This window comes from Carnobacterium sp., assembly GCF_040274945.1.
Classification (GTDB): Bacteria; Bacillota; Bacilli; order Lactobacillales; family Carnobacteriaceae; genus Carnobacterium_B.
The window spans coordinates 1-57,671 of the sequence record NZ_JBEMAR010000001.1; the positions used below are offsets into that span (position 1 = coordinate 1).

General features: G+C 34.6%; 58 protein-coding genes and 1 pseudogene (1 of these 59 running past the window's edge). 9 read left to right on the forward strand and 50 right to left on the reverse strand.

The features are described from left to right. Window positions 1-116: 116 nt before the first annotated feature. The 7 genes from ABS916_RS00005 to ABS916_RS00035 form a co-directional block, all read right to left on the reverse strand. Window positions 117-635 carry a type 1 glutamine amidotransferase domain-containing protein gene (locus tag ABS916_RS00005; RefSeq protein WP_350449972.1) on the reverse strand — a complete coding sequence of 173 codons (519 nt, stop codon included), beginning with the start codon at window positions 633-635 and terminating at the stop codon, window positions 117-119. A gap of 82 nt (window positions 636-717) precedes the next feature. Beyond that, window positions 718-1,062, reverse strand: a complete 345-nt coding sequence (locus ABS916_RS00010; RefSeq protein ID WP_350449973.1) for a hypothetical protein — start codon at window positions 1,060-1,062, stop codon at window positions 718-720. A 40-nt stretch (window positions 1,063-1,102) separates the two neighbouring features. Then, entirely contained in the window at window positions 1,103-1,549 is a 447-nt protein-coding gene (locus ABS916_RS00015; RefSeq protein WP_350449974.1) for a MarR family winged helix-turn-helix transcriptional regulator, read from the reverse strand. Window positions 1,550-1,701: 152 nt separating this feature from the next. After that, window positions 1,702-2,520: an ABC transporter ATP-binding protein gene (locus tag ABS916_RS00020; protein WP_035023036.1), complete on the reverse strand. Its 819-nt coding sequence runs from the start codon at window positions 2,518-2,520 to the stop codon at window positions 1,702-1,704. Between the two features lies 1 nt (window position 2,521). Further along, complete coding sequence (locus ABS916_RS00025; RefSeq protein ID WP_350449975.1) at window positions 2,522-3,412, reverse strand: ABC transporter permease; 891 nt, start codon at window positions 3,410-3,412, stop codon at window positions 2,522-2,524. A gap of 28 nt (window positions 3,413-3,440) precedes the next feature. Beyond that, window positions 3,441-4,418 carry a tryptophan ABC transporter substrate-binding protein gene (gene trpX, locus ABS916_RS00030; RefSeq protein ID WP_350449976.1) on the reverse strand — a complete coding sequence of 326 codons (978 nt, stop codon included), beginning with the start codon at window positions 4,416-4,418 and terminating at the stop codon, window positions 3,441-3,443. Window positions 4,419-4,853: 435 nt separating this feature from the next. After that, window positions 4,854-5,552, reverse strand: a complete 699-nt coding sequence (locus ABS916_RS00035; protein WP_350449977.1) for a carbonic anhydrase family protein — start codon at window positions 5,550-5,552, stop codon at window positions 4,854-4,856. 197 nt (window positions 5,553-5,749) lie between these two features. Between ABS916_RS00035 and ABS916_RS00040 the strand changes: the two genes are divergently transcribed. Then, entirely contained in the window at window positions 5,750-7,459 is a 1,710-nt protein-coding gene (locus ABS916_RS00040; protein WP_350450369.1) for an NFACT RNA binding domain-containing protein, read from the forward strand. Between the two features lie 69 nt (window positions 7,460-7,528). Here ABS916_RS00040 and pyrE read toward each other — a convergent pair whose 3' ends face one another. From pyrE to lspA, 10 genes are all read right to left on the reverse strand, one after another. After that, entirely contained in the window at window positions 7,529-8,161 is a 633-nt protein-coding gene (gene pyrE, locus ABS916_RS00045; protein WP_350449978.1) for an orotate phosphoribosyltransferase, read from the reverse strand. Then, window positions 8,154-8,879, reverse strand: coding sequence for an orotidine-5'-phosphate decarboxylase (pyrF, locus tag ABS916_RS00050; protein ID WP_350449979.1), 726 nt, complete (start codon window positions 8,877-8,879; stop codon window positions 8,154-8,156). The genes pyrE and pyrF overlap by 8 nt, the downstream gene beginning before the upstream one ends. Next, complete coding sequence (locus ABS916_RS00055; RefSeq protein WP_350449980.1) at window positions 8,869-9,798, reverse strand: dihydroorotate dehydrogenase; 930 nt, start codon at window positions 9,796-9,798, stop codon at window positions 8,869-8,871. The genes pyrF and ABS916_RS00055 overlap by 11 nt, the downstream gene beginning before the upstream one ends. A 51-nt stretch (window positions 9,799-9,849) precedes the next feature. Next, the gene (gene carB, locus ABS916_RS00060; RefSeq protein WP_350449981.1) at window positions 9,850-13,029 is read right to left on the reverse strand and encodes a carbamoyl-phosphate synthase large subunit; all 3,180 of its coding nucleotides are present in this window, start codon (window positions 13,027-13,029) and stop codon (window positions 9,850-9,852) included. After that, entirely contained in the window at window positions 13,022-14,110 is a 1,089-nt protein-coding gene (locus ABS916_RS00065; RefSeq protein WP_350449982.1) for a carbamoyl phosphate synthase small subunit, read from the reverse strand. The genes carB and ABS916_RS00065 overlap by 8 nt, the downstream gene beginning before the upstream one ends. Then, window positions 14,107-15,399 (reverse strand): dihydroorotase, encoded by a 1,293-nt coding sequence (gene pyrC, locus ABS916_RS00070; protein ID WP_350449983.1) that lies wholly within the window; start codon window positions 15,397-15,399, stop codon window positions 14,107-14,109. Before pyrC ends, ABS916_RS00065 begins: the two co-directional genes overlap by 4 nt. Before the next feature lie 22 nt (window positions 15,400-15,421). Further along, complete coding sequence (locus tag ABS916_RS00075) at window positions 15,422-16,366, reverse strand: aspartate carbamoyltransferase catalytic subunit (protein ID WP_350449984.1); 945 nt, start codon at window positions 16,364-16,366, stop codon at window positions 15,422-15,424. A 199-nt stretch (window positions 16,367-16,565) separates the two neighbouring features. Beyond that, entirely contained in the window at window positions 16,566-17,120 is a 555-nt protein-coding gene (gene pyrR, locus ABS916_RS00080) for a bifunctional pyr operon transcriptional regulator/uracil phosphoribosyltransferase PyrR (RefSeq protein WP_350449985.1), read from the reverse strand. Window positions 17,121-17,355: 235 nt separating this feature from the next. Continuing rightward, window positions 17,356-18,261: an RluA family pseudouridine synthase gene (locus ABS916_RS00085; protein ID WP_350449986.1), complete on the reverse strand. Its 906-nt coding sequence runs from the start codon at window positions 18,259-18,261 to the stop codon at window positions 17,356-17,358. A gap of 46 nt (window positions 18,262-18,307) precedes the next feature. Continuing rightward, the gene (lspA, locus tag ABS916_RS00090) at window positions 18,308-18,769 is read right to left on the reverse strand and encodes a signal peptidase II (protein ID WP_350449987.1); all 462 of its coding nucleotides are present in this window, start codon (window positions 18,767-18,769) and stop codon (window positions 18,308-18,310) included. Window positions 18,770-19,019: 250 nt separating this feature from the next. On the opposite strand from lspA, the gene ABS916_RS00095 reads away from it, so the two are divergent. From ABS916_RS00095 to ABS916_RS00105, 3 genes are read left to right on the forward strand one after another with little or no spacing between them, the layout of a single operon-like run. Next, window positions 19,020-19,661, forward strand: coding sequence for a YkyA family protein (locus ABS916_RS00095; RefSeq protein ID WP_350449988.1), 642 nt, complete (start codon window positions 19,020-19,022; stop codon window positions 19,659-19,661). Window positions 19,662-19,687: 26 nt separating this feature from the next. Continuing rightward, window positions 19,688-20,554 carry a polysaccharide deacetylase family protein gene (locus ABS916_RS00100; protein ID WP_350449989.1) on the forward strand — a complete coding sequence of 289 codons (867 nt, stop codon included), beginning with the start codon at window positions 19,688-19,690 and terminating at the stop codon, window positions 20,552-20,554. A gap of 6 nt (window positions 20,555-20,560) precedes the next feature. Further along, a complete protein-coding gene (locus tag ABS916_RS00105) occupies window positions 20,561-21,772 on the forward strand; it encodes a putative glycoside hydrolase (RefSeq protein ID WP_350449990.1) in 1,212 nt (403 codons plus the stop codon). 244 nt (window positions 21,773-22,016) lie between these two features. Here the strand turns inward: ABS916_RS00105 and ABS916_RS00110 are convergent, their stop codons facing one another. From ABS916_RS00110 to ABS916_RS00225, 24 genes are all read right to left on the reverse strand, one after another. Further along, a complete protein-coding gene (locus tag ABS916_RS00110) occupies window positions 22,017-22,511 on the reverse strand; it encodes an NUDIX hydrolase (RefSeq protein ID WP_350449991.1) in 495 nt (164 codons plus the stop codon). 62 nt (window positions 22,512-22,573) lie between these two features. Beyond that, window positions 22,574-23,026 carry an HIT family protein gene (locus tag ABS916_RS00115; RefSeq protein WP_350449992.1) on the reverse strand — a complete coding sequence of 151 codons (453 nt, stop codon included), beginning with the start codon at window positions 23,024-23,026 and terminating at the stop codon, window positions 22,574-22,576. Beyond that, a complete protein-coding gene (locus tag ABS916_RS00120) occupies window positions 22,980-23,147 on the reverse strand; it encodes a hypothetical protein (protein ID WP_350449993.1) in 168 nt (55 codons plus the stop codon). Before ABS916_RS00120 ends, ABS916_RS00115 begins: the two co-directional genes overlap by 47 nt. A 116-nt stretch (window positions 23,148-23,263) precedes the next feature. Beyond that, window positions 23,264-23,452 carry a hypothetical protein gene (locus tag ABS916_RS00125; protein WP_350449994.1) on the reverse strand — a complete coding sequence of 63 codons (189 nt, stop codon included), beginning with the start codon at window positions 23,450-23,452 and terminating at the stop codon, window positions 23,264-23,266. A gap of 543 nt (window positions 23,453-23,995) precedes the next feature. Then, window positions 23,996-25,378, reverse strand: a complete 1,383-nt coding sequence (locus tag ABS916_RS00130; protein ID WP_350449995.1) for an SEC-C metal-binding domain-containing protein — start codon at window positions 25,376-25,378, stop codon at window positions 23,996-23,998. A gap of 58 nt (window positions 25,379-25,436) precedes the next feature. Further along, entirely contained in the window at window positions 25,437-26,222 is a 786-nt protein-coding gene (locus ABS916_RS00135) for a hypothetical protein (RefSeq protein ID WP_350449996.1), read from the reverse strand. A 570-nt stretch (window positions 26,223-26,792) separates the two neighbouring features. After that, window positions 26,793-28,739, reverse strand: a complete 1,947-nt coding sequence (locus ABS916_RS00140) for a hypothetical protein (RefSeq protein ID WP_350449997.1) — start codon at window positions 28,737-28,739, stop codon at window positions 26,793-26,795. A 487-nt stretch (window positions 28,740-29,226) separates the two neighbouring features. Then, window positions 29,227-30,087, reverse strand: a complete 861-nt coding sequence (locus ABS916_RS00145) for an alpha/beta fold hydrolase (RefSeq protein WP_350449998.1) — start codon at window positions 30,085-30,087, stop codon at window positions 29,227-29,229. A gap of 271 nt (window positions 30,088-30,358) precedes the next feature. Then, window positions 30,359-30,562, reverse strand: coding sequence for a hypothetical protein (locus ABS916_RS00150; protein WP_350449999.1), 204 nt, complete (start codon window positions 30,560-30,562; stop codon window positions 30,359-30,361). A 127-nt stretch (window positions 30,563-30,689) separates the two neighbouring features. Then, window positions 30,690-31,250, reverse strand: a complete 561-nt coding sequence (locus ABS916_RS00155) for a hypothetical protein (RefSeq protein WP_350450000.1) — start codon at window positions 31,248-31,250, stop codon at window positions 30,690-30,692. 534 nt (window positions 31,251-31,784) lie between these two features. Beyond that, window positions 31,785-32,198 (reverse strand): hypothetical protein, encoded by a 414-nt coding sequence (locus ABS916_RS00160; protein ID WP_350450001.1) that lies wholly within the window; start codon window positions 32,196-32,198, stop codon window positions 31,785-31,787. 465 nt (window positions 32,199-32,663) lie between these two features. Next, on the reverse strand, window positions 32,664-33,266 hold the full coding sequence (locus ABS916_RS00165; RefSeq protein WP_350450002.1) for a class I SAM-dependent DNA methyltransferase: 603 nt from the start codon (window positions 33,264-33,266) through the stop codon (window positions 32,664-32,666). A gap of 33 nt (window positions 33,267-33,299) precedes the next feature. Then, complete coding sequence (locus tag ABS916_RS00170) at window positions 33,300-34,202, reverse strand: NAD(P)/FAD-dependent oxidoreductase (protein WP_350450003.1); 903 nt, start codon at window positions 34,200-34,202, stop codon at window positions 33,300-33,302. A 69-nt stretch (window positions 34,203-34,271) separates the two neighbouring features. Then, window positions 34,272-34,685 (reverse strand): RrF2 family transcriptional regulator, encoded by a 414-nt coding sequence (locus ABS916_RS00175; RefSeq protein WP_350450004.1) that lies wholly within the window; start codon window positions 34,683-34,685, stop codon window positions 34,272-34,274. A 163-nt stretch (window positions 34,686-34,848) separates the two neighbouring features. Beyond that, window positions 34,849-35,853 carry an NADP-dependent oxidoreductase gene (locus tag ABS916_RS00180; protein WP_350450005.1) on the reverse strand — a complete coding sequence of 335 codons (1,005 nt, stop codon included), beginning with the start codon at window positions 35,851-35,853 and terminating at the stop codon, window positions 34,849-34,851. Window positions 35,854-36,033: 180 nt separating this feature from the next. Beyond that, a complete protein-coding gene (locus ABS916_RS00185) occupies window positions 36,034-36,780 on the reverse strand; it encodes an SDR family NAD(P)-dependent oxidoreductase (RefSeq protein WP_350450006.1) in 747 nt (248 codons plus the stop codon). A gap of 31 nt (window positions 36,781-36,811) precedes the next feature. Beyond that, on the reverse strand, window positions 36,812-37,384 hold the full coding sequence (locus ABS916_RS00190; protein WP_350450007.1) for a TetR/AcrR family transcriptional regulator: 573 nt from the start codon (window positions 37,382-37,384) through the stop codon (window positions 36,812-36,814). Between the two features lie 245 nt (window positions 37,385-37,629). Further along, on the reverse strand, window positions 37,630-38,079 hold the full coding sequence (locus tag ABS916_RS00195) for an NUDIX domain-containing protein (protein ID WP_350450008.1): 450 nt from the start codon (window positions 38,077-38,079) through the stop codon (window positions 37,630-37,632). A gap of 30 nt (window positions 38,080-38,109) precedes the next feature. After that, window positions 38,110-38,565: a GNAT family N-acetyltransferase gene (locus ABS916_RS00200; RefSeq protein ID WP_350450370.1), complete on the reverse strand. Its 456-nt coding sequence runs from the start codon at window positions 38,563-38,565 to the stop codon at window positions 38,110-38,112. Between the two features lie 241 nt (window positions 38,566-38,806). Beyond that, window positions 38,807-38,956 (reverse strand): hypothetical protein, encoded by a 150-nt coding sequence (locus ABS916_RS00205; protein ID WP_350450009.1) that lies wholly within the window; start codon window positions 38,954-38,956, stop codon window positions 38,807-38,809. 187 nt (window positions 38,957-39,143) lie between these two features. Further along, window positions 39,144-39,443: a hypothetical protein gene (locus ABS916_RS00210; protein WP_350450010.1), complete on the reverse strand. Its 300-nt coding sequence runs from the start codon at window positions 39,441-39,443 to the stop codon at window positions 39,144-39,146. Window positions 39,444-39,445: 2 nt separating this feature from the next. After that, the gene (locus ABS916_RS00215; RefSeq protein ID WP_350450011.1) at window positions 39,446-39,727 is read right to left on the reverse strand and encodes a DUF2089 family protein; all 282 of its coding nucleotides are present in this window, start codon (window positions 39,725-39,727) and stop codon (window positions 39,446-39,448) included. A 210-nt stretch (window positions 39,728-39,937) separates the two neighbouring features. Beyond that, complete coding sequence (locus ABS916_RS00220) at window positions 39,938-40,294, reverse strand: MmcQ/YjbR family DNA-binding protein (RefSeq protein ID WP_350450012.1); 357 nt, start codon at window positions 40,292-40,294, stop codon at window positions 39,938-39,940. 71 nt (window positions 40,295-40,365) lie between these two features. After that, window positions 40,366-42,279: a heavy metal translocating P-type ATPase gene (locus ABS916_RS00225; protein ID WP_350450013.1), complete on the reverse strand. Its 1,914-nt coding sequence runs from the start codon at window positions 42,277-42,279 to the stop codon at window positions 40,366-40,368. Between the two features lie 252 nt (window positions 42,280-42,531). Here ABS916_RS00225 and ABS916_RS00230 point away from each other — a divergent pair, with 252 nt between their 5' ends. Then, a complete protein-coding gene (locus ABS916_RS00230) occupies window positions 42,532-42,858 on the forward strand; it encodes an ArsR/SmtB family transcription factor (RefSeq protein ID WP_350450014.1) in 327 nt (108 codons plus the stop codon). A 137-nt stretch (window positions 42,859-42,995) separates the two neighbouring features. Here the strand turns inward: ABS916_RS00230 and ABS916_RS00235 are convergent, their stop codons facing one another. Both ABS916_RS00235 and ABS916_RS00240 read right to left on the reverse strand, forming a co-directional pair. After that, window positions 42,996-44,201 carry an MFS transporter gene (locus ABS916_RS00235; protein WP_350450015.1) on the reverse strand — a complete coding sequence of 402 codons (1,206 nt, stop codon included), beginning with the start codon at window positions 44,199-44,201 and terminating at the stop codon, window positions 42,996-42,998. Window positions 44,202-44,360: 159 nt separating this feature from the next. Beyond that, window positions 44,361-45,200 carry a histidinol-phosphatase HisJ family protein gene (locus ABS916_RS00240; protein WP_350450016.1) on the reverse strand — a complete coding sequence of 280 codons (840 nt, stop codon included), beginning with the start codon at window positions 45,198-45,200 and terminating at the stop codon, window positions 44,361-44,363. Between the two features lie 525 nt (window positions 45,201-45,725). Between ABS916_RS00240 and ABS916_RS00245 the strand changes: the two genes are divergently transcribed. Continuing rightward, the gene (locus ABS916_RS00245; RefSeq protein WP_350450017.1) at window positions 45,726-46,256 is read left to right on the forward strand and encodes a GNAT family N-acetyltransferase; all 531 of its coding nucleotides are present in this window, start codon (window positions 45,726-45,728) and stop codon (window positions 46,254-46,256) included. Between the two features lie 95 nt (window positions 46,257-46,351). Here ABS916_RS00245 and ABS916_RS00250 read toward each other — a convergent pair whose 3' ends face one another. The 3 genes from ABS916_RS00250 to ABS916_RS00260 form a co-directional block, all read right to left on the reverse strand. Then, window positions 46,352-46,756 carry a cytidine deaminase gene (locus ABS916_RS00250; protein WP_350450018.1) on the reverse strand — a complete coding sequence of 135 codons (405 nt, stop codon included), beginning with the start codon at window positions 46,754-46,756 and terminating at the stop codon, window positions 46,352-46,354. 680 nt (window positions 46,757-47,436) lie between these two features. Beyond that, window positions 47,437-48,615, reverse strand: coding sequence for an IS256-like element ISEf1 family transposase (locus tag ABS916_RS00255; RefSeq protein ID WP_350450019.1), 1,179 nt, complete (start codon window positions 48,613-48,615; stop codon window positions 47,437-47,439). Window positions 48,616-48,893: 278 nt separating this feature from the next. Further along, window positions 48,894-49,286 (reverse strand): hypothetical protein, encoded by a 393-nt coding sequence (locus ABS916_RS00260; RefSeq protein WP_350450020.1) that lies wholly within the window; start codon window positions 49,284-49,286, stop codon window positions 48,894-48,896. Between the two features lie 211 nt (window positions 49,287-49,497). Here ABS916_RS00260 and ABS916_RS00265 point away from each other — a divergent pair, with 211 nt between their 5' ends. Next, a complete protein-coding gene (locus tag ABS916_RS00265; protein WP_350450021.1) occupies window positions 49,498-49,917 on the forward strand; it encodes a hypothetical protein in 420 nt (139 codons plus the stop codon). A 159-nt stretch (window positions 49,918-50,076) separates the two neighbouring features. Here the strand turns inward: ABS916_RS00265 and ABS916_RS00270 are convergent, their stop codons facing one another. The 4 genes from ABS916_RS00270 to mdxK are packed head-to-tail and all read right to left on the reverse strand — an operon-like array spanning window position 50,077 to window position 55,205. Beyond that, a complete protein-coding gene (locus ABS916_RS00270) occupies window positions 50,077-51,102 on the reverse strand; it encodes a LacI family DNA-binding transcriptional regulator (RefSeq protein ID WP_350450022.1) in 1,026 nt (341 codons plus the stop codon). 37 nt (window positions 51,103-51,139) lie between these two features. Next, window positions 51,140-52,147 carry an aldose epimerase family protein gene (locus tag ABS916_RS00275; RefSeq protein ID WP_350450023.1) on the reverse strand — a complete coding sequence of 336 codons (1,008 nt, stop codon included), beginning with the start codon at window positions 52,145-52,147 and terminating at the stop codon, window positions 51,140-51,142. Further along, window positions 52,134-52,805, reverse strand: coding sequence for a beta-phosphoglucomutase (gene pgmB, locus ABS916_RS00280; RefSeq protein ID WP_350450024.1), 672 nt, complete (start codon window positions 52,803-52,805; stop codon window positions 52,134-52,136). Before pgmB ends, ABS916_RS00275 begins: the two co-directional genes overlap by 14 nt. Window positions 52,806-52,823: 18 nt before the next feature. After that, window positions 52,824-55,205: a maltose phosphorylase MdxK gene (gene mdxK, locus ABS916_RS00285; RefSeq protein WP_350450371.1), complete on the reverse strand. Its 2,382-nt coding sequence runs from the start codon at window positions 55,203-55,205 to the stop codon at window positions 52,824-52,826. Window positions 55,206-55,402: 197 nt separating this feature from the next. Here mdxK and ABS916_RS00290 point away from each other — a divergent pair. Together ABS916_RS00290 and ABS916_RS00295 are read left to right on the forward strand one after the other, a co-directional pair. After that, window positions 55,403-57,055, forward strand: a pseudogene (locus ABS916_RS00290) (PTS transporter subunit IIBC); the annotation flags it as partial. Window positions 57,056-57,067: 12 nt separating this feature from the next. Next, window positions 57,068-57,671: the 5' portion of an endonuclease/exonuclease/phosphatase family protein gene (locus ABS916_RS00295; protein WP_350450025.1), read on the forward strand. It continues 218 nt past the right edge of the window; only the first 604 of its 822 coding nucleotides appear in the window; its start codon is at window positions 57,068-57,070; the stop codon falls past the right edge of the window.

The window sequence follows — 57,671 nt, forward strand, 5'->3', positions numbered from 1 at the left end:
ACTTCACGAATAATGCTCGATGGTCGATGACCATACTGCGCTTATTCGTTCCAGTAATTCGGGTCTAAACGCTTTTTGTCCCACTCTCCTTTTAAAACAAATACAATTAAATATATTTATTCAAATGATGCAATGTACTGTTTCATGTATTCAGGAAGATCTGGCGGTCTGCGACTTGAAATGATATGTCCATCTGTAATAGCTGGTGTATCATGCCAAATGGCTCCGGCATTAGTCATATCATCTTTAATTCCAGGAGTACTCGTAACGTTGACTCCATTAAGAATTCCAGCTGAGATCAGTACCCAACCAGCGTGGCAGATTTGTCCGATAGGTTTCTTTTGTTGATCAAAATATTGAATGAATTCAATAACTTTTGGAAAACGTCTTAATTTATCCGGTGACCATCCTCCAGGAACTAAAATGCCATCGTAGTCTTCTTTAATGATTTCTTCAAAACTATAATCAGACGTTACCGGCACCCCATATTTTCCATGATAAACGGTATCTTTCTTCTCGCCTACTAAATGTACAACAGCTCCAGCTTCTCTTAAACGAAGGACAGGATACCACAATTCTAAATCTTCAAAATCGTCACTAACTAAAGCGATAATCTTTTTATTTTCTACAGACATCTCTTAATTCCTCCTCAACAATTCAATATATGACTAGCACTAGTTTATCAATTCTACTAAAGGAGTGCAAATCTTGGATAACTTAAATCTGATCTTCAATAAACTCTTCCGTTAATTCCCGAACGGGTTCGCTTCCATAATCGTTGATAAAATCTTCTAAGATACCTAAAAAGATGCTTCCTTTTTTAGCTGTTCCTTCACTTTCATCTTCAAAAAAGCGAATAAAATAATTTTGATAATTTTTGTATCCATCTACAAATCCTAAACTTTTTATAAATCGATTTTCTTCTACTTCGGCTTCTAAATGAATATCTTGCTCTTTCAGCTCTTCACTCTGACTGATGATAAGTTCTATCAATTCATCTTTCGATAAACCATTAAGTGTTTTTGGATCCATGTATTCGTCTCCTTTGGTTTCATACTTCATTCATAATTGTAACTGCTTTTGAGTGAATTGCAAAAATCTTCTACTTTTCTACTTGGAAAGATTGAATGCTTCGATTGACCCTGCCCATTAAAACAAGTAAGAGTTGTTTTTCATCATCAGGCCAACTTTTAAAAATAGTACTGTATGCTTTCTCAAGTTCAAATGAAACCATTAAAAGCAATTGTCGTGCTTCAGGAGTTACTGAGAGTTGGCTAACTCTTTTGTCGATTCCTTGTTCTTTTAAAATAAACCCCTTTTTTTCTAATGCTTTAATTTGACGACTTAAAGTTGATTTATCTAATTCAGAATGGTTGGTCAATTCATTTAAAGTTATTTTTTCATCTTTTATAAAAGATATAATCAAGAATCCTGATTTAGTTATCTTATGTTTAGCAAGTAATTGTTTTTCTAATTTGACATAATTTTGACTAAATTCCATGAAACGGTGAATCAACGAATGTATCGGTATTTCAGGATGATTATCCATCTAAACGCTCCTGTCTAGGGTCAATTGTATCATACAACTAATATATGTGTATTATACAACTATCGATTAAGTTTGTACACTAAAACAAAATAGTCCAAGACAAGTGTCTTGGACTATTTGTTATCCTTATATTTTTTGGTAGTGTCATTTGTTTAACGACTTAATAAAAGCTCATCCGATAATTGACTGTTAGAGTCTGTGGCTGTTTGAAAAAGAACCAGTACATCTGGAACTGTTAAGTTCTTCTTTTCTTCTCCAGATAAATCAACAATCACTTTTCCACCATCGAGCATGATCAATCGATTGCCATATTTTAACGCATCGTTCATATTATGTGTGATCATTAGAGCTGTCAACTCTTCTTGTTCAATTCGTCTTTTAGTCAGTTCTAAAACGACTTTTGCTGTTTTAGGATCTAACGCTGCTGTATGCTCATCTAATAATAAAAGTTCTGGTTTATTCATCGTTGCCATTAACAGTGCAATAGATTGACGTTGACCACCAGACAGCAATCCCATTTCGCTATCCAAACGGTTTTCTAAACCTAAGCCTAATTCAGCTAAGACCTGTTTAAAGTACTCCCGCTCTTTATCCGATGTTCCTTTTCGAAGAGAACGTTTCTTTCCTCTACGATAGGCAATAGCTAAATTTTCACCTACAGTCATTCGAGGAGCGGTTCCCATAACTGGGTCTTGAAAGACACGACCAATTGATCCCGCACGTTTTTCTTCTTTCAAAGGAGTTAAATCTTTCTCTCCCAACAGGATAGAACCTTTATCAATCATAAAATTGCCAGCAATGCTGTTTAGCAATGTCGATTTCCCAGCTCCGTTTCCACCAATAATCGTAATGAAATCACCTTTTTTTACTTCTAAGGTTAAATCATTTAATACGGTATTTTGATTTGGCGTTCCTTTATTGAATTGTTTCGTTAGTCCTTTTAATGATAAAACTGGTGTACTAGTAGTCATCTTACAACAACTCCTTTTTTTGGAAGAAATTCAAATTATATTTTGTACGTATACTTGGTAATGCTAAACAGAAAGCTAAAATGATTGCTGAAATAAGTTTCAAATCATTTGGCTGTAATCCGATCAATAAGACGAACATGATGATAAAACGATAAATAATCGCTCCTAAAATGACACAAATCAGACGGTTAACAAAAGATAAGTTTCCAAAAATCACTTCACCAATAATAACTGAAGCTAGACCGATAACAATAGTTCCAATACCCATACTGATATCAGCATAGCCATTGTCTTGAGCAATAAGTGCTCCTGCAGCGGAAACCAGTCCATTTGAAAGCATAAGTCCGAGTATTTTAGTTTGATTGGTAGAAATTCCTAATGAACGTGCCATTTTTTCATTATCACCGGTTGCAATAACAGCTTGACCCAATTCTGTTTTGAAAAATAAGACCAATAATGTAATCACGATACAAACAAGAATGATCCCTAAGAAAATCGTATCAAATTGACTAGGTAGATTAAATCTAGTAAAGAAATCGGTTAATCTAGCCTCTCCAAGTAAACTCAAGTTAGCTCGTTGCATAATACGCAAATTAATAGAATATAAACCAGTCATCGTTAAAATTCCTGCTAATAATCCAGGAATATGAGCTTTTGTAATAAGAAACCCGGTAACTGCACCAGCCAAAGCTCCTATGACGAAGGCAATAGCGGTTGCAGTTAAAGGATGAACGCCTGAAATAATAAGTTGAGCACATACTGCAGCTCCTAAAGGAAAGGAACCCTCTGCTGTCATATCTGGTAAATCTAAAATACGATAAGTAATAAATATGCCTAAAGCCATCATGCCCCACAATAATCCTTGTGCTGTTGCTGTAACAATTAAATCCATTTGATTTCCCCCATTCTAGTTAAGTAAGCTATTCTTTAGCTTTTTCCAATACCTGAGTTGGAATAGTAATACCAAGCTGTTCAGCTTTTTCTTCATTGATAATGATATCCCCTTGATCGAGATAGCGAATAGGAGTCGTTGAAGGATCTGCATCACCATTTAAAATAGCTACTACCATTTCACCGGTCAAACGACCTAATTCGTATTGATCTAATCCAACAGTTGCTAAACCGCCTTCTTCTACCATAGTATCTACAGCTGGAAAAACTGGGATCAGATTTGAATCTGCAGCCGACACTAATGTGTTCATTGCACTAGCTATCGTATTATCGGTAGGTACCCATATAGCGTCAACTTGTGCAGCTAAGGTAGATGCTACCTGAGCAACATCGTTCGTTGAAGAAACCGTCATGACCTGAGTATCCAATCCCATTTCTTCAGCAATCTCAATGGCTTGATCAGCTTGTACAATGGAATTGTCTTCACTTGATGAATATAAAATACCGATTGTTTGAGCTTCTGGTAAAATTTCCTTGATCAAAGAAAATTGTTCTTTAATGGGTGTTAAGTCACTCACCCCTGTAATATTCCCACCAGGAGCTTCATTGCTTTTAACTAATCCAGACCCCTCAGGATCTGTAACAGCACCTAACACGATAGGAATATCTTGAGAGCTGTTCGCTAATGCTTGAGCTGAAGGAGTTGCTATACCGACCATCACATCAGCTCCTCTACTAACAAATCGAGTACTCATCGAATTTAAGTTGCTTTGGTCACCTTGAGCATTTTGAAAATCCAATGTCATTGTTTCTCCGTCAATATAACCCGCATCATTTAACTCATCTACAATTCCTTTATAAATGAGGTCAAGAGCTGGATGACTTGTCAGTTGTAGAATACCGACCATCGGTTTTTCCTCTTTTGTAACTGTTTCAGTTTTAGTAGTAAAAAAAGCAACCGTTAAAAGTGCTACTAAACAAATAATGAAGCCAATCATTTTTTTCATATCCTTCATCCTCCAATATTGATTACGTTTTATTTAACATTACCAACAAAATCGCCATCGTTTCTTTTCCATTGTACACACTCCAATAATCAAAATAAAAAAACAGCTGCCACAAATGATCCGTGGAAGCTGTTTTTATGCAAAACAAAATCCACATAGAAATAGAATTAAGTATTCTCTCTATGTGGATTGGAAGTCTAGCCTGTCTTCAAATAAACCAACATAGATACATACATTCAGTACACTGAAGGTTGCATCTATGAACGTTCTCATGGATCAACCTATCTATCTTGGCTTTGCCAACTGCTATTCAATTGTCCATTATAAGATAAGTTATTTAGCATCCTGAGAACTCCTTTGCTGTTTTTCTATTACGATAATCTTACTAGTTGTCTTCTGGCGTGTCAAGCAATAAAATGAGAATTACATGAACAATTAACAATCTGATAAATAAATTGGTCGGCCTGATCTAGGTTGTAGTGGTCTATTTGTTTTCCCAACATTTCGTTTAAAGGCTTGAAGTAAACCTTGTCTCATATAGGTTTGGTGCCGGAATACGATCCACTCTATAGGACCGGACGTTGGAGGCGTGGTTAATGATCCAGTATAATGATAAAACTGTTTTTTTTCTGGCAACAGACGGCTCAATTCGATTGGAACAGTCAAGCCTCTTCCCGCGATACGCGGATGTAGAGCTCTCTCATCTATTGCTGCTAATGTAGTATTCATCGGGCGTTCTGAAGGCAGTACAGTGACTCCTACAACGAGAAGTTCATTTTTTACAGAACGGTGCACCAAATGAAATTCTAACGGAAAAGATTCTTGGTTGATTTCATGCTCACTCGGCAAATGAAAATGTAAATCTTCTAAAAAATATTTTTTATGGTTAAAGGTGACAAAGTTGACTTTTTCATTTGTTTTTGGCGATAAATGAACCGTATGATTAAAAAACGACGATTCAAATAACGTTCTCTTGTAATCAAATCTCAGTGCATACTGTGAGATAGTTAAGTTTGCTTGATCATCATCTAATGCGATTGGCGATTGTAAACATTCTGTTTCTGCTTGGTAAAAGGCCGAACAAATGGTTTTCCAATTGTCTGGACCTCTATCTCCTTGGTAATTCCATTCCATTTGTTTCCCTCCTAGAGTTTCCAATAATTATTGTATCTTTTTTTATTCTTACTATGCAACTATTTGTATCCAACTTTCTGCTAACCATTTTTAATAAAAAAATGGTATACTGATAAATACAGCACGATTAAGGCTGATTTAGTTAAAAAGTTAAATAGAATCGATTCAACTAATCGATCATGAAAGAAGGGAAATACATGTCATTTGATGGTATTTTTACCCATGCGATGGTAAATGAGTTAAGCGAAGCATTAAAAAATGGACGAGTGTCAAAAATCCATCAACCTTATCCAAACGAAATAGTTGTTGTTATGCGAGCAAATGGGAAAAATCACAAATTACTCTTATCTGCTCACCCAAGCTATGCACGTATTCAACTAACAGAGATTCCTTATGAAAATCCTAGCTCTCCTCCAAATTTTTGTATGATTATGAGGAAACATCTTGAAGGAGCTATCCTAGAAGATATTCAACAAGTAGGCAATGACCGTGTTATTCATTTTAGGTTTAAGAGCCGTGATGAAATTGGTGATGTTCAAAATGTTATCTTGATTGTAGAGTTGATGGGCCGACACAGTAACATTCTTCTAATCGAGCAAGATACACAGCGTATTTTAGATACGATCAAACATGTACCGACGAGTCAAAATTCATTCCGGTTTATTATGCCCGGTGCTACCTACCAATCTCCTCCTCACCAAGATAAATTGAATCCTTTTGAAACAAGCAGTTCTGAATTAGCTGAATTAATAACAGCGTTTGAAGATCCAGATTTGCCTTATGAAAAACGATTGCAGCAAATTTATCAAGGGATCGGTGCAGATACAGCAAAAGAACTCTTTTACCGTAGTGAAAATAATGTGGAAAATTTATCGGTCTTATTTGATTCATTTATGGATACTGTGCGCAGTGGAAATATCTCTCCGACCTTAACGATCGGTTCTAAAAAAGAATTTTTCACCCCACTTCCTTATCTAAGCATCGAAGGAGAACATGTGGGTTATCCTTCTTTAAGCAAACTACTTGATAAGTACTATGAGAGTAAAGCAGATCGAGACCGTGTTCAGCAGCAAGGATCAGATTTAATTCATTTGATTCAAGTCGAACTTCAACGAAATAAGAAAAAAATGAAAAAACTTCAAAAGACACTTGATGAAACTGAATTAGCCGATGAATACAGAGTCCAAGGGGAATTGTTAACAGCTTATCTCTACAAGATGACTAAAGGACAAAAAGAAGTTACGTTAACCAATTTTTATGATAATGAAAAACCTATGACGATTTCTCTTGATCCTAGAAAAACACCTTCTCAAAATGCACAAAAATATTTTTCAAAATACCAAAAATTAAAAAATGCCATTGCATACGTCAATGAGCAAATGCGCTTAACTAAAGAAGAAATCGATTATTTGGAGTCTGTCTCAACACAACTAGAATTAGCTACTCCAAAAGACATCGCTGAGATTAAAGAAGAATTGATACAACAAGGCTATATGAAGAAAAAGAAATCCAAGAAAAAACAAAAACAAGCTAAATTAAGTCAACCGGATCTTTACCGTTCTTCCGATGGCACACCCATTTTAGTAGGGAAAAACAATTTGCAAAATGATCAATTAACCCTTAAAACTGCTCGGAAATCAGATATTTGGTTGCACACCAAAAATATTCCAGGTTCACATGTAATCATTCAGTCTGCTGATCCTAGTGAAGAAACAATTTTAGAAGCGGCTAATATTGCTGCGTACTTCTCAAAATCACAGTTGTCCGCATCTGTTCCGGTAGATTATGTCGACGTGAAAAAAATTCGAAAACCAAATGGAGCAAAACCTGGATTTGTGATCTATGAGGGTCAACGTACAGTTTATGTTACCCCAGATAAAGAGTTAGTTAATCGCCTAAAAGAATGATTATTACACTTATTTTTAAACTTAAAAGCAACGTATCCCTACTGCAACACTAGGGATACGTTGCTTTTTTTAGTTGTTCGACCAATTCACTGGATCTTTTTTCCATTCTTGTAGCAGTGCTATCTCAGACTCTTTAATCATTCCTCTTTCAAAAGCTGTTTCAATCAGTGCAGAATAATGAGTTAATGTAACTAATGGAAGCTTGTTTTTTTCGAAATTTTTTTTTCCTTGTGGCAGCTCATAATTAAAGATGGCTGCTACACCTAGAATATCTGCTCCTTCACTAGCTGCTGCCTGCGCAGCTTCGATGACACTTCCACCTGTAGAAATTAAATCTTCAATCACAACCATTTTTTGATTATGCGATATTCGGCCTTCGATTTGATTCCCTTTACCGTGATCTTTTGCCTTGCTCCGAATGTATACCATAGGCAGGTCAAGCAAATCAGCTACCCATGCAGCATGTGGAATGCCTGCAGTAGCTGTTCCAGCAATGACTTCTACTTCTGGATAGTGGGTAGTAATCATTTTTGCTAACCCTTGTGCTATTTCTCGTCTTACGGCTGGATAACTCATCGTAATGCGGTTGTCACAGTAAATCGGACTTTTCATTCCACTGGCCCAAGTAAAAGGATCTGTTGGATTTAAACTTACTGCGTCAATCGATAATAGTTGTTCAGCAATTCGTTTTTCACTAGTCATGATCCTTATCGCCTCCTTGCCATTGTTCTTTTATTGCATGATAGGCAGCCACCGGATTCTCTACCTGAGTTATGGGACGGCCAACAACGATCATGGACGCACCACTTTCTCTAGCACTCGATGGCGTAGCAATTCTTTTTTGATCGCCAACAGTTGATTCAGCTAAACGTATACCCGGTGTGACACATAAAAATTCTTTTCCAGTCGCTTCCTTGATACTTTTCGCTTCTAGAGCTGAACAAACAACACCGTCTAAACCAGCTGACTGAGTTAATTTAGCGTAATGAAGAACACTTTCCATTAAGGATACAGAAAACAACTGGTCTTGCTGCATCATAGTTTGTGTGGTAGATGTCAATTGAGTGACCGCAATCAATTTAGCCGGTTGCTTGCCTGTTGGAGTACCTGAAAGCAACCCTTCCATTGCAGCTTCCATCATGGATTTACCGCCAGCAGCATGGACATTAATCATATCAACGCCCATGGCTGCTATTCCCTTCATTGATCGTTGAACAGTATTCGGGATATCGTGCAGTTTTAGATCTAAAAAAACATCATGACCTAATTGTTTAAGTTTCGTCACAATTTCAGGACCATTTTGGTAAAACAGTTCCATGCCAACTTTAACAACTAACGGTTCATCCTTAAACTGGTCTAAGAAATGAGTTACTTGAGATAACGTTGAGAAATCTAAGGCAATGATTGGTCTACTTTCCATCTCTTTGCCCCTCCTTTACTTCTTTCACTAGCGATTCAATCGACTCAATACCGAGTTCATCCATTCGTTTAGGTAAATCTTCAATCAATTCTTTGCAAATCATAGGATTAGCATAATTAGCTGTACCGATTGCAACTGCGCTAGCGCCGGCCATGAACATCTCCAGCACATCATCCACGGTTGAAATACCGCCCATTCCAATAATCGGAATGGAGACTGCACGAGAGACTTGATAGACCATCCGGATAGCGATCGGCTTGACAGCTGGACCGGAAAGGCCACCTGTTTTATTTGCTAAGATTGGTCTCTTGGTCTCAACATCAATACTCATTACCAATAAGGTATTGATCATGCTGATGCCGTCTGCCCCACCTTTTTCAGCAGCTTGAGCGATTTCGACAATATTGGTTACATTTGGGGTTAGTTTAATATAAATCGGAACCGTGGAAACAGCTTTTACTGCTTTTGTGATGTCGTACACTGATTCAGGTTTAGAACCAAACGTTAACCCGCCCTCTTTGACATTGGGGCAGGATACATTGATTTCAAGTGCATGAACGGTTGGTGATTGACATAATTTTTTTGTAACTTCAATATATTCTTCAATGGTTGTACCGGCAACACTAGCAATCACGGGTGTTTCAAATTTAGCTAATAACGGTAATTTCTCAGCTACAATCACGTCCACTCCTGGGTTTTTTAAGCCTACCGCATTTAAAACGCCATTTTCTAAGTGATGATAACGCGGATTCGCATTTCCTTTTCGTGCATCAATTGTCGTTGACTTGATAATAATGGCTCCTAATACAGTGTAGTCATATTGATCCAAATAAAGTTCGCCAAACCCAAATGTTCCACTGGCTGGCATAATAGGATTTTTCAAATCTAACCCTGGTAATTTTACTGCTAAGCGATTCATTTTCTAACCCCCGTTTAGTTCTTTTTATCCTTATTTCAAAAAATTCTCACTTTATAATGGACTAGTCATAAAATTACGCGACTCAAGCACGTTAAGAATGGCCGATACTGTATCGAGTGACGTTAACAAGGGAATACCTTGTTCAATAGCTGTTTTCCGAATGATTTCTCCATCGTTGATCACTCCAATTCCGGTAGTCATCGTATTGATCACTACTTGAATGGCGTTACTTTGAATGAGGTCCAACACTGTTTCATCGGTATCTTGCTGTAGTTTAGCCACAATTTGAATCGGCAAGTGGTGTTCGGCAAAAAACTGTCCTGTTCCTTCAGTTGTCACAATCGTATAGCCAATGTCGTAAAATCGCTTAGCTAAAATCAAGGATTCTTCTTTGTCTTCATCGGAAATCGTAAACAATACCGTTCCGTGATCATGCAAATGCATGTAGCTTCCTTCAAAGGCTTTATAAAGGGCCTTCTCCATCGTTGTATCACTTCCCATGACTTCTCCTGTAGATTTCATCTCTGGCCCTAATAAGGCATCTACTTTTTGCAGTTTCGTAAACGAGAACACTGGAGCTTTTACGTGAATCAAAGCCGACTCTTTATATAACCCATCCTTGTAGCCTTGTGCCTTAAGAGATTGACCTAAAATTGCTTTAGTTGCGACTTGAGCCATTGGAATCCCTGTGACTTTACTTAAAAATGGCACGGTCCGACTTGCCCGAGGGTTAACTTCTATGACGTAAACAGTGTTGTCATGCAGGACAAATTGAACGTTCATCATGCCGATACAATTCAAACCGAGTGCCAATCGAGTGGTGTAATCTACAATCGTATCTTGGATTTCTTTTGATAAGGACTGTGGAGGGTACACTGCCATCGAATCCCCCGAGTGGACGCCTGAACGTTCGATGTGTTCCATGATCCCAGGGATAAGAACGGATTCCCCATCGCAGATAGCGTCTACTTCAACTTCTTTTCCTACTAAGTATCGGTCGATTAATACTGGGTGCTCTGGAGAAGCCTTTACAGCATTTCGCATGTAATTTTCTAAATCTGGCTGAGTATATACAATTTGCATGCCCCGGCCGCCTAAAACGTAACTTGGACGAACTAAAACGGGGTATCCGATTCGATCCGCAATCACTACTGCTTCACTTTCGGTTGTAGCCGTATCCCCTAGAGGCTGAGGCACCTGTAGTTCATTCAGTGCTTGTTCAAATAAATTTCGGTTTTCTGCGCGATCTAAATCTTCTACACTCGTTCCTAGTAATGTAATCCCCATCTTCGTTAGAGGTTCTGCCAGATTAATAGCTGTTTGCCCTCCGAACTGAACAATAACTCCTATCGGCTGCTCTAGACGAATGACATGCATGACATCTTCTAGTGTCAAAGGTTCAAAATAGAGTTTGTCTGAAATGGAGAAGTCTGTTGAAACGGTTTCTGGATTACTGTTCATGATAATCGCTTCATATCCTGCTTGTTGGATGGCTTTAACAGAATGGACCGTAGCATAATCAAATTCAACTCCTTGTCCGATTCGAATGGGACCTGATCCTAGTACTAAGACAGATTTTTTATCTGAGACAATGCTCTCGTTTTCTTCTTCATACGTACTATAAAAATAAGGCGTATTGGAATCAAACTCTGCAGCACAAGTATCGACTGTTTTATAAACAGGGACGATGTCGTTCGCGTAACGCAATTCCATTACCTCACGCTCATCTGTTTTCCATAACTGTGCAATAGCCTTATCTGAGAAGCCGTACTCTTTTGCTGTAGTCAGGACATCAATAGCCTGGACATTTTCTTTTAGTTCATCTTCCAACTCCACAATATGAAGCATTTTATCTAAGAAAAACAAATCAATTTTAGTTAAATTAGCTAAGTCTTCAATCGTGTACCCACGTCGTATGCCTTCTGCTAAATAGAATAAGCGATCATCTTCAGCTTTAATAATTTTTTCAATCAATACTTCGTCCGTTGCTAGTGAAGCTTCTTCTAATAAGATATGAGAGACGCCTATTTCAAGTGAACGAACCGCTTTTAATAGGGCTTCTTCAATTGTCCGACCGATTGCCATAACTTCTCCTGTAGCCTTCATTTGAGTTCCTAATCTTCGGTCACCTTGTTCAAACTTATCGAATGGCCAACGCGGGATTTTTGCGACGACATAATCTAAAGCCGGCTCGAATTCAGCATACGTAGTTCCGGTTACTGGGTTTTTCATTTCATCCAAAGTTAAACCAACAGCGATTTTTGCGGCTAGCTTAGCAATCGGGTAGCCTGTTGCCTTACTTGCTAAAGCTGAGGAACGACTGACACGTGGATTCACTTCAATGATGTAGTAGTTGAAGCTATCTGGATCGAGTGCTAGTTGGACATTGCACCCTCCTTCAATACCTAAAGCGCGAATGATTTTTAATGAAGAGTCGCGCAACATTTGGTGTTCTTTATCGGTTAAGGTCTGAGTCGGAGCAAAGACGATGGAGTCTCCTGTATGAATCCCAACAGGGTCAAAGTTTTCCATGTTGCAGACAACAATCGCATTGTCATTTTTGTCTCGCATCACTTCGTACTCGATTTCTTTGTATCCCGCAATACTGATTTCGACTAGACATTGGTTTACTGGCGATAATTTCAATCCATTTTTAACGATTTCCTTCAACTCTTCCTCGTTATCACAAATTCCTCCACCAGTTCCTCCCATTGTAAATGCAGGGCGAACGATTAAGGGGAAGCCAATTTGTTCAGCGAACGTCAATGCTTCTACAACAGTATGAACGATTTCACTTTCAGGAACGGGTTCATTCAGTTCTTTCATCAATGTCCGAAACAAATCTCTGTCCTCAGCTTGATCGATAGCACTTAATTTTGTTCCCAGCAATTCGATGCCCAACTCTTCTAGTATGCCAGAATTGGATAATTCCATCGCCATATTCAGTCCTGTTTGACCACCTAATGTGGGTACAATGGCATCTGGACGTTCCTTACGCAGGATTTGTGAAACAAATTCTAACGTGAGGGGTTCAATGTACACTTTGTCGGCAATTTCTTTATCCGTCATAATGGTTGCTGGATTTGAGTTGACCAATACAACTTCATAACCTTCTTCTTTTAATGCTAGACACGCTTGAGTACCTGCGTAATCAAATTCAGCTGCTTGACCAATAACAATCGGTCCTGATCCAATAACCATGATTTTAGTTAAGTCTATCCGTTTAGGCATTCTTTTTTGTCTCCTTCCAAGCATCCATTAATTCCATAAATTGATCAAATAAGTGAGCTGCATCATGTGGCCCAGGTGCTGCATCTGGATGATACTGGACACTGAAGACTGGATGGTAGCGGTGCTTGACTCCTTCTACTGTTCCGTCATTCAATTCGATATGTGTCACAAGCAGTTTTTCTTTATCAATCGAAGCTGCATCAACGGCATATCCATGATTTTGTGACGTGAAATCAATTCTTCCTGTTGCGATCTCTTTCACCGGATGATTAAATCCACGGTGCCCAAACTTCATTTTAAATGTACTGGCTCCATTTGCTAAAGCAATCAATTGGTGACCTAAACAAATTCCAAATACTGGGAGTTTTTCTTGGATTTCTTGGATCATGGTTAATACATGTGGCACTGATGTAGGATCTCCTGGTCCATTGGTCAACATGACTCCATCTGGTTGTAGACTCAATATGGTTTCAGCACTGGTATTGTATGGCAAAACCGTCACGTGACAGTCCCGTTGGTTTAATTCGTTCAAGATACTGTGTTTCAGTCCAAAATCAATGACAACGACGTTTTTTCCCTTTCCAGGGCTGACATAAGAACGAGTAGTAGAGACTTGGGCAACTTGATTAGATGGCAGCACGGTGGCTTTTAATTGATCAAAAGCATGTCTAAGATCATCTTCTGCATCAATAATCATTCCGCGCATAGTGCCGTGTTCCCGAATAATCCGTGTTAGTTTCCTTGTATCTACACCGGCTAAACCAGGGATTTTTTTATTTTTTAAAAATTCATCTAAACTCATTTGACTTCTCCAGTTGGAAGGAACGCGGGCAAATTCTTTTACGATGACCGCTTTTGTGGTGGGATCAATCGATTCATAATCGTCACGATTGATTCCTGCGTTTCCAATCAATGGATAGGTGAAGACTAACATTTGGCCATTGTATGACTGATCTGTGATCGATTCTTGGTAACCGGTCATTCCAGTTGAAAAAACGACTTCTCCGGTTGCGTCACTTGCAGCCCCAAATCCTCTTCCTTTAAAAATACTTCCGTCTTCTAGCAGCAATAATCGATTCATTGTACGGATCCCTCCTGATAAACTAATTTCCCATCAACGAATGTCATTGTGGTCGTCCCTTTAACAGACCATCCTATAAAGGGGGTATTCGTGGCCAAAGAAAGAAAGTCTTCAGCTATTATCTCTTTAGGCGTTGAGAGATCGAAAAAGGCTAAATCGGCTTTTTGACCGACTTCAATCGTTCCACCGTCTAAATGAAAGAGTCTTGCTGGTTTATAGGCCATCCAATCAATCAGTTGAGCAAGGGTTACGACTCCTTTTTCTACTAAGTGCGTGTAGAGTAAGGAAAAAGCTGTTTCACTGCCTACGATGCCAAATGGTGAATCGACCATTCCACCAGCTTTTTCTTCTTTGCTATGTGGGGCATGGTCGGTTGCGATGATATCGATTGTGCCATCCAACAAGCCGTCGATTAATGCTTGACGGTCTTCTTTCCCTCTTAATGGAGGATTCATTTTATAAATACTGGTATCATTTGGAATGTCATCTTCTGTCAACAATAAATGATGGGGTGCAACTTCAGCAGTCACATGAATACCCGCACGTTTTGCATCACGTATGACTCTTACGCTTTCTTTGGTTGAAACATGACAGACATGGTAATGAGCGCCAGTTGCTTCACTGAGCAATACATCTCGGGCAATTTGACTCGCTTCAGCCACATTCAAGATTCCTGGCAGTCCCAACGTTTGATTGCGTGTCCCTTCGTGCATGACTCCTCCAAACAGTAAGGAATCGTCTTCTGTATGTGCCACGATAATGGTGTTGTTTTTTGCGGCTTCCTTCATAGCTAAATACATCGTACCAGCTGTCTGCACTCCTACTCCATCATTGGTAAAGGCAAATGCTCCAGCTTCCAACAACTCTTTTTGATTGGTTAATGTTTCACTACGTAGACCCATTGTAATTGGTGCATACTGTTTAACCTTTACCACAGCATCTCGAGCAATCTTTTCTTGAAGAGTTTGCATTTTCTCAGCTGTATCCGGTTCTGGTTGGACATTGGGCATAGCGCAAACCGTTGTGAATCCGCCACGTGCGGCTGCCATCGTTCCTGTCTTAATGGTTTCTTTATACGAAAACCCTGGTTCTCTTAAATGAACATGGACATCAATCAAGCCGGGAGCGACTAATGCTCCGCGAGCATCAATGGTCTTATCCGTATCTTGGATAAGCGATGTTAAATCTGATCCAATAGCTTGGATTTCTTCTCCATCGATCAACAGTTCAATGGGCTGATAGTTTTCATTTTTGGTTAACATCATGGCATTTTTAATCCAGATCGTCATGGCTTCATCTCCTGAGGTAAATTTATAAAGGTGTTTTGCTGTTCGTTCTTCCCGCTATGATGGCTTCCAATATTGCCATTCTAGCGTAGACGCCATTCGACATTTGAGTCACGATTCGAGATCGTTCACACTCGACCAGTGAGCTTTGTAACTCCACATCACGGTTGACTGGTGCAGGATGCATCAAGATTGCGGAAGGTTTCATATTCTTTTCGCGTAATTCGTTAATGCCATATTGATCTAGATAGCTGGCAATCAAAGCGTCATTATAAGATTCATGGCGTTCATGCTGTACACGTAAGAGCATGATCACGTCTGCTTCACAAACAAGCTCATCCACTGACGCGTATTGGCCATATTCTTTAAAAGAATCATCTATCCATTCAGTCGGACCAGAGAAGAGAACCTCTGCACCTAGTCGTTTTAGCATATGCATATTTGATTTAGCTACTCTGGAATGTTTTAAATCTCCAATGATAGCGATCTTTAAGCCGTCAAAATGGCCGTATTCTTCGTAAATGGTCATTAAGTCCAATAAACATTGGCTAGGGTGTTGGCCTGTTCCATCTCCGCCGTTAATAATGGAGCATTTAATGGATGGGCTATTGATCAGTTCCGTATAAAAAGCTTCTTTACTGTCACGAATAACGGCAATTTCCGTCCCAAGTGCGGACATAGTCAATACCGTGTCGTAAAGGCTCTCTCCTTTTTTGATGCTGCTTGTTGAAGGTTCAAAGTCAATGATTTCAATGCCCAATTTTTTTTCAGCCATTTCAAAACTTTTGTGTGTACGTGTACTGTTCTCAAAGAATAAATTCACCGCGTAAAGTGGCTCCATTACTTGAGCAGAGATCGTCCCTTTTTTAAATTGTGACGCTCGCTTGATCAACGTTAGAACCTCTTCATTTGTTAGATCTTCTACTGAGACAAAATGGTCTAAAGAAATTGTTGCAGAAATTTTTTCCATTGTCTTTTCCTCCTTATCATTTTTAAAGTCTAGTGGAGTGGAAATTTGTATAAAAAAAGAACCTAAAGTTTTGTGGAGAACTTTAGGTTCTAGAATAATCCCCCTTCTGCTTGTGCAGCACTTCCAGTATGGAATCAGGGTACGACTATAGTAGTGACCTTATTAGTCTCACAGGACTAATTTAAAGTTTCACTTAGCTTTATTTAGTTATTTTTTGGATGAGCACATGATCTTCGCCATCCAGTTCTTGAACGCCAACTTTAATTTGTTCTTCTAAGGAAGTTGGAATATTTTTACCAACAAAATCGGCACGAATCGGCAATTCTCTGTGCCCTCTATCAACTAATACAGCCACAGAGATTTTACTCGGGCGGCCGATGTCCATCAGTGCATCTAGCGCAGCCCGAATCGTCCGGCCAGTAAACAATACGTCATCAACTAGAATGACTTGCTTGCCTTCAATAGAAACTGGAATATCTGATCCGTTTATCGTAGGTTCAGTATTGCGGTTCATTTCATGGACATCATCTCTATAAAGTGATATATCTAACTCACCTACAGGGATCTCCACATTTTCCAACTGTTTCATGCGTTCAGCAATTCGTCTTGCAAGGTAAATGCCACGCGTTTTGATTCCAACTAGAACCAAGTCTTCAATTCCTTTGTTTCTTTCGATGATCTCATAAGTGATTCGAGTCAACGCGCGTTTTACAGCAGCTTGATCGACTACTTCTACTTCTGATTTGATTGACATGTCTTCCCCTCCAACTTTTCATATCGCTTTAATAGGATTGGCCAATAAAAAATGCCCTCCTAACCTTTAATGGTCAAAGAGGGCATATTACTGTTGAGTAAATATAAGAGAAGGCACGTTTACCTTTTCTTACTATGCTCCTTCTTAGTCTCACAGGACTAGGATTAAAGGATAAGTTTATTTTTCTGTCACTTATGACTATATAGAACGTCTCTAAAAAAGTCAAACAAAAAATTTAGACATTTCTTAAGTTGGTTAGTGTATCTTCAAACAACTTCGGTAGAGGTGCTTCAAAAGTTAAGAATTCACCAGACGTTGGGTGTTTAAACCCTAATGTCGTTGCATGCAAGAATTGTCCCTTGCCTTCTAATGTTTTTCTTGGTCCGTATATTGGGTCTCCTGCTAAAGGATAACCAATATATTTCATGTGCACACGAATTTGATGTGTTCTACCAGTTTCTAATTTCAATGAAACCAATGTAAAATCTTTAAAGCGTTCAAGAACGGTAAAGTGCGTTACAGCTGCTCTTCCACCATCAATGATATCTTGCTTTTTGCGGTCTTGTTTTGAACGCCCAAGTGGAGCATCGATCGTTCCTTTTTCATGTGGGATCACACCATGTACTAAGGCAATGTATTCTCTTAAAGACGTTTTGTCTTTTAATTGAGCAGCTAATTTTTCATGTGCAGCATCATTTTTAGCAACCATTAATAAACCTGAAGTATCCTTATCGATACGGTGAACGATTCCTGGACGTATCGTTCCGTTGATACCAGACAAATCAGTGATGTGGTGCATCAATGCGTTCACTAATGTTCCTGTTTGATGACCAGCAGAAGGATGAACAACCATTCCTTGTGCTTTATTCACGACTACGACATCTTCATCTTGATACACAATTTCGATTGGGATATCTTCTGCAAGTACCTCTAAAGAAACAAGCTCTGGTTCAATAATAGCAATCTCGTCTCCTGATTGTACTTTGTAATTGGCTTTCAACTTTTCTCCATTGACAGAAACGTTGCCTTCTTTGATCCATTGTTGGATGTGCGAACGTGTAATAGACGGCAATAAGTCTGTTAAGACCTTATCTAAGCGACCTGATTCTTCGTTAATAATAAAATTATGTTCTTGTAACATGTTTGATCTCCTTCTTTAAACCCTTAATTTATCTTTAACTAGTGGTTTAGTGTTTCTTTTTTTCATTTCTTTCGTCTATGAAAACAAAAATAATCATTAAGAATACTCCAATACTTAAAGACATATCGGCTACGTTAAAAATCGGAAAATTTATAACTTCTAAACGAACCATGTCGATAACATATTCAAATCGAATACGATCAATAAAATTTCCTATTGAACCAGCTAAAATAAGTGCTAAAGCAACTGAAAATAATCGACTGTTCTTGCCATATTTTTGCAAATAATAAATAACAACGCCAATTACTATAACCGTTATAATATAAAAGAACCACATTTGGCCTTCTAAAATGCTCCAAGCAGCTCCGTCATTTTGAATATACATCCATGATAAGACATTTGGAATAACTTCTACAATTTCATATAAGTCAATATTTTGCACGGTTAGAAATTTAGTGAACTGATCAACGGCCACTATTATGGCTGCCAAGATATAATATATAAACATATTAGCCCTCTCTTTATCTCATTCTGGTTTCCACTTACTTATCTATTTTACATGATTCTATACCTAAGAGATAGTTTTTTCTTTTTTCCTGTTTAATATTAAATAACTGTTCATATTGCTTTAGAAATCAGGAAGCGTTTGCTATAATGGTAAGAGTTATTGATTAAATAGAAACGAAAAAAATGTGATTTTTTGTTTGTTTTTTCTTTAATTTGATGTTGTCTAAATTAAAAAAGGAGTTTTGTGCACAATGAAAAAAAGATATTTAGTAACAAATTTATTTGCCGTTTCATTATTCTTAACAGCTTGCGGCAACGATGATGTTGCAAAAGCATTGGAGTCCACCACATCTGTCGAGACTCAAAATGAACAGATCGTAACTGACTTAAATGCCATTTCGGAACAAGAAAAAAACTTACAGGGAACGTTTGAAACCACGCTTTCTGAAGACGACTCATTAAGTACTCTAGCGGATAAATCTTCTGCTGTTTTTGAAAATGTGGAGAACCGTTCCTCTACCCTTTCCGAACTAAAAGAAACGGTTTCGGCAATGAAAGAAGAACAAGTTCTCTTAGAAGAAAAAACAAGCGATAAATTACCACAAGAGGAACTAACGGCATTATCTACAAACATAGAAAAATTGACCGCTAGCTTAGAGGAATATATTGCTCATTATGAAACAGTGTTGGCCGAACAAGAAACATACTTTTCAGATTTAGGCAAAGAAGAAGCTACTTACGAGAACCTTACTGCCGGTATGGAAGCCATTAACGAAGCTGATGCTGAAACGAAAGCATTGTTGGCTAAACTTGATCAACAGCTTGTTGCTGTACAAGATACTCAGGCTCAATCCACAGCGTCTCTTAACGATTTAAACGAATCATCTAAATAAGCACACAATAAAGGAGTCTTTAAAAAATGAAAACTATTCTATTAGGAGTATCTCTTATGAGCGCCCTTATCTTAAGCGGCTGTCAAACTGCTGATACAGCAGCTGAAGACTCAGCCACTTCTTCGCTTGCCTCAAACACAAGTGAGTCTCAATCAAGTAGCACGGAAGAATCTTCTACAAGTGAAAAAAGCAGTGAAGCTCAAAGTTCAGTAGAGTCATCAGAGGAGCCAGCTGATACACAAGAAGCGTTTCGATACCATATCAATCCAACTACCTCAGTTGTAGAACCAATCGATGAAGCTGTTGACCCTAAAATAGCTCTTTTAACTTTTGATGATTCTCCTGATCAGCATGCCGTAGAAATAGCTGAACAATTGAAAGCAATCAATGCCCCTGCCATCTTCTTTGTTAACGGTATGTACATAGAATCAGATGAAGGTAAAGATAAGCTGAAACAAATTTATGATATGGGATTTGAAATCGGAAACCATACTCAAACACATCCCAACTTAAGTACCATCAGTCCAGAAAAACAACGTGAAGAAATCTTACAGACCAATCAATTGATTTATGAAGTAACTGGTGAAAAACCACACTTTTTTCGCGCACCTCATGGCGTAACAACGGAAACATCTGATGCTGTAATGGCTGAAGAAGGCATGGTTTCAATGAACTGGACGTATGGATACGATTGGGAAGCAGATTACCAAACAAGCGAAGCCTTATCTGATATCATGTTAAACACGGAATATTTAAATAATGGTGCAAACCTATTGATGCATGATCGTTCATGGACGAATGAAGCGGTTGTTTCCATTGCTGAAGGCTTAATCGAAAAAGGGTTTACCTTAGTTGACCCTAATCTTATTGAATCACCTGAAAGAGAGGAATAAAAAAGCATGAAAAAAAGTGCATCATTTTGGCTTGGTTTACTAGCAACAACGAGCATCGGTTTCGCTCCTCTTGCAGTATCAGCTGAAGAAAATCCCGAACCAACTTTACTAGAAATCAATTCAGAACCAATCCTCAGCACACCCGCTGAGTTTCCTTCACAATTCGCTTACGATAGTGGCATCACTATTGAGTATCCTGAGAATGGCGTAAAAGGAATTTATGTGACAGCTTACTCAGCTGGTGGAACAGATAAAATGAAAGAATTGATTAACTTTGTTAATACCAGTGGACTAAATGCTATGGTCATTGATGTCAAAGACGATGTTGGAAATATGACAATGGATCTTCAATCTGAAAATGAAATTGTTCAAAAAAGTACAGAAAAATTTGTGACCGATCCAGCGGCTATGATGAAACAATTGGAAGAAAATGAAGTCTACCCGATTGCTCGTGTCGTTGTCTTTAAAGACACGTTACTAGCTGAAGCTAGACCAGACCTTTCTTTCAAAAAAGCAGATGGCAGTGTTTGGAAAAATGGCAATGGCGATGCATTTGTTAACCCTTTTTCTAAAGAAGTCTGGGATTACAACGTTGAAGTGGCTAAGCAAGCTGCTAAAATGGGCTTCAAAGAAATCCAATTTGACTATGTTCGTTACCCGGAAGGTTTCGAAAATGAAAGTGATTCATTAACCTATACCCGCGGAGACTATGAAACAAGTGAATTAGATGATGTTCAACAACGCGTTGAAGCAGTAACTGATTTTGTTGAATACGCTCGTGAAGAGTTAAAACCGTATGGCGTTGAAGTATCCGTAGATATTTTTGGTTATGCAGCTACTGTTCCCGAAGCTCCAGGTATTGGACAAAACTTTTCTAAAATTTCAGAAAATGTCGATGTCATTTCATCTATGATCTATCCAAGTCACTGGAATTCTTACTTCGGTATCAGCAAACCTGATTTAGAACCTTATAAATTAGTGGCTGAATACATGAAAGTAGAAAACAACTTGTTAGCAGGCTTAGAAACTCCTCCTCAATCCAGACCTTGGATACAAGATTTTACAGCTTCTTACTTAGGTGCAGGGAATTACCAAAATTATGGTGCCGCACAAGTCGAAGACCAAATAAGAGCCTTACACGATGCTGGAGTAAATGAATTTTTACTATGGGACGCATCCAACAGTTACACTGAAGGCGTTAATTACAATATGGAATAAAGTGACCTATTCTTACCTTTCTCGAATAGGTAAACAAAGAACCCCCTCTTATTGTAGAGGAGGTTTTTTGTTTACTGGAGATTGCATACAAAAAAGGTCAACATTGATGTATACATACTTAAAAATAGAAACGTATAGACAAGAAGCCTCCATTCCGTAAAAAACAATTCATTTATAAGTGCCTCGTTGTTCTGACACATTAAAGACGAACACATTGTAATTAAACAAGGAGCCTCTTTATTTTCTAAAATACTTGAGAGTCTAATACTTTCCATTTATCAAGAATCCAGCTTTTATCGATAAAAATTTCTTTTTGAATGTATTCTTTTGCTTTTAATACTAGAAGAGAAGAATTATTCTCAGTTAATTCTTCCAGAGGTAACCATAGGGAACCTGCAGAGTCTTGACCAAGGAATTGATCTACCTTTTCATAATTTTCTCCTACAAAAGAATCGATCTCATAAAAAGTAGCTATATGATTATTCATATTGGTATCTTCATAGCTCCATGGATACAGAAAATTAACTACACCTAACTGTTGAAAGGCTCTCACTGTTAGATTAGTTTCTTCTTTGAATTCTCTAACTAAAGTATCTTTTAATGTTTCTCCAAATTCTTGACTACCTCCAGGTAAATCAAATCTATTACTATAGGGGCCACTTGTTTTTTTGATAACTAAAAGTTTATTTTTTCTATAAAGTATTCCGTAAACTCCAAATGCCCTATGGTATCTATCCATACTTATATTCCCCTTTTAACTTATGTAATTGTAGTTAGGTATGTTACATGATTAACTAACTATTAGGAATAATAATTGTTTAAATAATCTAGAATGCTATTGCGTATTTCATCGTGTTTTTTAGGATTATAAGCCGTTTCCTTTTTTTGCCAGTTAGAACTATCATACAACCACACAGGCATACGTCTTCTCTCTTCTTTTTCCCATTCAAAACGTGTAAAAACATGAGCATGTAAATAATTATCAGTATTTCCTAAAATATCATAGTTCACTCTTATAGGATTGCAACTATGAATAATAGCATCCCCTAAAATACTCATATCGGAAAGAAACTGTTCCCGCTCCTCTAAAGGTAAATCATTTAAAGAATGCACTTCTCTTTTTGGTAATAAAACACAATATCCGGGTAAAAACTGTACATCTCCAAAAACAGCATAACCACCTTTTAATTCTTTTATCAACATTGGATTAGTCCCATTTTTTGCAGATAAAACTCGGTTCTCGTACCATTCCATGAAAACACTCCTTTTCTATTTGAATGCTGATGATTTCATCTTCATTGATTCCGATATAGCTATTATTGATGGTTCCTGTCACAAAAAGAATTGTATATCCAAATACAATTCTTTTTTTCATTGTCCAAGAACCACCACTATCTTGATATACTTTTTCAAACCCTACCTTTTCATATAAATACTTTTTTTAGTGAAGATTAAGTCTTTCAGTGTTTTAAATGATAACTAAAAAATTTATTATTTTTTTCTTCTGACTCTTATAAGTTCAATTACAGTAAGTGCTATAGCGGTATATAATCCTCCACCGATAAAGTCTTTATTTACTATATACTCAATTGAAATACCAATAATACTAGTAATTACCATTATTACTATGACATTAGCATACGGGTGCTTTTCAGCGAACTCTTTATAGATACCAAACACACACTCACCTCTAATCTATATATAGCTACTTTGATTTGTATTTAGTTGCATCCACTTTCATTTTTGATTCTTTTACTGTGGCTTCTGTTAATCTCAATCGCTTTTTTATTTTGTTTGAGTTCTTAATAGTTGTAAGTTATAACTCATTATGACTTCTATGACTTTTAATAAAAAAAATAATTTTAGATACGACATAAAAGTAAATTACATAGAAGATTAAAAAATATCCCCAACGAACTAAACTGTTCCCTAATGTTAAAAAATCGAGCATAGGTAACTGACTTTGAGTGAAAAAAGTTAAGAAAATAGCCAGAGTAACGGTTACAATTGTTAACAAAATGTCTATTGTTTTTTCCTTCATCCTAAATCCTTCATAATTTGAATACTTGATTTTATTTATTCTACTACGTGATCGTGTATTGAAGACCGTTATAAAAAAATGACCCTATCGAAACAAGATTTCGGATACATGATTTTATGTAATTTCATGTATTAAAGAAATAAAAATTTAATTTTTCAGACGCAAACAACGCCATTAGAAGTCTATATACAACACTTTTTATATTTCTTACCACTTCCGCATGGACATGGATCATTTCTACCAATTTTTATATTATTCCTATTTATGTGACTACGTTGCATCTCTTTTATATTTAAACTTGGGATTAATCCTTTTGATAAGTAGGAATGTTTTCTGAGGTGATAAACTAACTCAAGTATATATATAATGATTGAAAAATTCTCTACACATAAGTTTGCAAAATCCATAAGATACATGCTTTCTTGCTTAGTCTTACCACGATGACTATCTGTAAATACTATTTTTTGAGAACTATAATCTATTTCATTATCAAAGTGTTGAATTGCATTTCTAACACGATTTTTCAAGCTATTAGTTGGAGTACTAAAGGGTTCCAAATCATTGATATAATCTAATTTTTTATACTTTGACCCTATTTTTAAAACTTCATCATATGTTTTATCATTAGCACAAATTTTGTAGTCATTTCGAGAACTAATATTATTTAGTGCAATTACGATATCTATATTATCTAATATCCACTCATAACTCTTAGCATAGAAATCCGAAAGCTCTTCAAAATTTGTAGTCATTATACCGTAGATCTCCTTGTCAACAGTACTTAGAGATTCAGTATTTCTCAATGCTACAACTGGGAGTAGTTGTTCATATATTTTTGAAAAAGCGTCAACTAGTTTAAAAGCTTTCTTTTCAATATTATTAAATTGAGAAGATATACTATCAACAAATTTTTGAATTTCTTTTATACTCTCTTTATTGTTAAGTATTAACTTAGAAATCTCTTCATACTCTTTTAAAATATCAGGTTGTAGAGCAGAAGTGAGTCCAGTAGTTGTTAAAAGTAATTGGTGTAAAATTATGCTGGCGTCTAACTCATTAGTTACTTTAGAAAAAAATATAAAATCATAGTTACTTATTTCAATTTCAAGCTTTGGGTAAAGTAAAGGACCTTGATTATTCCATAATAAATCAAAGTATGGTTTCAATTTTTTCCATCTACTTCCAAAATATTTAGCAAATTCCATTGGATTTTTATATGCTTCTGGGGATTTTGAACCCGCTCCATATAACATAGTATTTCTAATAAAAGGCGAAACATCGTACTCATTTAGGTCACGTATGTACATTTTCTTTGTAGGAAATTCTGCGGATAATTCTGCGCAATGGTATTTTTCTTTTAAACTTATATCCCTATCATTAATATGTGCATTCTCTAATTCAAGTTTTAAACCTATTTGTTCTTGATTAATAATCAATTTTCCATAAATATGTGTTGAACATATTGGACAATGCAGATTAAACGGAATATCAAAGTAGCCTATCTGAGATCTAAGATTAATTGTTGTTTCACATACATTGCAATTAATAAATTTATTGTCTATCATTTTATAACCCCCTTTGAAAATATTTTTTTATTATCTAGCTTTACTTATAAATAATTGACTATTTATTTATCTTTCTATTATTTTTTTCTGTTTCTATAAGTATTTTTGCTTCTTTTTTTCCTAATTCAAATTTCTTCTTGGTTTCTGCCTTATTTAAATCAGTGATTTTCAACTTAATTATATCCATTGGTTCTATAGTAATACCCGTATAGTCACTTTTTAACCGTGATACTAATTCAGCAGCTAACCAGTACAAAGTTTGTTTGTCTTTAGATTTTATATCTTCAGATTCTTTTTCGTGCTCTTCTGAAGATATTTTATAACTTAGTTGCATTAAGATACCCGCAATTAGTATGGCTTCTTCTGAACCATAAATTACTAATAAATTCATTATATCTATTACATGTTGTTTATTTTCATCTTCCACAGGTGTTCTTTTACCTTTAATTTTAGCTTTTCCAAATTTAGTTGGATCCGTAATTACAAGAGTAAACTCTGTTACTATTTTTTTTAATTCATCTCCATTTTGGGTCCTATAGAAAGCTTCTCTTTGAATTTCTTTTGTATTATTTTTTTCTGTTTCTTTTAATTTTTGATCTTGATTATACTTTAATTTATTTAATAGATATTGGATAAGCAACGCTAGAATTCCATACTGCATTAATATTTTAAAAAATTCTATTGAGTTAACAAATTGAAAGATGGTTAGGAATACATCTTTAATATAAAGCCCTATCGTAATGGTACTTAGTAAAAACAATAAAATCTCCTCCTTTGTATATTTTTCAACTTTTTTTAGAGGTTCCAACATATTTTCAAGCCATTCATTAACATAAAATACCAAAAAATTTCCATATCCAGAACACTCCACTTTATTAAAAGTGATTTAACTTGCTGAAGTAAATTGATTTATTCTTTTCTTTAGAGTTCGTCTATTGGATAAATACTTATCAAATTACTTTCTTACAAGTGAGTATACCTTATAGATAATAATATTTAATGCTTTTTTTAGAAAAGTAACTATCTATAAAAAAACTTGTCTTAATAAATTTATAAATAACTATTTTTAAGCAATTACAGGTATTCTACTGCCGACACTTCGTTAGATTGGGTGTCAATTATTTGGTTTGTTTTATTAATGTTATTTTGTATCTATAGGGAATACTGTAGCAGATCATAAAAATCACAAATTTTATAAAATACATACGATAAAAAAAGAGACTTACTTAAAAAGGAGTAAGTCTCTTTTTTTAATCAATAAATGATTCTATCTAAAATAGTGTATTGAAGGGTCAAATGTTACTTGTGTAATTGTACCCTTTTTATATCAATACATTAATTTATCTAATTTCATATGTTTAAAAGTTAAGACACAATTTTTTACCTATAAGATTTTTGTAGTACCCTTTATCATCTACTCAACAAAACCAAGGTCATAATGAGTTTTATTAGAAAGTCTTTTTTCTAATAAACTTCCATCGTAGATCTCTTTTGTAAAGTAATTTTGAAGATTAAATTCACCTTCCATGTATACATCTAATATTCTTTTGAATAGTGCATTTGCATACTGTTCAGAAAAATTAACTAAATATGGAATAAGATTTTTATCGACATAACCATTATGGACTATTTGATTTCTACACTTATATATATAATCAATTGTTAACTTAACTTCTCTTCTTATTTCCTTGATTCGTTTTAAAGCCTCTTTATTATTTTTATAGAATAACAAAGTATCTTCAATTTCATCTAAATAAACTTCTTTTGTCGTATAATCTTTTAATTCTTCCATTCGTTTATAAAAACTTACTAAAGATATTATGAATCCTTCCGAATGTGACTCATAAATCTTTACATCCTGTAGGAAATTAGTCGGTAAATTTATCGTATCATCTGACTGGAAAAAACTTTGGCTATAAAAATCAGTTAATCGAAAGAGATTACGAGTAGGTTCATATTTTTCCCATAAAAAATATATATTAGAGATTGTTTCTTTAATAAAATGGAATTTAGTTTCCTCGTCTCTTTTTGAAATATTCGCTAAACTCTCAACTGCAATCCAATAACTTAAAATCTTATCTTCATCTGTTTGCCATCGTGCCTTTGACATTATATCAATGACGCTTAAAATGGTTTTCGCTTCATATAGCATTTCCTTTTTTTTTAATTCTTCTACGAGTTGTGAGATATCCTGAGTGTTCTTGTATTTATTTTCGGTTAAAGCTATAGGATTATTTTTACTTATATTCCTTCTCATTTTCTTGTCATCTCTAGAACCAAAAAGACTAGCGAAAGAGCCAAAATCTACACCAAATTTGCTACCAATATACTGACCATCCCAAAAAAATTCATGATGATTATTAGCATAATACAAATTTAGCATATTTAGTAAATTTGAAAGCTTTGCTTCTGCTATTTTTTTGGCAGAAGTCTGAGAAGTTGCTGTTACCAAAATCTTTGCATTACATCTACTTTGGTATTTGTGTCTATCTTTGTAATCAAGTTCTTTATTTCCAGCTTCAATACCGCTAGTATCAAAGGTTTCGTCAAAAATAGAATCTTCTTTAAATACTTTTTCAAAATCTGGACTGTAAAGTTTGCAACCAAATATTAAATCTTCATTATTCTCTCTAGAGCTTACAAACATACCCCAAATAGGATAAATAAAAATATACTTGCTTTCATTAAAAAGTAAATTTTCCTTAAATAAATCCAATCGCTTTTGAATACTTAACCCATCTATATAAGCTATTTTTTCTTTATCAGTATCAATCTCTTTTGGTATTCCTTTATAACTTATATGTACGTTATCTTCATGAATAAAGTAAGTTTCAAATGAGTCTGAAACAAATTTTTTTACATCTTCAATATCCATACCTGAAGTTATCAAATCAATTATTATCTCTCTAGTTACTTCTTTTACTTTTAATCTATCTTTTTTTTCAAATGATTTTCCTTCTAAAATTGGAAACAATTCATCAAATAGTACATATGCAAAACTTTGCTCAGAAATTAAGTTAGATAGGTCTTTAGAAATAACATAAACTGCTCTTTTTTCCTTTTTTTCTAATTTTTCTTTTAAAATAAGTAATTCTTCTTTAAAAACACTTATGTATGTTTTTGAAAGAAGAGTTTCAATTAATTTAATGTATACTTTTCTATTATTTTCACTTTCAAATTGATTTAATTCATATTCATTAATAATGTCTAAAAGAACTATTCTGATATTTACAATATCAATACCAATCATTCCTTTTTTTACTTCTTCAGAAATTGAATTCCATTCATCATACCAATAAGTCAGTATTTGACTATAGAATGGATCATCCTCAAATCTCTCCCAGTTCAAATTATCACCCATATTCTATATTTTTTTAAGATCGTTATATTTGAATCATTTATAATTTATAGTATACATATCTAGTATTTTTAATACTAGATTATAGTAGAGTGTATCTCGAGAACTACAAGGCATTGATTTCATTGAATTTATATTGTCTTTTATAAAGCTCTTAAAAATCCTACCATAAAAGTAATCTACCACTTTTTAAGAGATTGGGTCCTTTTTTATGACTGCTTAATTCTATGTATTTGATTATTTAATTCAAAAAATATAAATATAGGTTTTTTGGCTAGTTTTTATTTTTTTCTAAATACCAAAATATTAATCTAATGGTTATTGCTGTTATAGCTACAAACAGCAACCAACTTAATAAAAATCCATCTAAAGAAAGATAACGTGATACAAAACAAGGATAAAATAGAAATAAAAGAAAATAGATAGATATAAGGATATAATACATGTAATTTTTCATATTAAAACCGCCTAAATGCTTGTTGTTGTATTTTTAAGATTTAAAGAATTTATAAAACTCCTCGTAAGTCTCTTTTGGTGCTTCTTCTGCTAAATAATGCCCACAATTGATTCCACGTCCTTGCACTTCATCAGCCCAATCTCGCCAGACCGACAACACATCATACCAGCCAGGAAGTTCACCTTGCTCACTCCACAATACCAGAACGGGACAACTGATTTTTCTGATTCCTCGGTCCTCCTCATCTATTTTTAAGTCGATAGAAGCACCAGCTCGATAATCCTCGCACATTGCATAGATGGTATCAGGCTGATGAATACAGCGTAAATAATCAGCTAATGCTTCAGGATGAAATAGACTTCTGTCTCCTTGGAAATAGAAGTTATTAGGATTTTCACCAATCATCTTTTCAGGAAGATCAAAGGGCTGCGCTAGAAAGAACCAGTGCCAGAATCCCATAGCAAATTCTTTATTGGTCTGCTTAAACGCTTCTCCAGTGGGAATGATATCTAGGATAGCAAGTTTTGTAACAGCTTCTGGAAAATCAAGTGCTAAGCGATAGGCACATCTACCACCTCTATCATGTCCTGCAACAGCAAATTGGGTAAATCCTAACTGTTTCATTACAGCTATTTGATCTCTTGCCATTGCTCGTTTGGAATAAGGAAAGTGGTCTAACGTTGTTGGAGGCTTAGAACTATCCCCATATCCCCTTAAATCAGGCATAATTACAGTAAAGTCTTTAGCCAAAAGCGGAGCGATAAGGTGCCACATCATGTGAGTTTGGGGGTGACCATGTAGAAGCAGCAGCGGTGGACCTTCACCACCATAGCGTAACCGAATTTTAACTTCACCAGTATCTACTATTTTTAGTTTAAAATCTTCGAATAACATCTTTTCACCCCTTTTATAGTTATTCAATTAAATGTACTTTATTTAAAAGTAAAAAGCCCAATCTTAAGTATAACAAAATTGCTCTAATTTCATCTTTAATGATTCTGATATTATGAAAGATAGAAACTTCCTTTTAAAAAATAAAGTTCTATTTTTTTAATTAAAAAACTTGCTTTAAAAAGATTCTAGATACATATTTTTATCTAATTTCATGTATTAATAACTAAAAAAAACTGCTTGTCAAAATGCATAGACCACAAAAAAATTTAGATTATCTGTTTTGTATTTTCGGCTTAAAGTAAACTGTCAACGCAGATATAATCAATGCACCTAATACTAATACCCAAAGATAATCTATAAATCCTTGGTATATATTATTATTAGATACCCATAAACTTATAAAGAAGATTACTAATATGAGCGCAATTTTCTTTAAAAATTCATAAAAAAATTGTTTTAATGTTATATTTTTCATACAATACCTCCTTTAGTTAACGATGGTATATTTAAGTATTAGTACATGATTCTATCTAAATTCATGTATTTTAAATGTTTTCTTAGTGTTATTTGAATTGAGAGAATAAAATCTTCTTAATGAGTAGTTAAGGTTCTACTATAATCGCTTCAGTAGACATTTTTTCTAATAAATCTCCATCATCATTAATATCTAAAGAAGCTATTTTTCCATCTTCAAATTCAACTCGACCAGTAGCAACAACCGTCTTCGTCTCGTCTTCATCTGTAGTATATTCTAGTGTTGCTTTGAAAGAATATCTGTTAGGATTCTCCTTATCTTTAGTCACTTCAACATTTTTGACAACTATTTGGTATCCTGCACCATCTGCATACAAGGAATAACTTATAGGGATTGACGTTTGGATAGTGAATTTTTCATACCCATACTCTGTAAAATAATCTTCGTATGTATCTTTTAAAAGTGTATCCAAATCGTTTTCAGATTTTAAAATAGTTGATTCCGTTACTTCCTCATCCGATTGTAATTTCTCTATAGGATATAATAGTGCAGTTACTAGTTGTTCATTTGGAGCCGTTAAAGCTTCTTTTAATACAGTTTTAATCGATTGAACATTTGAATCTTCTTCAGTTTTTGAGGAACAAGCTCCTACAGTAGTTAAAACAATGAGAAAGCAACAAATAAACAAGCTCTTTTTTTCATTTTTTCACTCTCCTTTATTATTCAATTATTATCTCATTTATTCTTAAAAAGTAACGCAACCATTGGTTTACACCTAGCAACTACTAGTTTACATTTAAGGATTAGTTCTTAATTCTATCTAAATAGAGTGTATTTAAGGCCGCCGGAGTACTTGCAGCCTTTTTTATCAATTCATGATTCTATCTAATTTTATGTATCTAAGTAATTAGAATTAGTAAATCTCAGCTAGTTAAGAATTATATCCAAATACGAATGTATATAATAATATAAAAAGTGAAACGAATGTGAGTATTGATCCTATAACTATAATAATGAAAGCTACTATTGGGGTTTGTTTTCGTATTTTTATTCCAGCAGTTATTAGCAAAATTCCTCCAAACAAAAACATAGCTTCAAAAAGTAATATAGGCCATTTATATGCTATTGAATTTTTTATGAATACCATAAGTCACCTCTCTTTCTAAAGGTTTTAACTAGCTGAAGTATAATATAAAAAACCAGAGTTAATTCTTTATGCAGATTAAGGAGCGAAACCATAAAAAGTTAACATGAAAAGGATATGTCCTATAGCAATTATTCCTGTCAATATAGCGATAGCTCCAATAATTATCACATATTTCAAAAAAACTAAATAGATGTCTGCGTTCATTATTAATTTCCTAAACAGCAGTATCAAAATTACTCCCAAAGGAATAAATAATAAAAAATACAATGTAGCTAAACCATTATAGTAAATGATTACTCCTTGATTAGGCAAAGATGTTTTGAAAAATATAGAAAAGGCTAATAGGAATACAATAAAGATTAAATTGACTACAACGGAGTAAATACGAAACTGCTTTTTGTATTTACTAGGTAATTTAAGGCCAAAAGAGATTAAAACGTATATTGCAGAGATTACGACTGCAACGACAATATTTAATGGAAACTGCATGTTGATTCTCCTTGTTATATCTAGAGATGGGTGCTCCCTCTAAACATGAATTTTTTAAGATATGTATAGTTATTAATTTCTTTAAAAATTAATAATTAGATTAAATCCAATAAATCCTAATTCAGACATTATCTGATTTCTTAAAAATAAAGTCCTTTTCGTACCTCTTGACCTCCTTTAATAGTTAACTTAATTATACAATAAAAAATACTCTATAAATAGCAACCAACAGTTTACAAGACGCAACCATTGGTTTGCATCCATCAAAAAAGTAACCGTATAATTTAACGGTTACTTTTTTGATTTATTTTTACGAATAAATGAATCTATGTAAAATAGTGTGTTTTAGGCCACAAGGATATTTGTATCCTTATGGCCTATTTTATCAATACCTGTTTCTATGGAATTTACTATCAATTTTTAAAGTAAATTATTTTTGTATCTGAAAAATTAAAGCCCTTTATTTTAATTTTTTCTAGCACTTAAAATAAACCTTGATGTTTCTTGTTCATCATTCTCTTTTTCCGCATCATAAAAGATGTCTGACTGGATGTTTTGAAAGCCTATTTCTGATAAATCAGCAATTAATACAGCTCTATCTATTCCATGTCCATGACCACTTGATGTTTTTTCTAATTTTTCCATTTCAATAATCAGTAATTGTCCATCTTCATTTACGGCATCATAAAGTTTTGTTAATAGTTTAAGACTGTCGGAAATGTGATGCAATACTAAAGAAAGAATAATGGTATCTGCTTTATAGGGAAGATGACCGTCTTTTTCAATATCTAGACAAAGTACGGACGCTTTTTTAGTATCAATATCTGTTAATTTCTTCTCAACCTGTTCGATCATTGCTGGAGATGCATCTACAAACAGCATAGATTCAAAATCCTCTAACAAATCTAGACCTACATTTCCTGTACCGCAACCGAAATCTATAGCTGTCTTTGTATGGTTTTTATCTAACAAACTGCGTATAGCATCGGTAGAACGTTTTGCCATATCCTTATTTTTTGCTGTATCGTATTTTGCTGCCAATTGATTAAATTGATTTATATGTCCCATTGCTTTCACTCCGCTCTTTTTTTATAGATCTATTTATATTTCTTGAAAAGCTTCCTCACAAGAGTCCGCTATAATCCCTGCGCCTGCCATATGGCCTTGACTGGCAGAAACAATTAATTGAGAAGGTCCTGTTATTTCTCCGGCTGCGTAAATACCTTTGATATTCGTGTGTCCCATCATATCCGTGACAATAAAACCTGCTTCGTTGATTTCTATGCCCAATTGTTCAACAAAAGGAAAGTTAGTATCCAGTACTGTTGTACAAAAGCCACCTGATCTGTTGTTTTCTTCTCCGCTTTCGAAGACAATGCTCTGAAGTTCTCCACCTTTACCTTTTAATTCAACGATACTTTCTTCGATCAGGCGAATATTATTTGTTTCCAAAACTTTCTTCTGCTCAGCAGTAAAAACGCTGTTTCCGTTAGTGGCCACAATTAGATCATCTGTCCAATTTTTCAATAATTTAGCAACATGTAAAGCCTGAATCGATTCTGCTATGAGTACCAAGGGTCTGTCTTTCATTTCCCATCCATCGCAGAAAGGACAAGAGAAAATACTATTTCCGTAATACTGTTCAATTCCTTTCACATCCGGAAGTGTCTCTTTCACTCCTGTAGCTAAAACGATATTTTTAGTTTGAATTGTTTCCCCTGAATCGGTGGTCAACTTAAATGAGTTTTCCAGCGTTTTTTCAATAAATAGAATTTTGTCATTTTTGATAGAAATGGTTGGATAGTTTAGTAAATCTCTTCTGCCTTCTTTTCTGAAATCTTCCGGTTTAATTCTATCTCTCGTTAAAAAAGCGTGAGTTTCATGTGTCACAGCATTTCTAGGTTTTTCTTCATCGATAAGAAGCACCTGTTTTTTTCCTCTTCCGGCTACTAAAGAAGCACTCATACCTGCTGGACCTCCACCGATTACAACAACGTCTATCATCTTTTCTCCTCCTATAAACTCTATTAAAGACCTTTAATATCTATAATTAGCATAAAAATTAGCGAAACACTAATTTTTTTCTTGCCTTTGCTTCAAAATATCCGCAATTGTCTTGCGTGCAAGTTCATCTTTCAGCTTATCCTCTGCATCTGCTACTGCACGTTCGATCAAGCAGTTTCTGTTCCACTTACCATCATGAGACATCGTACAGTTCAGTAATGATTCATACCCTTCAATTGCTTGAATAATATCAAGAAATGTACATTCTTCTGGTGAACGCAGTAACCGGTATCCACCTTTTACTCCCGGAGTTGATGCGATTAATCCAGCTTTTGATAATTTTGTCAGTATTTTTGACAAATAAGTGGGGGATATTTTTTGGCGTTTGGCTAAATCTTCTACCCTGACTGCTCCACTGGTAGATTCCATTGCCAAATGAACCATAGAATGTAAAGCATAGTTTGTAGCTTTTGAGTACTTCATTTTGCTCTTCCTTTAATTACAGATTCATTTTGTCTTCAATTGAATATAAGGTAAACCTAACTTAAAGTCAACACATTTTTAAGCAATTTAATGTATTTCAACTGATTAAATAATTTTAGCCAGTTTTAATTTTAAATAAATCAAAACTGACTCTTTACTTTCATTATTGGAAATTAATAACTACTTTTCCTTTTGGATGTCCGTTTGCAACCAAATTCAATGCATCGTTGATTTCATTCAGTGTAAATTCTGTTGGGTCAATGGCAGGAACAATATTATGTTCTTCAATCATTTTTGTGAGTTCTATTAACTGCTGACCATCCGCTCGTACAAACAAAAAGTGATACTCTATATCCCTTTTCTTTGCCTTACGGTCTAAGTTAGTTCCAGCTAGACCAAATAGTGTTTGTTTCCATTTAGGAAAATCATGCTTTTCCCCAAATCGTTTATTGGGTCCGGCAATCAAACTTAACAACCGTCCACCGGGCTTGATAATAGATAATTCGTGTTCAAATTCATCGGCTCCTAGTGTATCAATCACAAAATCGACGTTTTCTATCATTTCCCAATAGTTTTCCGTTTTGTAATCAATGTATTGATCCGCTCCAGCCGCAAGTGTTCGTTCCCGCATCGCTGAATTTCCTGAAACAATTACTTTTAAGCCCATCGATTTTGCAATAGGAACTGCCATTTGACCAAAGCTTCCAGAACCACCAGGAATAAAAATACTCTGCCCTTTTTTGGCGTTTAATTCTTCATGTAAGCCTTGATAAGCAGTTAATCCAGTAAGTGGTGCCCCTGCGCCAGTGACAAAATCAAGATTTTTTGGCAAAATTCCAATCGCATTTGCATCAACGGCAATGTATTCTGCGAATGCTCCAATGCTTGCTATTGGAAGTCTTGTATAAATTGCATCACCTATTTTAAAGTTGGAGACTGCTGTTCCGACTTCTTCAATAACGCCAGTCAGTTCGTTTCCAAGTGTTAGTGGCATATCATAATCCTGAATCAATTTTACACTGCCCGTAATGTTTAAAATATCAAGCGGATTGACTGCAGCAACTTTAACTTTTACCAGTACTTGACTCTTTTTTATTTCTGGAATAGGAATATCAACGACTTCAACTTGAATCATTTTTGAATATTTCTTAATTTGCGCTGCTTTCATATGTTATGTTCCTCTCTTTTTGTAACTATTATTTTTTACTTTTTCCAAAGTTGGATAATCTGTGTAACCGAAAACTCCATCTTTAACATAGAACGTTTGTGAATTTGCATCATTAAGTGAAGCTCCTATTTTCAACTAGTTTTAGAACGTTCATTCTAAAAATAATAAAAAATTTTAACCTTACAAACCTTTTAAAACAGGATAGATTTGATCTCTTAACGAAAATTCATATTTTCCATCAATAATTCCGATTATTTTATCGCTTTCGTATAGCGCCATCATGAATTCAGCCATTTCAACTGCTGTATGAAAATGACTCACACCTGTTTGGTAATCAAAATTTTCTACATTATTGGCTCTGTCGATGAATTCTGTTTCAGTTACAGCTGGTGCTAAGATCTTCACGTTTAACTTTGCATCTTTTAACTCTTGAGCTAGTCCTTCAGTGAATGCACTGACATAATATTTTGAAGCTGAGTAGACTACACTTCCCAAGGCGATCACATACCCCATACCAGAAGATACATTTATTAATTGAGCACCATCTGTATCTGCGTAATTTCTCGCATATAAGGTGGATAAAATAGTCAGAGCCTTAACATTTACACTTAATAGATTCTCAATTTTAGCCAAATCCTCATCAACAACAGCGGATGAATCACCTAACCCTGCATTATTGATCCAAGTCTCGATCTCATATTCAGACAAACTATCGTATAATTCATAAGTTTGTTTCGTATCTGACAAATCACTGACTTTAATGATGACCTCTAACTGTTGATTGATTTCAATTACTTGTGTTCTTAGTTCTTCTAATTTCTCTTTTCTTCTAGCTACTAAGATTAAATTCTTTCCTTTTCTAGCAAATGCTAAAGCTGTTTCGTATCCTATTCCTGAACTAGCTCCTGTGATTACTGTATATTTCATTCTATTTCCTCCTCACCTTAATAGCTATTTATTAAACAATCGACAATGTTAATTGAATGATTGATTCCAGTTTACTTTTGTCATTAGTGGTTTTTGCAAGTACTCTGATTCCTACCAATGAATTATGGAGGTAACTTGCCACAGCTGTGATATCGCTCGCAGTTGATATTTCCCCATTTCGTTGCGCAACAGATAAAAGATCATAAATCTGCATTTCAGCGCTTGTAAACAATTCTTGAATCTTTTTTTCGACTTCTTCATCAATAAGAGCAAGTTCCGCAGCCGAATTGACAAGCAAACACCCTCTTGGCTGATCCTCATTTTGTGAAATGGCCATTTCAAATAGCACACTCAATTGTTCTCTGATTGGCATGTCTTTTGTTAGTTGATTTTCAAATTTTTGGTGAATTATTTTCGCATAACGATCCAATGACTGTAAAAAAAGAGCGTGTTTATCACCAAATGTATCATATAAGCTCCTCCGATGGATCTTCATCTCATCAACTAGGTCTTGAATCGATGTCTTTTCATATCCTTGAGCCCAAAAAACAGTCATCGCTTTATCCAAAACTGCTTGTTCATCAAATTCTTTTGATCTCGCCATGGATCTAACTCCTTTCTTTTTCTGGTTTAAAACGGAGATACTTTTACCGTTATTTCATAATACTAGAACAATCATTCTAATAAGCTAATTCTATCATATAGAACAATAATAGATTTGTAAATAACAGAATAAACAAATGTAAAAAGGCTCTACTGCTTTTTAACTCAATACATGATTTTATGTAATTTAAGGTATTCAATTAAAGTTATTATCTTTTATAATCATAGTTGTGTGCACTCACTTTGTTAATCAATATTTACTAAGTGAGTTATATTATTTATATTTTTGAAACCAACTAGTTCACTAAAAACACTAGGTTTTAATTCATTTATGCCTTTTAAAGATCCCCATGTAATATTTTGATTATCTTTATCTACACCATGATATTCTTTTTTCTCTCTTATTTTTCCTTTATAAACAAAAAGAAATTCATGGAAGTCTCTTTTTGTTTGTTTTTCTAAGAAAAAATTTTCAATTACTGAAAAAAGTTCTACATCATAAAATTCTTCTTCTGTTTCTTCTAAAATTTCACGCTTTACTGCTTCAAGGGTAGTCTCTGAAAATTTTACTCTCCCACCTGGTAAAGAAATTATTCCACCAGAGTATTTAGAAACTAGTAGACTATTTTGGCTTTCTATCCATGCTGCTACTCTAATATTCAGTTTGCCTAAATCTGTATCTAAAGATAAATCCATATTAGATTACTCCTTAACGTTTATTTAAAATTAGAAAATCAATTCCATTTCAACAAATAAATGAACAGAGCCATTTGTGGCTTGCTGATATTCTCTAATTTTAGTAAAGCCTACTTTTGCGTATACTTTTTGGGCTCTAATATTAAATTTTGCTACACTTAAACGTGCAGTCGATGCGGAATAATTCTCCTTAATGTAATCCAAAATTAATAAAATAAATTGCTCGCCAAATCCATTTCCCGTCCATTCTGGTTTAATACCTACTCCAATACCTACTAAGTCAGTCGTCTGTTCTAAAACAAAAAAACCAAACAACTCATCATTTCTTATAACTTGAAAATAATTACTTCCTCTTAATAAAGGGGAAATTATTTCTTCATAATCCTCTATATCTTCTGTCATATTATAAAAAGAATACTTACCATCATATTTCCATTCATCAGCAATTTTTTCAGCATTATGTTGATTTAACTTATCAATTTTAATGTTCTTTTTCCTCCATTATTTGTTTTTTAATGTAAAAAATTGAATGATACTTATAAAATCAACTTACTTGATATTTGAGATATAAATTTTTTCTATTCACAATATCACAAGGATTAGGACTATATTTACAATACGAGTACTATCTAATTTCATGTATTTAATTTTAACTAATTTATCTTTACAGACGTCTCACTAAGATTATCTCTTTGTTTTGAAATACTGTTAAATAGTCAATAACATTTTACTCTAAGATATCAAAGACATCTCTGAAATGAAATTCATAATTCTTAACTATATGAGCATCTGATCCGACTGTAAAATACTTCCCACCTAGTGATTTATATAATTCAATGCCATATTCATATAAATTGACATTATTATACTTGTACATATTATTTCCATTTAATTCAAACGCTAAATCATGTTTTATTACTTTTTTTAAAAACTTTTATTAATAATGATTCAACTTTTTTTAAGTCATCTACGGTTACATCATGTACTCCACTTACTTTATAACTAATTCCTATTTCAGGAAAATAATCTAATATTAGTGTGAGAACAAACTCATGTATCCATAGCTATTGCATACTTTGTTGATCTTTTGCTTTCATTTTATCTAATTCTTTATTTATTGCCTTTTGTTTTTTTTCATAACCATTATTATAAACACCTGCCAGAGTAAATAAGACAAGTAAAGGCATTAGAATATCTCTAACAGAAAATGTCATTGTTCCCTTTATTATGAAATAGATAACTAGTCCTATAAAAATGATTGGAAGAATCATTCCTAATTTTTTATAATCTCTATATCCAAAATAATATTGCAAACAACCTAATGTTACTAGACCAATAAAACTACTAATATATATCCAATCCATACTTATACCTCTTTCTTATATTTTTTTATAATCTCATTAGCACTATCTAAGCTAATTTTATCTTCGATGACCATTTGCATAATTGAACTTACAAACGGATTATTTTCTTGATCAGAATACAATTTAACTTTATTGATTACTCTATCCAGTCTTAGTCTCACGGTTGGGTAACTGACATCATATACTTTTGCCAGTTCTTTTAATGAACCTGAAGCTAATATAAGCTGTCTAATAAACTCTTTTTCTTCATTTTCTAAGTAATCAAACCAAGGATTACTTTGCATAGAAAACCCTCCTTTTAATTATTATTCATCATAATATTAACATAATTATAAACAAAATTAAAATAAATATTAATTTTGTTTATTTTTATCTAAAAAGAAACAAAATAGTAAACCTAATTTAGGTTTACTACTTTGTTTAAAATACATAAGTTTATAGAACTTCATGTATCTATGTCTATTTCTTATATTGCTTTTAAAGAAATTAGATCATTATTTTGTCATTTCATAACTTATATCAATCAAACGATATATTTCTTCATCCGAAACGGTTCCATCTAAAATAACTGTTAACCAGTGTTCTTTATTCATGTGGTATGCGCGAGAAAATCCTTCTCGTGAAGACAAAGGAACAACCATTTCAGGTTCACACTTTATATCTAGTATATCAATAACTTCATCGCCTTCTAAACCAACTTTATTTTTAGGCACATTCATGATAATCGCATACCATTTTTCATTATGTTTGTGTCGTAACACTTCATAACTTGGAAATTTATCCCACAAATGCTCTGAAATAGTTTTATAGTTTTCTTCTGCGTAACTTAAAATATCTGAACGAGTGGCCATACTATTACCCTCTCTAAATTTAATGATTTAATAGATCCCAATTTGACATAAAATTCACACTTCATTTTTCTTTATTTAAATTTTAATAATCGGAGACCATTTAATATCACGACTAAGGTACTTCCTTCATGAATGATCACACTAATTGCTATATCCGTTAATCCTAATAAGCTTACGGAAATTAGAAAAGCGACAACTATCATTGAGAAAATGATATTTTGCCAAATAACTCGATTCATTTTTAAAGAAATCTCATGAGCTTTTACCAATTTGGATAAATCATTTTTCATTAACACTAGATCAGATACATCTACTGCAACATCCGTACCATCTCCCATAGCAATTCCAACATCTGCCTTTACAAGAGCAGGTGCGTCATTTACACCATCTCCCACCATAGCGGTTACACCATAATGTTCCATTTGTTCATTAATAATGTTAGATTTATCTTCTGGCATGACGTTCGCAATTACTTGATCTATTCCTAATTGTTTACCAACAGCTTGTCCTGTCATTTCAGAGTCCCCAGTAATTAAAGTGGTATGGATACCACACTTCTTGAAGTACTCTATTGTTGCCTTCGCATGTTCACTTGGAATATCCATTAATGCGATCAGACCAATTACTTTTTCATTTTCGGATACGTACACAACCGTATTACCTTCTGAAGCCCATTCTTTATTCAAACGTGCATAGTGATCCATCACAGCTTCAAATGAAGTTGGTTTGCCTATCCGATAAGTTTTCCCGTTATATTCTCCTATCAAACCTTTTCCAATCTGATTTTCCACTTCAATAGCTAGTTTATTTTTTGGTTCAAATTTGTCTAAAATAGCAGTTGCTAATGGGTGATTGGATTCTTTTTCAAGAGCTACTACGATATCAATAATGTTTTCCTCGTTCACAGAATCAGAAAAATAATAATGTGTTACTTCCGGTTTCCCTTTCGTTAATGTTCCTGTTTTATCAAAGGCAATGGCTTGAATATCGGCTAACTGGGACAAATAGGCACTTCCTCTTGAAAGTACACCTCTTTTGGCTAGATTAGAAGTGGCTGATAACGTTACCGATACGGTAGCTGCTGCTAGAGCACACGGAGAAGCTGCTACTAAAAGGACTAATCCTCTATAAATACTTTGTGACCAGGTCAATTCAAAAAGCATAGGAGTTAGTAAAATGACGAGTGAAATGGCAATTAAAACAAATTTAACATACTTAGGCTCAAGCTTTTGTATAAAACTAGATACTTTTGTTTGGTTCTCTTGATTTTGATTTACTAGTTTTATAATCTTTGAAAAGACAGTATCTTTATTCTCTTTTGTAACTTCCATAGTGAAAGTACCAGTTCCATTAATTGTACTCCCAAAAACTCCGTCTCCCTTTGACTTCTCTTTAGGCATACTCTCACCATTAATAGAAGACTCATCGATCGACGTAGAACCAGATACTATCACTCCGTCAATAGGTACTTGGTCACCATTTAAAACCTGAAGTTTATCTCCTACTTTTAACTCATTAACATCAACAATTTTTGTATTTCCATCTGGCATGATTAGCCTAGCTGTTGTTGGATTCATTTCCAGCAACTTGGTAATTTCCCTTTTACTTCTTCCTTCAGCATAATCTTCAAGAAAGTGTGCTCCAGAGAAAATAAGGATCAATAACGTCCCTTCCCAAAAATTTCCTATTAGAGAAGCGCCTATTGCAGCTACTCCCATTAAAATATGAGAATTAGGTGTAAATTGGTGTTGGATTCGAGAGTTCTCGATCATTTCTCCAAGTCCTTCAAGAACAATGACATGATAGCCAGCACTAATTGAAGCAATGAAAAATAAACTATTTTGTAATACACTATTTTCTCTGATTAAAAATAACGAAATAAGCGACAATGCTAAACCAATAAAGTACAAAGTAATTGGCCTATTTCCATGATCATGATTGTGACTATGATTTTCACGTGAAAGTTGCGCTTGAATCTCTTTCATATCTATCACCTTTCTTAATAAAACCATCATTTTGGAATCGTAATGCTTACGAATTACATTTGAATGAACGTTCATATGTCTACATGTTCATTATATTCCGCTCTATCTGATTTGTCAAAAAAATGTTATCTTATTTACTTAGTAAAACCATCCGACTATTTAACACCTCTTTTTACATAAAAAACTTGCTTTATAAAAATCTTGTGATAATCTAAATATGAACGAACACACATATGAAGAGGAGAAAATTTTATGAAATCATCATCAACTTCTCCATTAACTAATGAAGCTATCCAAGAGGTAAGCAAGATATTTAAAATGATTAGTGATCCTACACGACTTTCTATTTTATTTCTTTTGCAAAAAGAAGAACTTAGTGTTGGAGCTATTGCGCAGTCTCTAAGTATGGAACAATCAGCCATTTCTCACCAGTTAAAAACTTTACGGACTTCAAGATTAGTAAAATCAAAAAGAGCTGGCAAAAATATGATCTATAGCCTTGATGATCTTCATGTTTTTAGTATTCTTGAACAAGTTTTAACTCATATCGAAGAACAAGAGCAAGAAAATAAAGACTAACTACCAGGTTAATAATTCAAAATAAAAAGACAGCGAGATTTTAACTCGCTGTCTTTTTTTACCTTCACTATCGTAATTATTTATATAAAATTTAAGAACATTTGAATCGTACCATTTAGTTTTGCATTCATTGTAATTCATAGCTTAACTTGATCAGCCAGTTCTTCTTCTATTATTTTTTCTTTTACGATTTGGTTAACTTTCTTAAACGAAAATAGCATTAGTAAAGCAAAGAATAATAAATAGATAGGTAAAATTCGGATAGTTAGTATTTCAGAAAACAAACCGAATAGTGGCGGCATAAATGTACTTCCAATATATGCACTAGCCATTTGAACACCAATGACTGCTTGTGAATTCCCTTTACCAAAATTATCCGGAGTAGCATGAATAATAGAAGGATAAATAGGCGCGCAGCCCAAACCAATAATCAACAATCCAGCTAAAGTCATAAATTCGACCGTATTAGCAAATAACATGAACAAAATACCTACAATAGTAAGTAGTGAACCCATTTGAATCAATTTTTTATCTCCTAACTTATCAGAAAACAAACCAGAAATAAATCTTCCAGCAGTAATTCCTAAGAAAAATAAAGAAGTGAATTTAGCACCTATGATTGGACTAATTCCTTTAGCTGCCACTAAATAAGTCGTTGACCATAAAGCAACCGTTTGTTCTAACGCGCAATAACAAATGAATGTAATTAACATATACTTGAGACCTTTAATTTTTAGAGTATCCTTTAGACTCAAATAACTGTCTTCTCTAGACTTTTTTACAGTAGAATCGGATACTTCTGTTTTCCAAAGTGGCAAGCTTAAAAATAGCACTATCACTAAAGCAACTTGTATCAAAAAGACCGCTCTGTATCCACCACTCCAATTTAAATTATTAGTCAAGTAGAAACCCATGATATATGGGCTAAGTGAGGCTCCTAAGCCCCAAAAACAATGGAGCCAATTCATATGTTTGGAACTGAAGTATAACGCTGCATAGTTATTTAACGCAGCATCTACTGCTCCAGCACCTAGACCATAAGGGACAGCCCAAAGACACAACTCAATGAAAGTATTGGAAATTGAAAATCCATATAAAGCCATAGCTGTGGTTAACACACTCAGTGCTGTGATTAAACCTGTTCCTAACTTATTGGTTAAATAATTTGAAGAAAGACTAGATAATATGGTGCATCCAGCAATAATCATCGTAATGATACCGGCATAGGATAGAGGAACAGCCAATTCGCTATGCATAATCGGCCAAGCTGATCCAATAAGTGAGTCAGGTAGCCCTAAGCTAATAAACGCAATATATATAATAATTAATAAAAATGAACCCATTTAAACCTCCAATTTTGTTAATAAATACAATGTTTGAATAAAGCAATAACTACATTAGTTTATTAATCGAAATTATATTAGCCCTTACCTTTTAAAAATTAAATTCTGGCTAACTTTTATAATTTTTTTTTCGATCAAGGATCTAATAGATAGTTATTTTTATAATGTATGAAAAATAGGTTCCATTTTATCAAAAGTACAAAACTGAGTATAGCCAATGTCTTTTAACATTTTTTTAGATTCTTTAATGTTAAAACCTAGATGTTCTGGTTTATGACTATCACTACCAATCGTAATAATTTTACCACCAAGTTCGTGATACAGTTTTAGGATCTCTATGGAAGGTGTCAATCCGTTGATTTCATAACGACTAGAAGATGTATTTACTTCTATTCCTTTATTATTTGCTATAACTACTTTTAATATTTCCGTTATTTTATCTCTATTATATTCAAACATATCCACTTCTTTATCTAAATAACGTCTCACTAAGTCCATATGCGCCAATACACTATAATTTTTATAAGTAGTGACCAATTGATACATTTCATCGTAATATTTATCATAACTTTCCTTGTGTGTATGTCCTTTTTGAAATTCTCCTGTCCAAAATTCTTTATTTTCAATTTGGTGTACCGATAATAATATGAAATCAAAGTCATGAGACTGGTAGAGTTTTTCAAATTGAGAGATTGTATGGACTTGCATTCCGAATTCCAGTCCCTTTTTTATTTTTATTTCTGCTTCTGCTTCATATGTCTTAGCAAGTTTATCTAATTCAGCAAAATATAAATCGTAGTGAACGTTTTTAACCTCTTTATTTTTACCTGCTTGAAATTCTTCACCTAGTTTCCAATCAGGTTTGACCCCGTAATCAACATGATCTGTAAAACAAATCTCTTCTAACCCCAACTGAATGGCATTTTTTACGACATCTTCCATTAAATACCAAGAATCATCACTATAGTCACTATGCACATGATAATCTACATAAACCATCAAAAAACCTCCTTCAAATCATCAAATTTCATTTGTTATTTTTTCTTTAATTTATATTGGAAGATTGTTAATTCCCCCTGCTAACATATTTTGGTCAGGTCATTCACTTTCTATGATCTATTTTTTGTAAAATCCTCTCATTTTTTCAAAATCTTTCGTCCAGATTGATACATGTTCTAATCTCATTATCTTTATCTCCCAACTGAACCCATGACTGTAGATAAAGAAAGTATTCCAATTTCTCTATTCATTTATAATTTGTAATTGTGTCTCCATTCCTTGAATAGCTAAGTAATTGTCTCTTTTTTAGGAACGCTTACATTTAAGTATACATGTTTCTATATTGGAATGAAAAAGAATTATTTTATCTAAATTAGTGTATAAATAGATTAGTTAGATTATCAATTCAGCAATAATGATTAAATTAATATGATTTTAAGAGAGAATAAACTGTATAATAAAACTATTAAGCATCAATGGTTTTAAACATAATTAGTAGCTTACATCTTTTAAGGAGGAATACATATGGAATTTTATATTAGACCAATTAATAGCGGAGATGGTAAAGGTTTAAACGAATTAAGACGTATGCCAGGGGTATTTGAAAATATTTTAGGCATCCCTTCAGAGAGAATACAACAAAATGAAGAGTTTGTTGTTAATATGGACTCTAATCAGCACCAGTTTGTCGCTATTTCAAAGGTTCAAGATAATGAGGAACTAATTGTAGGAACCGCTGGGTTATCTGTAAATGGTAACCATCGTATGCGGCATAGCGGGAATATAGGTATAATGATCCATAAAGATTATCAAAATCAAGGGGTTGGTTCTGCTTTAATAGCTGCACTTATAGACGTAGCCGATAATTGGTTAATGCTTGTTAGACTCGAACTTACTGTATTTGAGAAAAACGAAAGAGCTATACATCTTTATGAGAAATTCGGATTTGAAAAAGAGGGTCTTAAACGGCTTGCAGCAATAAAAGAAGGAAAGTATGAGAATGAATACCTAATGGCGAGAATAAATCCTACCTTTCGTTCCTTTTTGAATAGCTAATTAATAGTTTTTTCACTATTGAGCTAGTTCAGATAAGACCACTTTTTACTAGGAAAGTTAGTGGTCTTTCTTAATTTTTATGTATCTAAATAAATTTATCTGTCGCTATATGCCTCTAACCAATGATGAGGTTGTAATTCTTTTAATGTTTTAAATAATAAATCATTATCTTTTGTAGTGATTGCTGCTTTTACATCTGATCCCCAATAGACTAAACGTTCTTGGCACGTTCCACATGGAGTTAATATTTTGAATGGAGCACTCTCATTTTCTCTAACTACACAGATACTGTGTGTAACAGAAGTATCCAATTTGTGTGCTTCTAATATTGCTCCTGTCTCCATACATAACTCAGTTGAAGCATTCAAAACATCTGGAGACACACTCGTTAAAATTTGATTTTTTTTTGTGTACATAGCAGCTGCGCCACCCCAACCTGTAGGGTATCTTTTTTCTATTAATTCTAAAGCTGCCTGATATAAAGATTCTTCTATATTCATTAAAAAAGTTCCTCTCTGTAGGTATATAATCACATTCGACTATACTTTAAGGTCAACTAATAATTATTTTTAGGTTGATCCATAATTTTATCTAATCTCATTGATTCTAGTATTACTTAAAAGCTAGCGGTATCTTACAAAGTTACAAATACTATCTTGGCATATATCTTTTGCTTTAATCGTTTCTTACTTCCTATTGTTCATATAATTTAAACTATGTTTGTACATTTTTAAAGTTTGATTGCTGTCTTTATTTTTTTAGTTTTTTAGATAATGATAAAAAAATACCAGATATAGTACTTACAAATGCAATAATATAAAATTCTTTGTAAGTAATACTAATTATTGAATGATTTCTTACAAAGAAATAGTTGTATAAAATCAAAAGCAGAAAAAAATTTGCCATAAGTTGAGACGTTTTTTCAAAAAAAGTTAGTAGATAAATAGAGAAACTTCGATTCATGTTTAATCCTCCTCTTAAATATAAATAAATCAATTTCTACATGAAGTATTTCCTGGCCAAAAGAAGAATATTTAATCACTTTTAAATTTATTGTTTATTTTTTGTAATAGCTATTATCATAATAAGAAAACAAATAATGAACAAACCTATACCCACTTAAAAATCGGGAGCGTCAATAATTTTGTGTAAATAAATCGTCCTTCTGCAAAATAATTAGTTACTCAGTAAACATTGAAACTAATGTATCGGTTACTTGTTGGAAACCTTTATGGCTTCTGTTTAGAAATTTTTGATTGTATGTATCAAAAATGCTGACTAGAAAGCGTTCTAGTGATTCTTCATTTTGAAACTGCTCTTTTCTGCGGCTGTACTTTTTAATTTGCTTATTGAAAGACTCGATTAGATTGGTTGAGTAAATGATTCTACGAATACTGGGTGGAAACTCATAAAAAGTCAATAAATCTTGGTTTTCTATGAGTGACTGCGTCACTTTAGGATAGTTTTTCTTCCATTTCTCAATCATACAGGATAAGAATGTATTCGCTTCTTCCTTTGAGTTAGCTTGATAAACAGCCTTAAAGTCATCACAGATTTCTTTTCGGTCTTTGACACGTACTTTATGAGCAATATTACGAGATACATGGATACAACAATGCTGATATTTTGCTTTAGGATAAATTTGTTGGATGGTATCTTTCATGCCTTTTAAGCCATCCGTAATAAAAAGCAAGACTTCTTGAACTCCTCTGGAGTTAATATCCTGTAGCAGCTCATTCCAAACGTATGTTGATTCAGTCGGAGCAATCGCATAACTCAGTACTTCTTTAGTGCCGTCTTCTCGTATACCAATGGCAATATAAATCGCTTCTTTGGATACGGTTTGGCGTTTTAATGGAATATAAGTAGCGTCCATAAAAATAGCGACATACTTATCATTTAAGGCTCTGGATTTAAAGGCGTTTACTTCTTCAGTCAGAACTTTAGTCATGTTGGACATGGTTTGTGGAGTATAGTGATGCCCATACATTTTTTCGATTAAATCAGCAATTTCAGACATCGTAACACCTTTTTCGAATAAATGGATAATAGTGGTTTCCAATGTATCGTTTGTTCTTTTGTAGGCTGGTAAAGTTTGTTGTTTAAACTCACCATTACGATCTCTAGGTATTTCCAATGTTAATTCACCGTATTCGGTTTTGATTGATCGAAAGTAAGAACCGTTTCTCGAATTACCTGAATTAAAACCAGTGCGATCATATTTTTCGTAATCTAAAAAAGCCGTTAATTCAGTCCGTAGGAGTGTGTTTATCGCTTTTTCTAAGTGCGAACGGAATAATTCATTTAAATCGCCTTTAGTGACTAGAGTTTGCACAATTTCTGTAGTAAAATCATTCATAGGGAAGTCCTCTTTTCTGTGAATTGGTTGTCGTTAACTTTATTCTACAGAAGGGACTTCCTTTTTTGTATGGATTTTTTCATTTACACAAAATATTTTACACTCTCTAAAAATCTCCCTATATTTTGGTTCTAAAAAATACTTTATTTTTTAATATTAAAGTATTTTTGATATTTATTACATGATTCTATGGCATTTCATGTGTCTACATAAAAAATGATAAACAAGGATTATACCATTGCTACCAATGAATAGTATTATAAAATTTTCTACCTACCCTATTCTATTTTATCTTTGAAAAAAATAATTCCAGAAAAAGCGATACCAAAAGATATACCCAGGGTAGTAGAAAAAATACTGAATAAATTTATTTTAGAGGGTCTCATTATGGAATCAAAAAAATAATTCACAGCACTCAACAAAATAAAAATGATAATAAATTTAACGATTCTTTTTCTTATATAAACCCGTTTAAAATTCCTTGTATTTACAAGGGCTATAAAAGGAACATATACTAGCATGAAGAAAGTTAAAAATAGATACCCTATTAAAATTTTAAAAGAAATAGCATTGTCTATATTTTTATAAACAATAAAAAAAGTTACTATAGTCGCCAATAAAAATAAACCATAAAGAACTTTTGTGAAAAGTAATCTTTTGTTCTTTTTCATTTTATACCTCTCTCAAGTTGTTAGTATTTACCTATTAGTTAATAAATTTCTATTAAATTATATCATTAAATGTACATTTGACGTACCTAATGTTATTTTTATACTGTTCAACATGGAAGCTTTTACATAGAAAGATTTTTTAGAATGGGTATACTTAAAAGATAATATGATAAAATTGATAGTATTTTGATAAAGAAAAGGTGGTGTACTAATGTTTATAGTTAAACCATTTTATGCGATTTTATTAGGGATCGTTTATATTGGAATGATTTATTTATTAGTCCGAAAAGAAAAAAAGTACATCAATTATAGTCTTACTTCTTTTGCTTGTCTTTTGCAGTTATCTTTTCTCTTTCTTTGGATAAGGAAATTTCACGCTTTACAAACTATACATAATAAAGGGTTTCAACGATTTGAAAAATTTTCCCTATTTGTTAATCGTTCATTTTTTGTGTTATTTATTCCCATGCTGCTTATATTTGCATGGTATGGAATCAAAAAAATAATTGCACAAGATCAATTCCTGTTCTTGAAAATACTCTTCATATTTGTTTATATAGGTGCATTAGTTGGCATTTTGATAATAGGACAACCAATTTTTGAAATTTTATATTATGGATTTGCTCCTTAATTTATCGTGATAAGTAAATGAAGAAGAAAATAACTATTATCTTATGAGATTGGTTATGTAGTTCATTTATTATAGTACGTTAATTTTAGTTTCTTAACTATATTAAGCACAAAAAAATCTCTTGTACCCCTTTGTTGAAATGGAGTACAGGAGATTTTTCTAGTTGGTGTTTCTTATACAGGATTGTCGTTCAATAATTTGATGCGGCAAGATGATTTTGACTGCTAACGTTTGTTTCCCTACCATCAAATCGATCAATTGATAGACAGTTTGAGAAGTCAATGAATCTGTATGCAGATCGATTGAGGTCAATTCAGGACGGGCCTTTTCAGCAAAAATCGAATTATTGAATCCAATGATCGAAACATCTGTTGGTATTTTCAAACCAAATCCACTAAGTAAATAACTCATATTCAAAGCAATCAAATCATCACTGGCTACGATACCTGTTGGAAAATCACCGCTCCCAAAAAGTTGCTTTATTTTTCTTCGATAAGCTGCTTCAGGGAGAGTGACATCTAGAATCAACTCTTGGTCCATTTGGATTCCAGCATCATCTAAAGCTTGCGTATACCCTTTTAAACGCTCCCGAATGACCATTTGATTGGCATCTTCTCCTATGAACGCAATTTTTTTATGTCCCAATTGCAATAAATAATTTGCTGCATCTTTTCCAGCAACAACATTGTCATTATCTACGTAAAGCATTTCATTTTCGTATTTATACGGTTTTCCAATCATAGCATAAGGGACTTTTTCTTGATGCAAGTATTCAATGATTGGATCGTCTTTCTTAGAATATAAGACGATAAATCCATCGACACGACCACCTTCAGCCATCGTTTGGATACTTTCCAGCAACTCTGCTTCCGTTGTCCCAGAAGCAAGTGACACCATATATTTCTTTTCGTTGCACGCTTTACTGATTCCTCGAATCATACTGAGGAAAAAGGTGTTTTGAAAACCTTGCCCTTGAGATACTGGTAAAATGACTCCAATCGTTTGAGTAGTCTGATTTACCAACCCGCGTGCCGTTAAATTTGGACGGTATCCGATCTCTTTCATCACACGCCGAACATTTTCTTTCGTTTTTTCACTTATGCTAGGAGAATCTTGGATGGTACGCGATACAGTTGAGGTGGCTACTCCAGCTTTTTTGGCTACATCTTTTATTGTGACTGACATCTGCGCACATCCTTTCTGCCTTTATCTTAAGCTATACCTATTGAGTTGTAAACCTGTACTTTGTCCAATAACGATAGGTCTTTTCAGGTTCGATGACAATAGAGCGAAACTCAGGATGATTTACTGCATCAGGTAGTTCTTGTGTTTCCAATGCCATTCCTCGATGACTGCTCATTTTTTCACCGTCCACCAAGTAGTCTTCTTCCATACCTGTTGTCGAAAAAACCACTACCGCTTCTCGATCTGTTTCCATCACTAAAGTACGACCATTGTCTGGATCATGAAGTCGAATCGTTTTGTCCCCAGTTAACTTGAATGGTGTATCAAATCCTTCAGGTCGCTCTTTAATCGCTGTCGCCATTTTTTTCGGTTTTCTAAAATCGAAAGCTGTATTCGCAACTGCTAATAAGATACCAGTTGGCAATTTAGACTCATTCGTTTCCGCATAATTTTGTGCATCTATTTGAAGAGTATGGTTCAATATGTCTCTTTTTGTGTGTCCACTCAAATTAAAATACGTATGATTGGTCGGGTTAAACAGTGTTTCTTGGTCTGTTTCCGCCGTAAACAGCATCTCCCACACGTTCTCATTGGTCCAGTAATAAGTTACCGTCACATTGAGGTTACCTGGATATCCATTGTCTCCGTCTGAACTGATCAGCGAAAAAGAAACACCGATTTTATCTTGTTCTTTCACCAATCGACTTTCCCAAAGACGTTGACTGAAGGTGTGGTTTCCTCCATGAATATGGTGTCTTCCTTCGTTTTTAGTCAGCTGATAATTAGACCATGCACCATCAGCAATGCGCCCTGCTATTCTTCCGACTACAGCACCAAAATAAGGCGAATCATTTACATAATCCTCAAACTGTTTAAACCCGAGCACGACATTTTCTATTTTCCCAAACTGATCAGGAACTTCGATCCCTGTTACTACTGCTCCATAATCGATGCAACGAAAAACAGCTTGTTGATCATTAGTCAAGACGTATTCAAAAACTTCTTGTTCTTTATACCAACCGTAATGCTGCTTACGCGCGTCCAACCGTTTCACTCCATACATCTTCTAGTAATCCTGCTGTCAGATCAGCAGTACTTGGAACAACTTTTGTTGCCTTACCTAAGATATTAGCTTCACCAACTCCAACAGAAACCATATTGGCAGCATTGATCGAATCTACTCCAGCAGCTGCATCTTCTACACCCACACATTCGCTCACGCTCACACCAAGTTGTTGAGCACCAGTCACAAAAATTTCCGGATCTGGTTTGCCCGCTTTTAATTTGGCAGGATCAACAATTTCGTTAAAGTAGTCAGTAATTTGTAATTTGTCTAAGATCACAGGACCGTTTTGACTAGCAGAAGCTAACCCAATCAAGATATTTTTTGCTTTTAGTTCGTCAAGCAAGTTTTTAATCCCGGGCAACAAATCTGCTGGAGACATTTTTTCAATCAAGGTCTTGTATAGATCATTTTTTTCAGTGGCCATTGCTGTTTTTTCCACTTCTGTATAAGCGCTTTGTTTGTTGCCTTTTTCCAAAATAAGGTTCAGTGAATCCGTGCGACTAACGCCTTTTAATTGTTCATTGAACTCTTCATCGATGTTGATACCAATCTTAGTTCCTAATGCTTTCCATGCTTCATAATGGTAAACAGCTGTATCCGTGATGACACCGTCTAAATCAAATAGTACTGCCTTCATATTCCCTCTTCCTCTCTGTTAGTTAGTAACTTTTTTGGGTGTTTTGGTTGTAGAAGTGTATACATCATTCAATACCACTGATTCATCATATACAGATAATTCCAACGCTTCGCCTTCAAGCAACACGATTGATACTTCTTCACTTGTTACAGAGATCTTCAGTAAACGTCCGCGGTAGTTGATATGGAAAGAATAATTTGTCCAGTTTTCTGGCAAATAAGGTCTAAACGATAACTGTCCGTTAACGGTCTGCATTCCGGCGAATCCTTGAACGATTGTCAACCAACTACCTGTCATGGATGTGATGTGCAATCCGTCTTCTGTATCATTATTGTAGTTGTCCAGATCTAAACGAGCCGTGCGAGCATAAAACTCTACTGCTTTGTCCATTTTACCAATATCAGCTGCTAAAATCGCATGGATACTTGGAGATAAGCTAGACTCATGTACCGTCATCGGTTCGTAAAAATCAAAGTTGCGCTCGATTTCTTCCACAGTGTACATTTCTTTAAAGAAATAGATTCCTTGCAAGACATCTGCTTGTTTGATAAATGGCGAACGTAGAATTTTATCCCATGACCATTTTTGGTTCAGTGGTAGATCAGCTGGATCTAATTCAGAAACTGGACGCAATTCTTTGTCTAAGAATGTATCGTGCTGAACAAAAACTTGCTCTTCTTCATCATAAGGATAGTACATTTTCTCTATGATGTCTTGCCATTTTGCTGTTTCTTCATCTGTTACTTGTAAACTTTCTTTTTTATCTGCTGACAATGGTAAAGATTCTAAAGTATACTTCAATGTCCAAACAGCTAATTTATTTGTATACCAGTTATTATTGACATTATTTTCGTATTCATTCGGACCGGTCACACCATGCATCATATATTGGTCTTTTCTACGGTTGTAGTGTACGCGGTCTGCCCAGAAACGGCTGATGCCCACTAGAACATCCAATCCTTTTTCTTTCAGATAGCTTTCGTCGCCTGTGTAATTTGTGTAGTTGTAAATGGCATAAGCCATCGCACCATTCCGATGGATCTCTTCAAACGTGATTTCCCATTCATTGTGGCACTCCACTCCTGTGAAAGTCACCATTGGATACAAAGCACCTTTTAACCCTTGTTGGCGTGCGTTGTGCTCTGCTTGAGGCAATTGATTGTGACGATACGTCAATAGGTTCTCTGTTATTTTTGGATCTGCTAATGCCAAGTATAAAGGTACCGCATAAGCTTCGGTATCCCAATAAGTTGCTCCACCATACTTTTCACCTGTAAATCCTTTAGGTCCAATGTTCAAACGAGTGTCTTCACCATAATACGTAGAAAACAACTGGAATAAGTTGAAACGAATACCTTGTTGAGCTGCAGGATCGCCACCGATTTCAATATCTGCCTTTTTCCACCGTTCCAACCAAAGAGACTCGTGGCGCATCCGTAATTCTTCAAATGGTAGTTGATCAACTCGTTCACTGATCGTCTGACTTTGCTTCTCCACATCTGTTTTGCTGTAATCACGTGAAGTCGTTAATACAACACGTTTTTCAATAACTGCTTTTTCTCCAGCTGCTAAGATTCCAGTATAGGTTTCTGCAACTTTCATTTCAGACACTTCATCAGCTGTTTTCTCAACGTTTGTAACGCGGTTCGACATCACAGCACCTACTGTAAACTGTTCAATTCCAAAATCATTTGGTTTAGTTTCAATCACTAAATGATTCGTTCCTTGAGAAACGGGAAGCCAGAATTGTTCGTCGTAATTAGAATCTTCATTGGTTACATTCCCATCAAGAGCTGGGATAAATTCTACTTTCACATCATCTGATAGACTAGTCACTTCCATTTTGATGGCACACAGTTCTTTTTGATCCAAACTGACAAATCGCTCTACAACAACTTGTACTTGTTTAGTGGCTTTTTCTACTAAGTAACTTCTTTTCAAGATTCCGTGCTGCATATCCAATTCCATTTCAAAATCAGATACTTTGTCCGTATACAAATCAACTTTTTCTCCATTAATCAATAAATCTAATTGAATAAAGTTCATTGTATTGATTACTTTACCAAAATACTCTGGATAACCATTTTTCCACCAACCGACACGTGTTTTATCTGGATACCAAACGCCTCCAATGTAACTTCCTTGATGGTGATCTCCTGAATAAGTTTCTTCAAAGTTACCACGCATACCCATATAACCGTTTCCAATACTCGTTAAGCTTTCTTGTAATCGGCGCTCATCTTTGTTCAATTCAGTTGTTTTAACTTTCCATTCATCTATTTCAAATAATCGCGTATATGACACTTTTTTCCTCCTGACGCAGAGATTGCGTAAAAATAATTTAGCACAAATCCTGCTTTCTTTATTAGCTAACGCAAGTTTAAACGCAAACGATTGCATTGTCAATTTGAAATAGCTTATTTTTCTGTTTCCAAGAGACGAACAGTAAAAAAAGCTTGATATAAAGGAGTTTTAAAAAAATGTTACCGATAACAATTTTTCGAACTCTTAAAACGCTTGCATTTTTTTAAAGCAAGTCGTATATTTAAAGCAATCGTTTGCATTAACGAATTTGTATTCATAAGGAGGATTTAAAAATGAAAAAACTTTTTTCATTTGATTTTTGGCAAAAATTAGGTAAAGCGTTAATGGTCGTTGTGGCTGTTATGCCTGCTGCCGGATTGATGATTAGTATTGGAAAAATGATTGCCATGTTCAGCGGAGATATCTCTCTTGTCTTAACCATTGGTAGCGTTATGGAAAATTTAGGTTGGGCTATTATTAATAACCTACATATTTTATTTGCAGTAGCTATTGGAGGTTCGTGGGCTAAAGAACGTGCCGGTGGAGCTTTCGCTGCTATTCTAGCATTTATTTTAATCAACATGACTTCAGGTGCCATTTTCGGGGTAACCTCTGATATGTTAGTCACTGAAGGCGCTACAACAAGTACGTTATTCGGACAAGTGATTCCAGTAAATGGTTACTTCACTTCTGTTCTAGGCGCACCTGCTTTGAATATGGGTGTGTTCGTCGGAATTATTTCTGGGTTTGTGGGAGCGGTTATTTTCAACAAATATTACAACTACCGCAAATTACCGGAAGCCCTTTCTTTCTTTAATGGAAAACGTTTTGTTCCTTTCGTAGTCATTTTATGGTCCGTAATTATTTCAATCGGATTGGCTCTTGTATGGCCGGTTATTCAAACAGGAATCAACAACTTCGGGCAATGGATTGCAACTTCTAGCGAAACAGCACCTGTATTCGCACCATTTATTTATGGTACGCTTGAGCGTCTGTTATTGCCGTTTGGATTGCACCATATGTTAACGATTCCAATAAACTATACTGCTCTTGGTGGAACTTACACTGTTTTAACAGGCTCTGGTGCTGGTGGACAAGTATTTGGACAAGATCCATTATGGTTGGCTTGGGTCAGTGACTTAGTGAACTTGAAAAACGCTGGCGATACTGCTGCATATAATGAATTATTGACTACGATTACTCCTGCTCGTTTCAAAGTAGGGCAAATGATTGGTGCAGCTGGTACATTACTGGGAATTGCCTTTGCGATGTATCGTCGTACGGACAAAGACAAACGTTCTAAATACAAATCCATGTTTCTTTCTGCTGGTTTAGCTGTTTTCTTAACAGGCGTTACTGAGCCGCTTGAATTTATGTTTATGTTTGCTGCTCCTGCTTTATATGGAGTGTATGCTATTCTTCAAGGGGTTTCATTTGCTTTGGCAGATATTATTGCTTTACGTGTTCACTCGTTCGGTACCCTTGAATTCTTGACACGTATTCCGATGTCTATCAATGCCGGATTAGTCTGGGATGTCGTTAACTTTGTAGTATCATGTGTATTATTCTTCTTCTTGGCTTACTTTGTTTCTTACTGGATGATCGGCAAATTTAAAATCGCTACTCCTGGTCGTTTAGGTAACTACATCGAAGAAAGTACTACTGAAGCAGGTTCTGCAACTGAAGGAGCTCCTGCTGTAGCAACTGGTACTGCTGATGCACAAGTCAGCGGAATTATCGAAGCTTTAGGTGGAAAAGAAAATATTTCAGATGTAGATGCTTGTATGACACGTCTACGTGTAACTGTTAAGGATCCTGAAGTAGTTAAAGATGAAGCAGCTTGGAAAAGACTTGGCGCTTTAGGTTTAGTGAAAAAAGGAACAGGTATCCAAGCCATTTATGGACCAAAAGCTGATGTCTTAAAATCTGATATCAATGATATATTAGGAGTGTAATTTTTGAAGTTCTTAACGCTAAACACACACAGTTGGATGGAAGATGATCCTTTAAAAAAACTGGACGACTTATGCGATGCGATCAGTCGTCATTCATTTGACGTAATCGCACTGCAAGAAGTCAATCAGCTGATGACAGCTCCTATAGTACAGCAAGCGTTATTGGCTGATTTTTCTTCTACCAACAACGAACACCCTATCAAAGAAGATAACTTTGCTTTCTTATTGCAAAAAAAGCTTCAGGAAAAAGGATTACCGTACTATTGGACGTGGGAACCTTCTCATATGGGTTATGACCGTTTTGATGAAGGTTTGGCCATTTTAAGTTTGAAGCCGATCCAAGAAGTTTGCTCTTTCTTTGCCTCAAAAAATACGGCTTATGATGACTATAAAAGTCGGAAAGTTATTGGAATCAAATCAGCAGGTCAGTGGTTCTTTAACTTGCATTTGGGTTGGTGGCAAGATGGTCACGATCCTTTTCCAGGTCAATGGGGAAAATGTACAGCACTTTTCGATACTTTAAAAGAACCGATTTTTTTACTGGGTGATTTTAATAATCCAGCTCATATTAAACACGAAGGTTATGAACTAGTCACACAAAATTGGT

Excerpts from the sequence above, each read along its gene's own strand:
- ABS916_RS00005 (WP_350449972.1), bottom strand. The coding sequence starts at position 635 with ATGTCTGTAGAAAATAAAAAGATTATCGCTTTAGTTAGTGACGATTTT.
- ABS916_RS00010 (WP_350449973.1), bottom strand. The coding sequence starts at position 1,062 with ATGAAGTATGAAACCAAAGGAGACGAATACATGGATCCAAAAACACTT.
- ABS916_RS00015 (WP_350449974.1), bottom strand. The coding sequence starts at position 1,549 with ATGGATAATCATCCTGAAATACCGATACATTCGTTGATTCACCGTTTC.
- ABS916_RS00020 (WP_035023036.1), bottom strand. The coding sequence starts at position 2,520 with ATGACTACTAGTACACCAGTTTTATCATTAAAAGGACTAACGAAACAA.
- ABS916_RS00025 (WP_350449975.1), bottom strand. The coding sequence starts at position 3,412 with ATGGATTTAATTGTTACAGCAACAGCACAAGGATTATTGTGGGGCATG.
- trpX (WP_350449976.1), bottom strand. The coding sequence starts at position 4,418 with ATGAAAAAAATGATTGGCTTCATTATTTGTTTAGTAGCACTTTTAACG.
- ABS916_RS00035 (WP_350449977.1), bottom strand. The coding sequence starts at position 5,552 with ATGGAATGGAATTACCAAGGAGATAGAGGTCCAGACAATTGGAAAACC.
- ABS916_RS00040 (WP_350450369.1), top strand. The coding sequence starts at position 5,750 with ATGTCATTTGATGGTATTTTTACCCATGCGATGGTAAATGAGTTAAGC.
- pyrE (WP_350449978.1), bottom strand. The coding sequence starts at position 8,161 with ATGACTAGTGAAAAACGAATTGCTGAACAACTATTATCGATTGACGCA.
- pyrF (WP_350449979.1), bottom strand. The coding sequence starts at position 8,879 with ATGGAAAGTAGACCAATCATTGCCTTAGATTTCTCAACGTTATCTCAA.
- ABS916_RS00055 (WP_350449980.1), bottom strand. The coding sequence starts at position 9,798 with ATGAATCGCTTAGCAGTAAAATTACCAGGGTTAGATTTGAAAAATCCT.
- carB (WP_350449981.1), bottom strand. The coding sequence starts at position 13,029 with ATGCCTAAACGGATAGACTTAACTAAAATCATGGTTATTGGATCAGGA.
- ABS916_RS00065 (WP_350449982.1), bottom strand. The coding sequence starts at position 14,110 with ATGAATCGATTATTGCTGCTAGAAGACGGAAGTATTTTTAAAGGAAGA.
- pyrC (WP_350449983.1), bottom strand. The coding sequence starts at position 15,399 with ATGACGATCTGGATTAAAAATGCCATGATGTTAACCAAAAATGAAAAC.
- ABS916_RS00075 (WP_350449984.1), bottom strand. The coding sequence starts at position 16,366 with ATGGAAAAAATTTCTGCAACAATTTCTTTAGACCATTTTGTCTCAGTA.
- pyrR (WP_350449985.1), bottom strand. The coding sequence starts at position 17,120 with ATGTCAATCAAATCAGAAGTAGAAGTAGTCGATCAAGCTGCTGTAAAA.
- ABS916_RS00085 (WP_350449986.1), bottom strand. The coding sequence starts at position 18,261 with ATGTTACAAGAACATAATTTTATTATTAACGAAGAATCAGGTCGCTTA.
- lspA (WP_350449987.1), bottom strand. The coding sequence starts at position 18,769 with ATGTTTATATATTATATCTTGGCAGCCATAATAGTGGCCGTTGATCAG.
- ABS916_RS00095 (WP_350449988.1), top strand. The coding sequence starts at position 19,020 with ATGAAAAAAAGATATTTAGTAACAAATTTATTTGCCGTTTCATTATTC.
- ABS916_RS00100 (WP_350449989.1), top strand. The coding sequence starts at position 19,688 with ATGAAAACTATTCTATTAGGAGTATCTCTTATGAGCGCCCTTATCTTA.
- ABS916_RS00105 (WP_350449990.1), top strand. The coding sequence starts at position 20,561 with ATGAAAAAAAGTGCATCATTTTGGCTTGGTTTACTAGCAACAACGAGC.
- ABS916_RS00110 (WP_350449991.1), bottom strand. The coding sequence starts at position 22,511 with ATGGATAGATACCATAGGGCATTTGGAGTTTACGGAATACTTTATAGA.
- ABS916_RS00115 (WP_350449992.1), bottom strand. The coding sequence starts at position 23,026 with ATGGAATGGTACGAGAACCGAGTTTTATCTGCAAAAAATGGGACTAAT.
- ABS916_RS00120 (WP_350449993.1), bottom strand. The coding sequence starts at position 23,147 with ATGAAAAAAAGAATTGTATTTGGATATACAATTCTTTTTGTGACAGGA.
- ABS916_RS00130 (WP_350449995.1), bottom strand. The coding sequence starts at position 25,378 with ATGATAGACAATAAATTTATTAATTGCAATGTATGTGAAACAACAATT.
- ABS916_RS00140 (WP_350449997.1), bottom strand. The coding sequence starts at position 28,739 with ATGGGTGATAATTTGAACTGGGAGAGATTTGAGGATGATCCATTCTAT.
- ABS916_RS00145 (WP_350449998.1), bottom strand. The coding sequence starts at position 30,087 with ATGTTATTCGAAGATTTTAAACTAAAAATAGTAGATACTGGTGAAGTT.
- ABS916_RS00150 (WP_350449999.1), bottom strand. The coding sequence starts at position 30,562 with ATGAAAAATATAACATTAAAACAATTTTTTTATGAATTTTTAAAGAAA.
- ABS916_RS00160 (WP_350450001.1), bottom strand. The coding sequence starts at position 32,198 with ATGCAGTTTCCATTAAATATTGTCGTTGCAGTCGTAATCTCTGCAATA.
- ABS916_RS00165 (WP_350450002.1), bottom strand. The coding sequence starts at position 33,266 with ATGGGACATATAAATCAATTTAATCAATTGGCAGCAAAATACGATACA.
- ABS916_RS00170 (WP_350450003.1), bottom strand. The coding sequence starts at position 34,202 with ATGATAGACGTTGTTGTAATCGGTGGAGGTCCAGCAGGTATGAGTGCT.
- ABS916_RS00175 (WP_350450004.1), bottom strand. The coding sequence starts at position 34,685 with ATGAAGTACTCAAAAGCTACAAACTATGCTTTACATTCTATGGTTCAT.
- ABS916_RS00180 (WP_350450005.1), bottom strand. The coding sequence starts at position 35,853 with ATGAAAGCAGCGCAAATTAAGAAATATTCAAAAATGATTCAAGTTGAA.
- ABS916_RS00185 (WP_350450006.1), bottom strand. The coding sequence starts at position 36,780 with ATGAAATATACAGTAATCACAGGAGCTAGTTCAGGAATAGGATACGAA.
- ABS916_RS00190 (WP_350450007.1), bottom strand. The coding sequence starts at position 37,384 with ATGGCGAGATCAAAAGAATTTGATGAACAAGCAGTTTTGGATAAAGCG.
- ABS916_RS00195 (WP_350450008.1), bottom strand. The coding sequence starts at position 38,079 with ATGGATTTATCTTTAGATACAGATTTAGGCAAACTGAATATTAGAGTA.
- ABS916_RS00205 (WP_350450009.1), bottom strand. The coding sequence starts at position 38,956 with ATGTACAAGTATAATAATGTCAATTTATATGAATATGGCATTGAATTA.
- ABS916_RS00210 (WP_350450010.1), bottom strand. The coding sequence starts at position 39,443 with ATGGATTGGATATATATTAGTAGTTTTATTGGTCTAGTAACATTAGGT.
- ABS916_RS00215 (WP_350450011.1), bottom strand. The coding sequence starts at position 39,727 with ATGCAAAGTAATCCTTGGTTTGATTACTTAGAAAATGAAGAAAAAGAG.
- ABS916_RS00220 (WP_350450012.1), bottom strand. The coding sequence starts at position 40,294 with ATGGCCACTCGTTCAGATATTTTAAGTTACGCAGAAGAAAACTATAAA.
- ABS916_RS00225 (WP_350450013.1), bottom strand. The coding sequence starts at position 42,279 with ATGAAAGAGATTCAAGCGCAACTTTCACGTGAAAATCATAGTCACAAT.
- ABS916_RS00230 (WP_350450014.1), top strand. The coding sequence starts at position 42,532 with ATGAAATCATCATCAACTTCTCCATTAACTAATGAAGCTATCCAAGAG.
- ABS916_RS00235 (WP_350450015.1), bottom strand. The coding sequence starts at position 44,201 with ATGGGTTCATTTTTATTAATTATTATATATATTGCGTTTATTAGCTTA.
- ABS916_RS00240 (WP_350450016.1), bottom strand. The coding sequence starts at position 45,200 with ATGGTTTATGTAGATTATCATGTGCATAGTGACTATAGTGATGATTCT.
- ABS916_RS00245 (WP_350450017.1), top strand. The coding sequence starts at position 45,726 with ATGGAATTTTATATTAGACCAATTAATAGCGGAGATGGTAAAGGTTTA.
- ABS916_RS00250 (WP_350450018.1), bottom strand. The coding sequence starts at position 46,756 with ATGAATATAGAAGAATCTTTATATCAGGCAGCTTTAGAATTAATAGAA.
- ABS916_RS00255 (WP_350450019.1), bottom strand. The coding sequence starts at position 48,615 with ATGAATGATTTTACTACAGAAATTGTGCAAACTCTAGTCACTAAAGGC.
- ABS916_RS00260 (WP_350450020.1), bottom strand. The coding sequence starts at position 49,286 with ATGAAAAAGAACAAAAGATTACTTTTCACAAAAGTTCTTTATGGTTTA.
- ABS916_RS00265 (WP_350450021.1), top strand. The coding sequence starts at position 49,498 with ATGTTTATAGTTAAACCATTTTATGCGATTTTATTAGGGATCGTTTAT.
- ABS916_RS00270 (WP_350450022.1), bottom strand. The coding sequence starts at position 51,102 with ATGTCAGTCACAATAAAAGATGTAGCCAAAAAAGCTGGAGTAGCCACC.
- pgmB (WP_350450024.1), bottom strand. The coding sequence starts at position 52,805 with ATGAAGGCAGTACTATTTGATTTAGACGGTGTCATCACGGATACAGCT.
- mdxK (WP_350450371.1), bottom strand. The coding sequence starts at position 55,205 with ATGCAATCGTTTGCGTTTAAACTTGCGTTAGCTAATAAAGAAAGCAGG.